A 49,970-nucleotide genomic window follows, 5' to 3' on the forward strand; every position below is an offset into this window, starting at 1 on the left:
CCGCCTTCATGCCGTGCCAGCCGAACAGCGGCACCATCAGCAGTTCCTTCTTCATCACGAAGCAGGCGTCCGGCAACAGGGCGAACTGGCTGAAGACGTCGAACATCGATTGGTGCTTGGCCGCCACCAGGGCTGGGCCGGTCGGGCGCTGGCCGCGCACCTCGACCTTGACGTCGGCCAGCCAGCGCAGACCCCAGATCAGGCCCTTGGCCCAGGTGCTCAGGCACCAGGTGTTGGCGACGCGGGGCAGCGGATAGGTCACGATCATGCCCACGGCCCAGACGATGGACCACAGCCAGAAGAACAGCTGGAACAGGAACGAACGCAGATAGATCAAGACGCTTCCTTCGCCGCCGGGGCGGCCTTTTCTCCCGTTTTGCACGTCCGTGCAAAACAGAACTTTCTTAGTCGAGAACGTGACAAACGCCGAAACCGGCAACCACTTTCGGCTGTCACGTTCGCGGACCGAGCCCAAGGAACCCTTCACGTCCAAGGATCGCCAGGTACTTGCAGTATTCCACGATCATCCGCCGGGCGCTGAGGCCGGTCTTCCACCAGCGATGGGCGTTCAGGTCGGTCTTGACCGGGTAGGGGTACAGCTCGACGTTCGGCATGGCCGCCCGCAGCTCCAGCATGGAGCGCGGCATGTGGTAGTCGGCCGTGACCACGATCAGGCTCTCATAGCCCTTGGACTTGGCCCACTCGGCGGTCTCGCGGGCGTTGCCGACGGTGTTGGCGGCGGCGAACCCTAAGTCCACGCAGCAGTCATAGATCGGCTTGACCGCCTTGGTGACGGTCTGGACGTCGGCGCGGGTGGCCTCGCGGTTGACGCCGGAGATCAGCAGGCGCTGGCCCTTGCCTTCTTCCAGCAGCTTGGTGGCCGCCTCAAGGCGCAGGGTCGATGCGCCGGTCAGGGCCACGACGCCGTCGGCGACCGGCGGCTCCTTGGCGGGGGTCGACTGGTCCACGCGGCCGGTGAAGGCCAGCAGGCCCAGGCCCCAGATCATCAGCGCGATCAGCAGCGCGGCTAAGGTCTTCACGGCATCTCCCCCACGATGCGCGACGCGGCCAGACGGGCCGAGAGCCCGGCGATCAGCGCCGCGACCACCGGAGCGGGCAGGGCGGCGACCAGATCCATCCAGGCCAAGGGCAGAACCGGCGCAACCCCCGCGCCGCCGCCGAAATAGCGCGCAACGGAGCCGATGATGGCCGCGCCCGTCCCGCCCAGCAAGCCCGCCAGCGCGCCCATGGTCGCGAAACGGTTCTGGAACAGGCTGACGATGAAGCCCTGCTCGGCCCCGGAGAAGTGCAGCACCTCGATCACGTCGCGACGGGCGGCCAGTCCCGCCCGGGTGGCGAAGGCGATGACGGCGGCGGTGGCCGCGGCGATCAGGGCGAAGACACCCAGGGCCGCCAGGCGCGCCAGGTCGGCGGCGCGTTCGATATCGGCGATCCAGCGGCTGTGGTCGTCGACCGTGGCGTCGATGCCGGCCGAGCGCAGGGCCTTGTCCAGCACCTGGGCGGTCGGCGGGGCCTTGGGATCAAGCTCCAGGGTGACGAGGCGCGGGGTTGGCAGGTCGTCGACCAGGGCCTCCTTGCCGATCCACGGCGCCAGCAAGGCCTCGGCCTTCTCGCGCGGCAGGGCCTGGGCCTCGGCCACGCCCTTGACGCCGGCCAGGGTCTCGGCCGCGCGGGCCGCGGCGCTGTCGGGCGTTTCGTTGGCGCGCGCGCGGACCACCACGGTGGCTGAGTTGACCAGCTGGGACGTCCAGCCATCGGCTGCGCGGTTGGAGGCCAGCGCCGCGAAGGCGGTCAGGCAGGCCAAGAAGCACAGCACGGCCACCACGAAGACCAGCGCCCCGTCGCGGGCGTCACGCGGTGGCAGCAGCGGACCCGGCTTCCAGCGGGCGACCTGGAAGAACTCGCTCATCGCGGGCCTCCCACATCGACCAGGCGGCCATGGTCGAGGTGCAGGGTCGGGCGGGCGGCGCGGGCGACCAGGTCCTCGTCGTGGGTGGCGATCAGCACCGTGGTGCCCAGGCGGTTGAGCTCGACGAACAGCCGCAGCAGGCGCAGCGACATGGCCGGATCGACATTGCCGGTCGGCTCGTCGGCCAGCAGCACGTCGGGACGGTCGACCACGGCGCGGGCGATCGCGAGGCGCTGCTTCTCGCCGCCGGACAGGGTGGCGGGAAGCGCATGCATGCGTTCACCCAGTCCGACCCAGCTCAGCAGTTCGGCGACGTCCTCGCGGTAGGTGGCGGGCTTGCGCTTGAGAATCCGCAGCGGCAGGGCGGCGTTGTCGAACACCGACAGGTGCTCCAGCAAACGGAATTCCTGGAACACCACCCCGATCCGGCGGCGCAGAAACGGCAGGTCCGAGGTGTGGGTCAGGCTGACATCGCGCCCGAAAAGCTCGACGCGACCCCGTGACGCACGGTGGGCCAGATAGATCAGCTTAAGCAGGGAACTTTTGCCCGCCCCCGACGCGCCGGTGAGGAAATGGAACGAGCCAGGGGCCAGGGAAAAGCTGATATCCCTCAGGGTTTCCGGCGCTCGGCCGTAACGCATCGAGACGCCATCGAACCGGACCACCGGAAGGGCGTCATCGCCCTGTTCTGTGTCGATCCGCAAGGCGCGTCACTTGGGTTTCTGGACATCAGGGTTAAAATCAGCGACCCCCTTAAGCTGTGTGGGGAGCGTTCGATTCGCGGCCATGATACTGACCTGTCCGGAGTGCGCCAGCCGCTATTTCGTCGACGACTCCAAGGTCGGTGCGGCTGGTCGCGTCGTGCGCTGCGCTTCGTGCGGCCACCGCTGGAACGCGCGCAACGAAACGGCTGACGACCTCTTCGACGAGCCCGAGGCGCCGACCCTGGCCAGTCTGGCCGAAGGCGCCGAGCAGGCCGCCGAAACCGTGGCCGCCGGCGCGAGCCCAGACGGCGAGGAGCCGCCGGTCAGCGCGCTGCCGGGCGAGGAGCTTCCCAAGGTCTTCCGCGCGCGGGCCGACGCCGAGCGCCGCCTCCGCGAAGCCACCGCCACCGGCGTGATATGGGCCGGCATGGCGGCCGCCATGGCGGTGGTCGTGGTCGCCGCCCTGATTTTCCGCATCGACGTGGTCAAGATCCTGCCCGGCTCGGCCGGCGCCTATGCCGCCGTCGGCCTGCCGGTGAACACCATCGGCCTGGTGATCGACCGAGGCAGCATCAAGGCTCAGCCCGTGATGCTGGATGGCCACGCGGCCGTGACCGTCACCGGCTCGATCCGCAACATCACCGAACACGAAGTGCTGGCCCCGCCGCTGCGGGTCGAGTTGCTGAACAAGCAGGACAAGCGCGTGGCCGGCCAGCTGGCCGCGGCCGCCGACGCCAAGATCCCCCCGGGCGAGGTGCGCCACTTCTCGATCACCTTCCTGAACCCGCCGCGCACCGCCAAGGACCTGCAGATCGGTTTCGCCACCGAAGCTGGCGCGGCCAGGGCGGTGAAAGCGGCCCTGAAGAAGCCGGAAGGCCACGGCGGCGAGCCTCAACTGGACCTTCGCGGCGCTCAGGAAGCCCCCGTCGAGCACGAAGCGGCTGGACAGGAACCCCCGGGACATGAGAGCGGGGACGAAACGCCTCCCCCTTCGGACTCTCATGAACCCGACCACCATGAATGACACCCAACATCCCGAAGTCCTGATCTCGGAAGCCGAGATCGCCGAGCGGGTTCAGAAGCTGGCCGAAGCGATCGCGCCGCGCATCGACAACGACACCGTCGTGATCTGCCTGCTGACGGGCGGTCTGTGGTTCGCCGCCGACCTGACCCGCGCCCTCTACAAGGCCGGCCGCGACGTGCGGTTCGACGCCCTGTGGCTGGCGTCCTATCACGACGAGCGCAAGAGCACCGGCCGCTGCGAGGTCCGCGCCGACCTGCAACGCCCGCTGGTCGGCCGCCGCGCGCTGGTCGTCGACGACGTGTTCGACACCGGCCTGTCGCTGTCGGAAGCCGCCCGCCTGGTGAAGGACGCGGGGGCCAGCGAAGTGCTGACCGCCGTCTTCGCCCGCAAGCCCTGGCCGAAGGATCGCGGCATGGAGCCCGACTTCGTCGCCTGGGAAGCGCCCGCGCGGTACCTGGTCGGCTACGGCCTAGACGACGAGGGCAAGAGCCGCGGCCTGCCGTACATCGGCGCCCTGGACTGAACGGACTGACGATCGCCCCGGGGCAGCGTCCCGGGAGCGACCCATTTTGGGCTTGCCGGCGATTTATCCCTTCCGAGCCCCATGACGTGGTAGTGTGAACGTAAGGCGCTACGAAGCGCCATTGGCGGTCCGCCTTATCCCGCGGAACAGCTCGCCAAGCCCTCCGAATGAAGGGGGGCGCATATTCCCTAGACACGCCCGCTGGCGCTCCAGCCCCAAGACATCCTGATCGCGACCTCTCACGCCGGGCTTTCGCCCGAGCGATGACGCGCGTCGGATGATCCCTCCGCAAAGGAAGTCCGTTGTCCAAAGGCAATCGTGAGACCCGCAAGCCCAAGGCCGTCAAGCCGAAGGTGATCGCCGCCGCCGCGCCGACCCTTCCGGTCGCGTTCGCCCGCAAGAAATAGCCGATCCGTCGGCCGCCGAAGGCGCCGCCGCGCCGGCTAGGGCCGGTCCCTCTTCATCGCCATTCGACGAGGTCGCCGCCCGCGAGCGGCGGCTCGTCAGGGAGTGCTCGCTTGATCGCCTATCTTCTCCTGGTCCATCGCTTTCCCCAGCAATTCAAGCGGCTCTTCCGGGCCATCCATGATCCGGACAACCACTATGTCGTCCATGTCGACGCCAATGCGACGCCGGCTGTCGAGGCTGAGATCCGGGACTTCCTGAAGCCCTATCCCAATGCCGCGATGCTGGAGAGCCAGAGGGCGCTGTGGGGCGGCTACAGCCTGGTCGACGCCGAGCTGCGGGGCATGGAGAAGCTGCTTGAGATGAACGCCGACTGGGAGGTGTTCATCAATCTCAGCGGCCAGGACTTCCCGCTGATGACCCAGAAGAACATCAAGGCCTTCCTGGCCCGCCATCGCGGCCAGGAGTTCATCAAGGTGCTGGACCAGGCCGCGGCGCGGCCCGACACCCTGGATCGGGTGCGTAAATATGTCGTCGAGTTGGGCGGACGCATCGTCAACACGCCCCTGACGCGTCGCTTCCCGGAGGGCGCCAAGCCCTATATCGGCAATCAGTGGATGATGGTCAGCCGCGCGTTCTGCGCGTTCGTCTGCCGGGATCCGGCCGCCGAACGGTTCAAGGCCTTCTATCGCAACACCTTCATCGCCGACGAAGGCTTCTTCCAGACGGTGATGATGAACGGCGCGCCGCACGGCCCGATCGTCAGCGACGACAAGCGGATGATCGACTGGATCCCCGACGGCGATATCAAGCTGCGGCCGCGGACCTATACGGCGGGGGACGCCGCCGCCCTGATCGCCAGCGGAAACCTCTTCGCGCGCAAGTTCGACGCCGAGGTCGACAGCAAGATCCTCGACATCCTCGAGGCGCACCTGTTGACGCAGGAGGCCGCGAATGCCGACGAGGCCAGGCCCGCCAAGCCGCGCGAAGCGGCTCTTATCGTCGCCTAGACCCAGTCCGGGACCAGGTCCCGGGCCAGGATCTCATCGTAGGTCGGCCGCTCGCGGATCACCGCATAGCGGTCGCCATCGACCAGGACCTCGGGAACCAGGGGGCGGGTGTTGTACTCGCTGGCCATGGCGGCGCCGTAGGCGCCGGCCGACATGAAGGCCACCAGGTCGCCGGCCGCGAACGGCGGCAAGGCGCGATCTCGCGTGAACGTGTCGCCCGTCTCGCAAACCGGGCCGACCACGTCATAGACCGTCTCGCCAGCACGCTGGATCACCGGGCGAATGTCGTGGAAGGCGTCGTACATGGCCGGGCGGACCAGGTCGTTCATGGCCGCGTCGATGACCAGGAACTTGCGGCCTTCCGGGCGCTCGTGGATGTGCATCACTTCGGCGACCATCACGCCGGCATTGGCGGCGATGACACGCCCTGGCTCGAAAGCCAGTCTGACGTTCAACCCTCTGGTGACCTCGCCGACCATCGCGCCGAACTCGGCGGGCGAGGGCGGTTCGGGATTGTTGAAGTAGGGCACGCCCAGGCCGCCGCCCAGGTCCAGGCGTTCGACCGACAAGCCTTCGCCCAGCAACTGTTCGACCAGGCCCCGCATCTTGGTGAAGGCCGCGCGCATGGGCGTCAGGTCGGTGATTTGGCTGCCGATGTGGCAGGCCACGCCGACGGGGTCGAGATTGGCGTTGTTGCTGGCGTTGGCGTAGAGGCGCGCGGCCTCGGCGAACGAGACGCCGAACTTGTTCTCGGACTTGCCGGTGGCGATCTTGGCGTGACCTCCGGCCGCGACGTCCGGATTGACCCGGAAAGCGACTTTCGCACGAACGCCCAGTTCGCCGGCCACCTGAGCGATTAGGTTCATCTCCGGCTCGGACTCGACGTTGATCTCCGCGACGCCGGTCTTGAGGGCGAATTCGATCTCGCGACGGGCCTTGCCGACGCCGGAGAAGACAATGCGCTCGGCCGGGATGCCGGCGGCGAGGGCGCGGCGCACCTCGCCCTCCGAGACCGTGTCGGCCCCGGCCCCCAGATCGCCCAGCACCTTCAGCACCGCGACGTTGGAATTGGCCTTCACGGCGTAGGCGACCAGCGGGTCGACGACGCCGCCGGCGACCAGGGCGTCGCGGAACACGGTGAAGTGCCGCTCCAGCGTGGCGCGGCTGTAGACGTAGACCGGCGTGCCGACCTCGGCCGCGATCCTGGCCAGGGGCACGCCTTCGCAGGCCATGCCCTCGGGGCCGTACTCGAAGTGGTTCAACGTATCGCCTTAATTCGGGGTGGCGCCGGGGAAGCCCTTGGCGGACGGGCCGCCGAACGGGTCCTTGGTGCCGGGCAGCGGCGCGGCGCGGATCGTGCGGTCGCTGGAGGCCGGGTCGCGGATCTCCTGGGCGCCGCCGGCGCGGGCCGGCTGGTTGGCCTGGGCCGAGGCGGCGCGGCGTTCGGCGTCCCAGGCGGCCTTCTTGGCCGGATCCCACATCGGGGCGGGACGCTCCAGGGCGCCTTGCTTGCCGCAGGCGGCGGCCGTGATGGCCAGGGCGGTCAGCGCCAGGATGGTGACAGGACGCAGCTTCATGCGAGGACTTCCTTCCAACGCGCGATCTGGGCGCGGACCTGGGCGGGGGCGGTCCCACCGTAGCTCATGCGGCTGGCCGCCGAGGCGGCCGGAGTCAGAACGGCGTAGACGTCCTGGGTGATCCGGGGCTCGATCGCCTGGAACTGTTCCAAGGTAAGATCGGCCAGATCGACGCCAAGGCCCTCGGCCGCCTTCACGGCGGAGCCTGTCACGTGGTGGGCGTCGCGGAAAGGCATGTTCAGCGTCCGCACCAGCCAATCGGCGAGGTCCGTGGCGGTCGAGAAGCCGGCGCCGGCGGCCGCCGCCATCTTTTCGGTGTTCGGCGTCAGGTCGGCGACCATGCCGGCCATGGCGAGCAGGCTGAGTTCAAGGGCGTCGAAGGCCTCGAAGGTCGGGACCTTGTCTTCCTGCATGTCCTTCGAATAGGCCAGCGGCAGGCCCTTCATGACCACGGTCAGGGTGGTCAGCGAACCCAGAATCCGGCCGACCTTGGCGCGGATCAGCTCGGCCGCGTCGGGGTTCTTTTTCTGCGGCATGATCGAGCTGCCGGTCGTGAAGGCGTCGGTCAGCTTGATGAAGCCGAACATCGGCGTCGTCCACAGCACGATCTCCTCGGCCAGGCGCGACAGGTGCGTGGCGGTGATCGAGGCGGCCGACAGGGCTTCCAGGGCGAAGTCGCGGGCCGAGACGCTGTCCAGCGAATTGGCGGTCGGCCGGTCGAAGCCCAGGGCCGCCGCCGTCTGGTGGCGATCGATCGGGAAGGGCGAACCGGCCAGGGCCGCGGCGCCCAGCGGGCACTCGTTCATGCGAGCGCGGGCGTCGCGGAAGCGGCTGGCGTCGCGGCCGAACATCTCGACATAGGCCATCAGGTGGTGGCCGAAGGTCACCGGCTGGGCCGGCTGCAGGTGAGTGAAGCCCGGCATCAGGGCGTCGGCATGGGCCTCGGCCTGTGCCAGCAGGGCTTTTTGCAGGGCTTCCAGTTGAGCGGCCGAGCGGTCGGCGGCGTCGCGGACCCACAAGCGGAAGTCGACGGCCACCTGGTCGTTGCGCGAGCGCGCGGTGTGCAGCCGGCCGGCGGTCGCGCCGATCAGCTCGCGCAGCCGCGCCTCGATATTCATGTGGATGTCTTCGTATTCGTCGCGGAAGGGGAAGGTCCCGGCCGTCATCTCGCCCTCGATGGCGTCGAGGCCTTTGAGGATTTCCTCGCCGTCGGCGCTTGCAATCACACCTTGGCTGATCAACATCCGGGCGTGGGCGCGGGAGCCTGCCAGGTCTTGCGCCCAGAGGCGCTTGTCGAAGCCGATGGAGACGTTGATCGCCTGCATCAGTTCCGCCGGCTTGGCCGAGAACCGACCGCCCCACATGGCTTGGCCCTGGCCCTTGTCGGCCTTGGGCGTATCGGAGGCGTTGTCGGTCATATGAGCGAAGTCCAATCGGAGGCGGCGGCCAAGAAGCGCAACCCTGTGAGGCTGGCGCTGGGTGGCGTCGTCCTCGTCGGCGTGGCGGCGGTTCTATACGTCATCGCCAGTGCTTCGTTCAAACCCCATGGGCCCGCCGACCTCACAGAATTCAAGAAGGGGACGCTGGAAAAGCTCGATGTGCCCGCCACGCCGCGTCCCGCGCCCGATACGGTGTTCACCAGCCTGGATGGCAAGTCCGCGACCCTGGCCGACTTCAAGGGCCGTGTGGTGGTCATGAACCTGTGGGCCACTTGGTGCGCGCCCTGCAAGGCCGAGATGCCGACCCTGGCCAAGCTGCAGGCCGTCTACGCTACACAGCCGGTGACCGTGCTGCCGATCTCGGTCGACCGTGACGGCGACCTTAACCTGGTCAACGAGGAGATGGCCGCCAACCCGCCGCTGAAGACCTACCGGGACCCGGGCTACAAGCTGTCCTTCGCCCTGGAGCCCAAGGCGGCCGGCTATCCGACCACGGTGATCTACGACCGCCAGGGCCGTGAGCGCGCCCGCATGGCCGGTCCGGCCGACTGGTCCAGCCCGGAAGCGCGCGGCATCGTCGAGAAGCTGCTGGCCGAGAAGTGACCGACCCGGCGATTTTCGAGCCCCATATCCTCGAGCCTCATATCCTTGAGCCGTTGGCCGACGACGCCTGGCCGGCCCGCGAGCGGGCGCGGCTGGGCGGCTGGCGGCTGAACGCCTCGTCCGGCCAGTCGATGCGGATCAACGCGTGCTGGCCCTTGGCGGCGCCGGACCGTGATCCGGAGGCGGCGCTGGATGCCGTCGAGGCCTGGTTCGCCGAGCGGAACCTGCCGCCGCGCTTCAAGCTGACCGACGGCGTCGTCGCGCCGGTCGATCTGGCCGAGCGTCTGGCGGCGCGCGGCTATGCCGCCTGCAAGACCACCCTGGTCATGCTGGGCCAATTGAAGGATGTGGCGGACGGGGAGGGCGACGCCGCCATCCGCCTGTCGGACACGCCGGACGCCACCTTCGAAGCGGTGTTCACCGCCACGGCCGGTAACCCGGAGGACGGCCGCGAGCGTCTCGACGCCCTCGGCCGTATCCCCGCGCCGGCCCGCTTCGCGCGGCTGGATATCGACGGCGTCCCGGCGGCGATCGGGGCCAGCGCCGTCGGCGGCGGCTATGCCGGGATCTTCGGCATGCGCACCGTGCCCGACCATCGCCGGAAGGGCCTTGCCCGGCGGGTGCTGCGCGCGCTGCTGGCCGAGGCCAAGACCCTCGGCGCCGAGCGAGCCTGGCTGCAGGTCGAGGCCGACAACGCCCCGGCGATCGCCCTCTATGCCGACGAGGGCTTCGCGCCCGGGTATCGCTACAGCTACTGGGTTCGCTGAGGCGCGACGCGACACAATCGCCCTAATGGTGCGAGAGGTGGTGTTGATAGACTAGTTTACAAAACAAACTTGTTGATCCATCTTGCGGCGACCTCAAAGGGGAGACCCAAGCCATGCACGCGCCCCTCAGCGCTTCCGAGCGGTCGACGCTCGCCCAGATCGGCGGCCGCAACGCCCCGATCGGCGCCTTGCGCGCCTTCGTCACCCTGCTGGTGATCGCTCACCACGCGGTGCTGACCTATCACCCGTACGCGCCGGCCCCGAAGGCGTTCGACGCCCAGCCGATCCTGTGGACGGCGTTCCCCATCGTCGATCCGCAAAAGTTCGGCGGCTGGGGCATCCTCACTCTGGTCAACGACCTCTTCTTCATGTCGCTGATGTTCTTCATCTCGGGCCTGTTCGTCGCCGACGGCCTGCGAGCCAGGGGCGCGGGAGGGTTCCTGAAGAGCCGGGCCTTGCGCCTGGGCGTTCCGTTCATCCTCGCCGCGGGCCTGCTGGCGCCGCTGGCCTATTTCCCGGCCTGGCTGCAGTCGGGAGGCGCGCCGTCGTTCACCGCCTTCGCCGAGGCCTGGACGCACCTGCCGTTCTGGCCCAGCGGTCCGGCCTGGTTCCTTTGGGTCTTGCTGGCCTTCTGCGCGCTGTTCACGGCGGTGTACGCCATGTGGCCCGGCGTCATCGACGCCCTCGGCCGTCTGGCCGGAGGCGCGGACGCCAAGCCCGGCCGGTTCTTCTGTGGTCTCGCGGCGGTGAGCCTGATGGCCTATCTACCGCTGGCCACGACCACGCCGTTCGGCCACTGGACGATGGTCGGGCCCTTCGTGGTCCAGACCGCGCGCATCGGCCACTACTTCGTCTACTTCCTGGCCGGGATCGCTGTCGGCGCGGCCGGCGTCGGCCAGGGCCTGACCGATCCGGACGGCAAGCTGGCCCAGCGCTGGTGGCTTTGGCATCTGGCCCCCATCCTGCCAATCGTCGGCGCGGTGGCGACCATGATCATCGCCTTCTCGCCGAACCCGCCGCCGAGGACGTTGCTGGACGCCTTTGGCGGACTGATGTTCTGCCTGTCCTGCGCCACCCTGTCGTTCGCGGCCCTGGCGACCTTCCTGCGCTTCGTCCGCAAGACGGGTCCGATTGGCGAAAGCCTGCAGGCCAACGCCTACGGCATGTACCTGACCCACTACGTCTTTACCGCCTGGCTGGGCTGGCTGCTGCTGCCGCAAAGCTGGGGCGGGCTCGCCAAGGGCTGGGTGGCGTTCGGCGGGGCGGTGGCGCTCAGCTGGCTGACGACCATGCTCCTGCGCCGTATGCCGCTGTTGGGGCGAATCCTGTGAGCCGTCATGATGCGGGGCTGAAGGGGATCGGCATGCCAGAAGACCAACCTAGCAAGCTCAAGAGCGCCCAGGACGACCTGGCCTTCTTGCGCGGCCTCGCCGACGGCAGCAACGAGCGCGGCGGGCTGGGCGTGGCCGGGGGCGCGCTCTACGGCTCGGCGGGGGTGCTCTACGGCGTCCAGACCCTGAGCTATTTCGTCCAGGAGAAGGGCCTGCTGAGTCTGGGATCGACCGGGAACATCGTGATGGCCTGGGCGCCGACGGTGATCTTCCTGATCCTGATGACCATCGTCATCATCATCGACCGCAAGAACCCCCAGCGTGGCGTCACCAACCGGGCCGTCAACGCCGCCTTCGCGGGCACGGGCATCGCCAATCTGGCGCTGGTGGTGGTGTTCGCCTCGGCCGCCGCGCGCAACCACGACTTCCGCTACTGGCTGTTCCATCCGGCGGTGGTGTTCATCCTCCAGGGGGCGGTCTGGTACGTGAGCTTCGTGCTGCGCAAGCGGGTCTGGATGGCGCTGGTGGCGATCGGCTGGCTGGTGTCGGGCGTGGTCATGGGGATGCTGATCCATCGCGCCGACCTCTACCTGGCGATCGCGACCTTCGGCCTTTTCGCTTTCATGGGGGCCCCGGGCTTCTTCATGATGCGCCAGGCCCTGCGGCCGGCCGCCTGAGACGATCGTGGCGCCGAGGTTCGACATCAGCGGGCTGGACGACGTCATCCACGGCCGAGTGCGGCTGGGGATCGTCGCCTACCTGGCCAGCGCCGAGGTGGCCGACTTCACCGAGCTGAAGGACGTGCTGGAGGTCACCCAAGGCAACCTGTCGATCCATCTGCGCAAGCTGGAGGAGGCGGGCTACGTCTCGATCGACAAGAGCTTCGTTGGCAGGAAGCCGCTGACACGGGTGCGCCTGACCGAGACGGGGCGGGCGGCGTTCGGGGTCTATCTGAAGGCCATGGGCCAGTTGGTCGAGCAGGCCGGGGGCTCTTAATAGTCCGATCTCCCCGGCGTTCGCCGGGAAGATCGGTATTCAGGAGAATCCGAGTTCTTTCCTGAGGTCGGCCGCGCTCATGCCCATCGCCCGCAGTTCGCGCAGCGTCTGGGCCTTGTCGCGCTTGGCGTAACGCTTGCCGTCCGGGCCGACCAGCAGGCCGTGATGGCGGTAGGTCGGGGTCGGATAGCCCAGCAGCGCCTGCAGCAGGCGCTGGATGTGGGCGGCCTCGAACAGGTCCACGCCTCGGATCACATGGGTGACGTCTTGCCGCGCGTCGTCGTGGACCACGGCCAGGTGATAGGCGACGCCGACGTCCTTGCGGGCGAGGACGATATCGCCGGCGGTCTCGGGACGCGCCTGGACGACGCCGGCCTCGCCGTCGGGGCCCACGCCCTGTTCAACGAAGGTCAGGCCCTCGAAGCCGCCCAGCGCGTCACGCGCCGCCGCCAGCGACAGCCGCCAGGCGAAGGCCTCGCCGCGTTCGAGGCGCTCGGCTTCCTCGGCGGCGGAGAGCGGCGCGCCGACATAAGGCGCGGCCGGCGCGTGCGGGGCGCGGCCGATGTCGATTTCCTTGCGGGTCTTGAAGCAGCGATAGACCAGACCGCGTTCGCGTAGAGCCTCGATGGCCGCGTGATAATCGGCGAGGTGTTTGGACTGCCGACGGACGGGCGTTTCCCAGGAAAGGCCCAGCCAGGCCAGGTCCTCGAAGATCGCCGTGTCGTATTCCGGCCGGCAGCGGGTGGCGTCGATATCCTCGATGCGCAGCAGGAAGCCGCCACCGGCCTCTTGCGCGGCGCGATAGGCCGTCAGGGCCGAGAACGCGTGGCCGCGATGCAGATAGCCCGTCGGCGACGGGGCGAACCGGGTGACGAAGGTCACGCTGGATCTCAGTCCTGAGGGGCGGTCAGCTTCGCGAACATGCCCAGGTGCTCGAACACGGCGCGGAGGAAGGCTTCCTCGCCGCCCAGCTGGGCCTTCAGCGTGGTGAACTGCTTGAAGCCGATCATCTCGGCCAGACCGTGGCCGGCGCACCAGGCGGCGATGGTCGCCAGTTCAAGGTCGATGCCGCTGACGTCGCCGCCGCTGTTCTCGTTGATGGTGTCGCGGACCTGGCAATAGGCGCCGTCGTCCTTCAACTGGTCGGGCAGGGCGTCCTTGTCGCGCGAACGGTCGTACATCACGCGATACAGAGCCGGGTTATCGCGGGCGAAGCAGACATAGGCCACGCCGATATTGGTCATCCGTGAGCGGGCGTCCTGGGTCTCCGTGCGAGCCTGGGTCAGCGCCTCGTTGAGTTCGTGCCAGCCCTCGTGGGCGACGGCTTCCAGCAGCTCGGCCTTGTCCTTGAAGTGGTGATAGGGCGCGGCGGGGCTGACCCCGGCCTCGCGCGCCACGGCCCGCAGCGACAAGGCCGCGGGACCCTCGGTCTCGAGGATCTTGCGGGCGGCGTCGATCAGGGCGCGGCTCAGGTCGCCATGGTGATACGGGCGGGATTCGGCGGGCGCGATGGTCATTGGCCCTCACTGTAACAGCACCTTTCCAAATTTTCATCCAAGCACTGTAAAGATCATCTTGACGCCGTTCAGATTGGTGCTATCTAAGCATCGTCCAGATTGGCTCGGCGCAGGCCCGGCCAGGGCCCATCGGGGCAGGACAACAAACCGAGGGACTTCCCATGCAACGTACGCTTGCCGCCTTTGAAAACGCCTTCGACCGTCTGGCCGCCGGCTATTTCCTCGTCATTGCTCTTGGCGTCGCCGCCGCCGTCGCCGGCGTGGTTCTCTAGTCAAGACAGACGGTTCGCTGTCGGCGGGTTCGCCTCGGAGCGCCCGCCGCCGCGTTCGGCTTGAAGCTTTGCCGTCGCGGAGCTAACCAGAACCGGACGCGTTAGCCTTTCGACGCTTTAATCCGTACGCGTCGCAGGCTTTCTTTATGATCCAAGATATCGTCCGATGAGCGTCGCCTTCACCAAGGAAGGCGACAGCGAGGCCTTCGCGGCCGATCTGCCCGATCGCCCGATCTCCACCCATCCCAATCTCGTCACGCCGGAAGGCCTGATTCAGATCGAGGCCGAGCTGGCCTCGGCGCGCGCGGCCTACAGCGCGGCCCAGACCGCCGGCGGGGCGGCGGATGGTGATCGCACGGCCATGGCCCGGGCCACGCGCGACCTGCGCTACTGGTCGGCCCGTCGCGCCACCGCCCAGCTGATGGAGCGTGACCCGGCCAAGACCGTCGTGCAGTTCGGCGACCGCGTGACCTTCGAGCGCGAGGACGGTCGCGTGCAGACCTTCCGCATCGTCGGCGAGGACGAGGCCGACCCGGCCCAGGGCTCGGTCTCCTACGTCGCGCCGATCGCTCGCGCCCTGCTGGGCAAGGTCGTCGGCGATAGCTCGCCAGCGCCGGGCGGCGAGGTCGAGATCACCGCGATCGGCGGATAGTTCAGCAAGTTCCGGATTGTCAGTGGCGGCGGGACGGGGTCCCTTGCGGTCGATGTTCGTTCCGCCCAGCGCCGAAGCCCTTCTCGAAGCCCGCAGGCATCTCGCGTCCGTCGACCCGGCGCTGGCCGCGATCGAGGCCGTCACGCCGTCCTTCGAGTGGCGCGTCAGCAGGGGCGGCTTTGCCGGTCTGCTCAAGATGGTCGTACAGCAGCAGGTGTCCTTGGCCTCGGCCGCCGCCATCTGGGCGCGGGTGGAGGCCGGTCTTCCCGACATGACGCCGGACGCGGTGATGGGTCATGAGGACGCCTACCTGCTGTCGCTGGGCCTGTCGCGACCCAAGGCGCGCTATGCCCGCGCCCTGGCCGAGGCGCACCTCACCGGCGCCTGCGATTTCGACGCCTTGCCGGGACTGTCCGACGACGAGGCCATCGCGGCCCTGACCGCCATCACCGGCATCGGCCGCTGGACCGCCGAGGTCTATCTGATGTTCACCCAAGGGCGGCTGGACATGTTCCCCGGCGGCGATATCGCCCTGCAGGAAGCCATGCGCTGGACCGACAGGGCCGAGGTTCGTCCGACCGAGAAACAGGCCTATGCGCGCGCCCAGCTCTGGCGGCCCTATCGCGGTGTCGCCGCCCATCTGCTCTGGGCCTGCTACGGCGCCGTCAAACGTCGCGAGATCGCGCCTTTCTAAATCCCGTCGGCGAGATGTCTTGGTTCTGTCGCTGACATGGCCCATCCTTTCCATGCGTTCGGGAATGAATGGCGATTCCCTGAATAGCGTAGGAAGGAGGCCCGTCTTCAGTCCTGTCGCGTACCACATCAGCCGAGGTGCTGAACGCTTGGCCGTTCGCCTCGAAGGGGGGATCTGATGCAGGTCCTCACACGCCCGCCGTCGGGCATGCCGGCCCTCGTGCTCAATGCCGATTTCAGGCCGCTCAGCTACTATCCGCTGTCCCTCTGGCCTTGGCAGGAGGTGATCAAGGCGGTGTTCCTGGATCGCGTCGACGTCGTGGCCAGCTATGACCAGGTCGTCCATTCGCCGTCGTTCGAGATGCGACTGCCCAGCGTGGTGGCGCTGAAGCAGTACGTGCCGCAGGAGCGACCGCCCGCCTTCACGCGCTTCAACCTGTTCCTGCGCGACAGCTTCAGCTGCCAGTACTGCGGTTCGCCGGAGGACCTGACCTTCGACCACGTGATCCCCCGCTCGCGCGGCGGCCGGACCACCTGGGAGAATATCGTCACCGCCTGCGCCCCCTGTAATCTCAGCAAGGGCGGTCGGACGCCGCGCGAGGCGGGGATGCAGCCCTTCCACAACGCCCGCCGTCCATCGATGCATGAGCTGCAGGAGCGGGGGCGACGCTTCCCGCCGGGGCGGCTGCACGTCAGCTGGCTGGACTATCTGTACTGGGACATCGAGCTGGAGGCTTAGCGGCCTCTGGCTCCAGACAGCAAAACGGCCCGGGCTATGGCATGAGGGGGATAGCTGTCCCGGGCCGTGGCTGTGGGCGGAAGGGGATAGACCGCCGAAGCTGAACCCTAAATGCGGTGCGCGAGGCTCAGGTTCCAGAGGTCGCGGCGAATATTCAGAGGCGAAATAGGCGGGCATGGCGGCTGTCCGACCATGCAACCCGAACCTGGAGCGGCGGGTTTTTAGTCCGAGGCTAAAAAGCCACGGGAGACTATGCCATGAGCCGACAACCTAATACCGACGGCGACCAACGCCACTTCACGCACGGTGCCGCCGCGTCCACGGTCGACATGGCCTCGGAGAGCAAGGCGCGCGCCGAAGACCGCCATATCGACGCGCCGCACGCGCGCGAGGCCAAGCATCCGTTGGCCGACAACGAAAAGCACGACCAGCTGGCCGGCAAGGTCGCCAATTCCGAGAGCCGTCAGGAAGCCCTGCTGGACGAAGGTCTGGAAGAAAGCTTCCCGGGCAGCGACCCGGTCAGCGTCAAGCGCATTACCTGACGGGAAACCGACGGGCGGCGCGCTCGGCGAAGCTGGGCGCGTCCGCCTCGTTCGGTGAGAACGTTGTCGCGCGCTGGCGTCGGCCGCGACGACGGTCAAGCGCGGCGATCTGGGCGAAGGTCAGGTCACCTTGTTCGCGGGCCAGCTTGCGGACGGTCTCGATCATGCTGGCGCCGTAGATCGTCACGATACCGGCCGCGTCGGCCAGCCAGTCGGCGATATTGCCGTCGCGGTGGGCGACGATCTGGGCGACCTCGATCGCCGCGCCCAGCACCAGCGCCGCGATGGCCAGGTCATTGCGGCGCATGCGCGGGAAAGCCAGGAACGACACGGCAAGCAGACCGCCGAACGCGATGGCGTGCGCTTCCTTGTCGGTGAGGCCGAAGTGGCCTTCCGCGCCCTGGAACGGACCGAGAGTCAGCGCCACCACGGTCAGGGAGCCAGCCATCAGCGTAAAGCGCGCGGCGGCGACGAGGTGGATGGGTTTGAACATGGGGCGCGACCTCCGGAAGGACATGCGGGTCCTAACCTCTAAGGTCGCGCCATCCGGTGAACGGACAGGGTTAGCGGAAGGTGACCGCTACTTCCTCGCGGCTTCCGCCGCCTTCTTGGCTTCGGCCTCGGCCTTGGCGGCGTCGTCCTGGGTCTTCTTCCACACCTGATAAGCTTCCAGATAGGGCTGCCGGCGCAGGACCTTCGAGGCCGGGTCGATAATGACCGGTACGGTATCGCCGATGCTCACCCGGCCCGTCCCGTCGGTCATCGGCAGGGTGACGATCTTGCCGCCCACCTTGACGTCCACCGGCATCGGGAAAGGTTTGTCCTTGGGCGTCTTCCACCTCAAAAGCAGATCGTCGCCCTGGCGGGTCTCGACCAGTTCCGGCGGCGCCGCCTCGTAGAGATAGACGTCGAAGAACCAGCCGTAGTCCTTGCCGGTCACCTGGTCGACGATCTTGATGTAGTCCTTGGTGCCCAGATATCGGGTGGTGAAATTGCCCGGCTTGGGATCGTCGCGGCCGTAGACGGCGATGCGGGTGATCTTGAAGAAGGCCTCGTCGCCGATCAGGGTCCGTAGCGTGTGCAGGACGTTGGCGGCCTTGTAGTAGATGTCGTTCCCCGGCCCGCGCTCGCCGTTATAGACCTCGTCTTCCCTCAGCGGCTTGCCCGAGACGATCGGGAACCTGTTCCTTGTATCGACCCGCATCTGGTTCAGGCGCGCCATGTATTCCATGTCGCCATGCAGCCATTGCGACATCAGCGGCTGCATGTAGGTCCCGTAGCCCTCGTGCAGCCACATGTCGTCATTGTCGCTGTTGGTCAGCTGATTGCCGAACCACTCGTGCGCGAACTCGTGCTGCAGCAGCCAGTCGAAGCCGTAGACTTCCTTCTTGTACTTGTTGCCGTAGGCGTTGATCGTCTGGTGCTCCATGCCCAGGTGCGGTGTCTCGACCACGCCCATCTTTTCGTCGCCGAATGGGTAGGGGCCGATCATCTGCTCGTAGAAGTCCAGCATCGGCGCGAACTCGGCGAACAGGCCCTTGGCCTTCTCCGTTTCGCCTTTCAGATACCAGAACGACATCGGGAAGCTGTCGCCGAAGCGGCTCTTGTAGGTGGCCGTCATCTCCTCGTAGGGGCCGACGTCCAGGGCGATGGCGTAGGTGTTGGGGTTCTTGGCCCGCCAGTTGTAGGTCCGCCACCCGTCCTTCTCGGTCATGCCCTTGAAGACGCCGTTGGCCGGGGCGACCAGAGGGGCGGGGACGGTGATGTGCAGGTCCACCAGCTTCGGCTCGCCCGTCGGATAGTCGATGCAGGGCCAGAAGATGTCGCAGCCGTCACCTTGTACGGCGGTGGCGATCCAGGGCTCGCCGGTCGGGGCCTTGCTCCAGACGAAGCCGCCGTCCCAAGGGGCGCGCTTGGCCTCCAGCGGGACGCCGTCATAGGTGATCACCGCCGTGATCGACCTGCCCTTGGCGACCTCCTTGGGCAGGGTGATGGTCATCCGGCCTTCGGGATTGGTCCAGGCGGCGGGCTTCAGCGGCTTGCCGTCGATGGTCAGCCCGCGGATCGTAAAGACGCGGTCGAAGTCGAGGACCAGCTTGTCCAGCGGCGCCTTGGCCGTGAAGGTCAGGGTCGCTTCGCCCTCGATAGCCTTCTTGTCGGGTAGGATCTTGAACTTGAGGTCGGCGTGCTCGAAGCCCAGCGCCTGCTGCGCGGCGGGCATCAAGCCGCCGGTCCGCAGGCTGAGTTCACTGGTCTTGAGAGGCTCGGCGGCCCAAGCGACGGAGGACGTCGCCGTCGACAGGGCCAGCAGCGACGCCGCGCGGGCGGCGAAGGTACGAAACGACAAGTAGGCGACTCCCCAACGCAAGGTCTTGTGGGGAGCATCGGTAGGCCCGCGCGCGGCGGGCGCCAAGCCGAGGGCCTAGATCTTCTCGCTGATCTTGATGGCGGCGCGGCAGCCAGCCTGGATCACGGCGGTCAGCAGCGGATAGGCGACGGCTTCGTGCGCGCCTTCCTCAATGGCGATGTCACGGTGGCCAAGCTCGTCGTTGCGGAACTGGGTCAGTTCGGCGGCCAGGGCCGGATCGCGGTCCTTCAACTCTTCGATCTGGCCGGCATAGTGCTTTTCGATCACCGTCTCGACCGCCTCGGTGCAGGCGTGGGCGGCCTTGTCGCCCAGCAGGGCGGTGCCGGCCCCCAGCGCGAAGGCGGCGGCGCGCCAGACCGGCGACATCAGGGTCGGGCGGACCTTGCGCTCGGCCAGCAGTTCGTTGAAGCGGCTCAGGTGGACCTGCTCGTGGCCCTCCATCTCCCGGAGTTGGCTGGCGATGCGCTCGCGGCCCGGCGCGGCGCGCATGACGGCCGCCTGGCCGCGATAGATGTGCACGGCCGCCAATTCGCCGGCCTGGTCGACGCGCAGAATCTCGGCAAGGCGCGAACTCAGGGCGCCTTGGCCAGGGCGAGAGGGGATCGGACGGGTCATCACGGCGTCTCTATCTTGCGCAGGCCCGCCAACACCGACCAGACGGTCAGCTTCAGCGAAACCAGGGCGTTCCAGCCCGCCATCGACAGGCCCAGAAATACCCAGGCGGCCTTGTCGCACATCGGCGGCTTGATCTTCAGCGAGCCGTCCAGCATGGCCGAGAGGTTGGCCGCGCTGGCAGCGCCGCTGCCGGTGCAGGTGGTCGGACCCGGCCACCACTTCCATTCGACGCCTGCGTGGAAGGCGGCCAGACCCGTCCCGTAGAGAAAGATCGCGCCCAGCAGCAGGTTCACCGGCTGGCGAAGACGGGGCCACAGCGGCGTGCGCTGCAGGACGGCGCCGATCACGCCGACGGTCCCCGCGACCCAATAGACCTCGCGGGCCTTCAGGCAGAGGTGGCAGGGGGCGAGGTGGCCGAAGGTCTCGAACGCATGGGCGATGGCCAGCATCAGCGCGCTGGACAGGACCGCGACCAGCGGCCAGTGGCGCGTCATCAGGTCGTAGACGACGCCGATGAAGGTCGGGGCCTGAGCTTCAACCGGCGCGGGCGCGGAGCCGCGCACCGGCGTGGCGGCCAGGGTTTCAGTCTTCGGATCGTCGCTCATCACGCGGCGCAAGCTCCAGCATGTCCGCCCCCACCGATGAAATGGCTGGCGCCGAGGCCGATGACAATGAGGGCGATCAAGATTCCCGCGAACAGGGCCAGGCGGCGCTCGATCACCGGCATCATGGCTGGGCCGAATTTCTTGACGATGAAGGCGACCATGAAGAAGCGCGCGCCGCGGGTCACGGCGGAGGCGGCGACGAACACCGGGAAGCTGAAGGCCGCGACACCGGATGCGATGGTCACCAGCTTGTAGGGAATCGGGGTCAGGCCCTTGGCCAGGATCACCCAGACGCCGTACTTGCCGTACCAGCACTGGAACTGCTCGAGGCCGCCGGCGTGGCCGGTGGCCGACATCATCCAGAGGCCGAAATCGCGCAGGAAATAGCCGATGGCCCAGCCCAGCATGCCGCCCAGCACTGAACCGAGCGTGCAGATCAGGGCGTAGCGCCAGGCCTTCTCCGGCTTGGCCAGCACCATCGGAGCCAGCATCACGTCCGGGGGAATCGGGAAGAACGAGCTCTCGGCGAACGAGACGGCGAACAGGCTCGCGGGAGCGTGTCGGGAAGCGGCCAGGCCCATGACCCAGTCGTACATACGGCGCAGCATGCGAACTCCGAAGAAACCTGTTGCGCGTTGCTAGCAGGGCCAAGCGAGCTTGTCCGCAAGGATGTCGGCGCGCGCGGCTTCCCGGCCCACGCGCGCCGCGCCCTAGAACTTCAGCGCGAGGGAAACGCTGTAGTTTCGACCAGGCTGGCTGTAGCCGTCCTTGACGGTCGAGCTATCGGCCAGGCCGCGCGCGTCGCTCCACCACCAGTACGTCTCGTCGGTCAGGTTGAAGACGCCGGCGCGCACGGTCACCGCGTCGGTCACCGCGAACCAGGCGGTGGCGTCGGCGACGGTGAACGACGGCGGCGTGAAGCACCCGCCAGTGCAGGTGACGCCCGCGCGGCTGGCCGACTTGCGGTCCGCGTGGATGACGCTGAGATCGCCGCCGAAACGGCCCGTCGGCGCGCGGTAGGCGACGCCGCCGGTCAGCTTGACGGGATCGATCGAGACGAGCGGGGTGCGCACGCCGTTGGTCTTGGACGAGCCCTTGGAATACGAGGCCGCGGCGCGCGCCGTGAAGCCCTTGCCCAGGTCGAACGAGGCCTTGGCCTCGGCGCCGCTGATCTTGGCGTCCGACAGGTTGATGTACTGGTAGACGGCCGGATTGGCGGCGGTGAAGTTCCCGCCGACCTGCACCTGCTCGATGAAGTCGTCGTACTTGCCGGTGAAACCGGTGACGGCCACCCGCCAGCCGCCCTGGCGCAGGCGAACGCCGCCTTCCAGGGTCTTGCTGGTCTCGGGCTTCAGGTCGGGGTTCGAGATCGACTTGTAGTTCGAGACCAGGTTGGCGAAGCCGGTGTTGATCTGGATGGGGGCGGGGGCCTTGAAGCCGGCCGCGGCGTTGGCGAACACGGTGACGAGGTCGCTGGCCTCCCACACCAGGCCCAGTTTCGGCGAGATGTGCGAGTCGTGCTGGCCGGACGCGGCCGTCGTGAACAGCGGGTCGCTCTTCGGGTCCAGCTTGTAGTAGTCGAAGCGGACGGCCGGATAGATCGTCACCGGTCCGGCTGTGATCTCGTCCTGCGCATACAGGCCGGCCAGGGTGAAGTCGGTGGTCGGGAAAGCCTTGCCGGGGAAGGTCTCGCCGGCCGGCGGGACCGTGCCGTCGCGCGTGCCTTGCTGGCGGGTGAGCGAGGCGTCGCCGCCCCAGACGATCTCATGCTTCAGCGCGCCGGTGTCGAAGACGCTGTGCAGCTCGACACTGGCGCCCAGGACGCGGTTGTTGAATGTGGCGTCGCGGGTCCGGTCGGCGGCCGTATTGCGATCCTCGGCCGAGACCTGGCGGGTCGTGCTCTTCTGCCAGTAGACGGTCGAGCGGGCGGCGTTGATCAGGCGTTCGCCGCCGTCGAAGCGGTGGTCGGCGCTGACCCGGTTGCGCTTGATCTTGTCGAAGGCGGTCAGGCCGATGACGCTGGTCGCGGCCAACGGCGGCTTGGCGATGGCCGACAGCACGGTCCAGTCGACGTCGCGATCCATGTGGTCGACCGTCAGGCGGAAGCGGTTCCTGTCATTGGGGCTGTAGATCAGCTTGCCCAGGAACGAATTGGACTGGTTGTCCTCGGGATTGGCGGTGGTGCGGTCGGTGTTGGCCGAGTCGTTGGTCCCGGCCGTCTTATGGCCCTTGCCGTCGCGGCGGGTGTAGGCGGCCAGGGCTTCCCAGCGGTCCGACTTGCCGGCCAGCAGCAGGCTTTCGGTCCAGCTCTTGTCGGCCGAGGCGTAGCCCACGCGGGCGCGGCCGGCGAAGGTCTTGCCGTCCTTCAGGATGTCCGACGGATCCTTGGTGATAAAGCTGACGGAACCCGCGAGACCATCGGCGCCGTACAGGGCCGAGGCGGGGCCGCGCACGATCTCGACCGACTTCAGGATGTCGAGGTCGACATAGTCGCCGCGACCGATCGACTGGGCGCCGAAGGCGAAGCCGTCCGGCACGCGCACGCCGTCGACGACGATCAGCACGCGGTTGCCTTCCAGGCCGCGGATGTTGAAGCCGGCATTGCCGTCGCGGCCCGTCGAGGAACCGGCGGCGGTGAAGCGGGCAGGGGCGTTGCGGACGGAAACGCCCGGCTCGTCGCGGACCAGATCCTTGATGTCCTTGACCAGGCCGTCCTCGATCTCGTCCGAGGAGATCACGGTGACCGTCGCCGGGACCTTTTCGACCGACTTTTCCGAGCGCGTGGCGGTGACGGTGACCTTGTCGACCTCGACCGCGTCGGCGGCGTTGTCGGCGGCCCAGGCTTGAGAAGAGGGCGCGGCGGCGGCCAGGAGGGCGGCGGTGGAGGCGGCCGCGAGGGAGGCCAGCTTCAGGCGAGACATCGATATCCCCTTCGATGGTTGTTGCGACTTGCTCGCAATTTGATGGCGGTGGCCTAAATCGACCCGCCAGACCGGTCAAGCTATTTGCAATTGATTCTCAGAACTAATCGCAATATCCCAAGCCTCGCCGCGACTGGCGCGGCGCCTGGGGTGTTTGCCGATGATCCGTTCTCTCCGCGCTGGCCTGCTGGGCGGCGCGCTTCTGCTCAGCCTGGCCGGTTCAGCCGCCCAGGCTCACTCGCCCTATCTGCTGCCGACCGTGTTCGACGCCTCGGACCGCAAGCTCGTCACCGTGCAGGGGGCCTTCACGGAAAGCTTCTTCACGCCGGAGGTGGCGATGAAGTCGGACGCCTACGCCGTGATCGGCCCCGACGGCGTCCGCGTCGCCCTGACCCCGGTCTACACGCGCGAGCTGGCGCTGGTCGAAGCGGTCACCGAGAAGCCTGGGACCTATCGCATCACCACTGGCCTACGCGGCGGCCGCGTCGCCAAGGCCGCCCTGGTCAAGGGCGAGTGGCGGTTCTTCGAGGGCGACAAGGCTCCGGTCGACGCCATCGACATGCGGAGCCTGACCCTGGCCGACGTCTATGTGACGCGCGGCGCGCCCAGCGACGCGGCTCTGGCCCCGATCGGCAAGGGTCTGGAATTCCACGCCATCACCCACCCCAGCAAGATCATCACCGGCCAGGACGCCGTGTTCGAGGTGCTGTTCGACGGCAAGCCGCTGGCGGGCCAGGCGATCACCTTCCAGGGCGCCGACGACCGCTACGCCGACACCAAGGCCGCGCCCAGGACCGTGAAGAGCGACGCAAAGGGCCGCTTCGTCCTGAAGGTCGACAGGTCGGGGATCTACCAGGTCCAGACCCGCTACCGCGTCGCCCCGGCCGCCGCTGGCCAGCCCGGCCAGAGCTTCACCTACGCCCTGACCTTCGAATCCCTCCGCTAGGACATCCCATGAAGACCCGCACGATCCTCACCACCGTCGCCGTCCTCTCGCTGAGCGCCGGAACCGCCTTCGCCGCTTCCCACGCCCGCGACACCTTCATCAAGGAGCAGGACCAGAACGGCGACGGCGTCGTCACCAAGGACGAGTACGCCGCAACCCGCGCCCTGCAGTTCGCCGCCACCGACGCCGACAGGAACGGCGCGCTGTCCCGGGCTGAATATGTCGGCGAGTTCAAGGCGCGCTTTGAGAAGAAGCTGGCCACGGACGCGCGTACGCCTGAGAAGAAACAAGAGGAACGCGAGCGCCAGATGCGCCAGGCCGATGTCCGCTTCGACGTGCTCGACAGCGACAAGAGCGGCGCCATCACCCGCGCCGAGTTCGATTATTCCGGCTGGCGGATGTTCGTGACGCACGACACCAACAACGACGGGACCGTGTCGGCCGCCGACCGGGTGAAGGAAGACCCGCGGACTTAAAAGGACGGGCGGCGCGTCGCCGGATTTGGATTTTCAGCGTTTCGTGGCTATCACCGCCGGCCAAGACATGGGCCGCGCTGCCCCGACCGAAAGCTGAAGACCATGAGCGACACGCCTCCCGACCGCCTCTCCGTGAACCCGGCCAGCCCGTACTACGACGCTGACCTGCTGGAGCGCGGCATCGGCATCCGTTTCAAGGGCGTCGAGAAGACCAATGTCGAGGAATACTGCATCAGCGAGAAGTGGGTGCGGGTCGCGGCCGGCAAGACCGTGGACCGCAAGGGCAACGCCATGACCCTGAAGCTGCAGGGCGAGGTCGAAGCCTATTTCCGCGACACCGCCGAAGGCTGAGGCCACTTCGGTGAGCCATCCCATGGGCGATCCCGACCTGGAGGCCATGGCGCGCGACGAGCTTTCGCGCGCCGTGACCCTGCGCTGGCAGGAGCTGCGCGGGATCGTGCCCTGGGGCGACACCTTCGAGGGCATTTCCCCCGCCGGCCGCTATGTCGAGGTCGAGCGCAGCTACATCTGGGCCTCGACCGAGGGCGGCGACATCCTCTGCGAGGTGAGCGTCTTTGGCGGTCCGTCGCGCTACGAGGCGGGCGCGCGGGTCTCCAGCATCATTTCCGCCCGATGATCAGAACCTTGGCCGTGCATCGATAACGCTGTTGCGTTAACCATAGGCCGCGCTACTCGACGCGTGGCGTGTGGGGCCAAGGGGGATCGCCGTGTACCAGTCTGAATTTCCGGTCGAGCAGCCGGTGCCGGTCTTCGACCCGACCCTGGTTTTCCTGCTGATTCTCGCCGGCGTCGCCATCGCCGCCCTGGCCTTCTTCGCCGGCCGCCTGACGGGGCGCGGCGAGAAGGGCGAAAAGACCAGCGACGTGCCCAAGAAGATCCACGAGGCCATCAAGGCCAAGTGCGTGGCCGCCAGCAGCGCCCATTCCGGCGAGCTGGAAAAGAAGGCCCACGAGTTGCTCGACGAGGTCAGGCGCCTGATCGGCCCGCTGCTGATGTTCGGCGGCCCCTGCGCCAAGGCTTTCAAGCACCTGTCCGACGCCATCGACGGCAAGCCGCCCGAGGAGAAGCCGAAGGAGGGCCACAAGGACGGCGCGGCGCACGACAAGCATGACAAGCACGGCGACGACGCGGTCTGCGCCGTCCATGGGGCCGAAAAGCACAAATGCGACGACAAGTGTCGCGGCGGGGGCGTCGAGGTGCTGAGCCGCAACGTGACGATTGTCGGCTCCCAGACCGTGCTGCTGGCGTCCTACAAGCCGGACGCCAAGCACGACGACTGCCACGAGGAGCCCAAGGGGCCCGACTCGAAGGAATTCAAGCAACTGCTGCGCCTGGCCGTGGCCGAGTTCGCCGACTTCTGGAACCGCCCCAACTGCCTGCGCGAGCTGGAAGACTGCCAGAAGTCGCTGACGACCCTGCCGCCCATGCCCAAGGAAAAGCCGCACGCCGCCGACCATCATCACTAGGACAGATCGACATTCAATGACCGGCGTTCTGATTCAAATGTCGATCGGTCCTGAACTCCCCGAGGCATAAGAACGCCGTTCAGGTGGGCGAGACGGCTATTCTCTGCCCAAGGGGCGTGCGAAAGTGGTTCTTCGTTCGAGCGAACTCGCCCCGCCGTTGAGGCGCGGGCCGGGGACGCTCACACCAAGAGGACGCGTGGGCCGACGCCATGGCCCGATCAACGCGCAATGGATTGGCGAAGGCCGCTCCTCTAGAGGCGGCTGCGCCTGGGAGGACGAAAGGAAGGGTATGACCGCGACGGTCTCTCCGATCACGTCTGGCGCGCCCGAAGCGCCCGAGGCTGGTGTCAGCCTGATCGACTACGTGCCTTATCGCCTGGCCACGGCGTCGGCGGCGGTCAGCCGCCTGATCGCCCGCGCCTACGAGGACCGCTTCGGCCTGACCATCCCGCAGTGGCGGCTGATGTCGGTGCTGGCCGAGGGCTCGCTGACCCCGCACACCGCCGTCACCCGCACGGCGATGGACAAGGTCCGGGTCAGCCGCGCCGCCCAGGAACTGGTCGTCCGCCGCCTGGTGGCCCGCACGACGGTCCGCTCGGACCGCCGCTCGCACACCCTGGAGCTGACCGCCGCCGGCCGCCGGCTGTTCGCCGAGATCGCTCCGCTGGCCCTGGCCTATGAGGCGACCCTGCTGGCCGGCCTGGCGCCCAGCGAAGTGGCGATGTTCAAGCGCCTGCTGGACCACCTCGAGACCGCCGCCGTGCAACTGACCGGCGGCGAGACGATTGCGCCGCCGTAGCCGTTTCACGGCCCGTCGCTAAACCGCGTTCTGAAGACTGGAAATCGCCGGCGACGCCTGTTAGGAAGACCACCCTTCGCGGAAGCGCGAAGCCTGCGGGCGTGGTGAAACTGGTAGACGCGCCGGACTCAAAATCCGGTTCCGAAAGGAGTGTCGGTTCGACCCCGACCGCCCGCACCAACAATCTTTTCAATGACTTAGGGCTAATTCACCCCACCTTGGGGAAGAAATCATGCGTTCCGCAGATTTCCCAGCTTTTCCAAAGATTTCCCAGCTTTCCCCAGAAGTCCCGCGAACTCCGAGCGCACGATGAGCGCACAAAGGTTCGTTAGGTGTTCCGGCCGAGCAGCATGGCCTCGGAGCGCTTTGCCAGGTCGGCGTCGCCCTCGACGTCACGCCAGAGGTGGCCGTAGAGGTCCATGGTCATCTGCAGGCTGGAGTGGCCGGCGAGCTCCTGGACGCGCTTGGGGGATAGACCCTGTGCGATCCACAGACTGACGGCGGCATGGCGAAGGGTGTGGGGGCCGAAAGCCTGCACCGGCCGGTTCTTCCCCTTGGCGTCCGGCATCATCTCGACCAGGCCGGCGCGCCGCATCAGCGGGAGCCAGCACTGGCGCATGAAGTCGAGGTATCCCCACACGGGCCGGCCGTCGGGATGCGCGAAGAGGCGCCCGGACTTCATCGCCCGGTCCGAGCCATGGCCATTGTGCATGAACGCAGGGCAGGGGCCGCGCCGCAGACGCCAGGCCTTCACCGCCGATGCGGCGGATGGGCCCACGGGGATGTCGCGGCGGGCGCGCTTAGTCTTCACCTTGCCGATGATCTCATAGTGGCGGTCCAAGCGTTCGCGGACTCGCAGCTCGCCGCCGGCCTTGGCGACGGTCACGGCGTCGTCGGCCAGGCCCAGCATTTCCGAGATGCGAAGGCCGCCGAAGAGCAGGATGTGAACCGCGGCCGTGTCGCGCTCCGGATGGTCGCCTTCGGTCGCGGCTCGCAGGAGGGCGGAAAGAACTTCCTTGGTGGGGATGTTGACCTGATCCTCGCCTTCGTCGGGCCGTGCTGTCGACTCCACCTTGCAGGCGCTAGCGGGGTTCATCACCAGGTCGCCCTTGCGGACGGCGAAGTCGCACCACGTCACCAGCACTCGGCGCATCCGGCGCGTGAGGTCCAGGGAGCCAGAGCGCACGAAAAGGTCGTCGAGGAAGGCCTGGACGCGCGGCGTCGTCAGGTCCGACAGCTTGACCGCGCAGAAAGCCTTATCCGCCTTCAGGTGGCGCTCGATCGAGGTCGCGTATCCGTCCCGGGTCACCGCCTCGCGGACGCCAGCCTTCACTAGGCCGTCGAAATGCTTGTAGTGGGCCTCGGCCACGTCGAGGAGCGTCTTATGCGCGGATCCGACGATGCGGGCGCTCTCTACCTCGCGTAGCCATGTCTGGGCGTCGGTCTTCTTGTCGAAGACCTTGGACACCCGCTTGCCGTTGACGTCCTTGCCGGCGGCGCGCCACTTCGCGGCGGCCGAGCCGTCCTTGCGCGTCTGGCCGGTGAATTTCTGGACGTGTCCCATGTCGCGCGATTAGAGCGCTCGGCGAGCGGCGCGCGTCAAGCCGCCGACCGCGAAAGCGTGTCTTCACCCTTGAGCCATGCGGTCAACTCGGACTTGAAGGCGTAGATCCCCACGCCCTCGCGCTTGCGGATCGGGCAAGAGCCGCCCCGCTCGCGGACGTGGTAGACCTTCCGCTCGGTCCAGCCCAGGAACGCGGCTATTGCCGGCACACCCTCGATATAGTCGTGAGCCAGGGTCTCAGCCCCCATGTCCGCTCTCCTTGGTCTGGAGGGCGCGGAGGAGGGCGGCGCAAAGGGCGAGTGGCGCGGACCATCCCTCGCCGTGGATTCCTCCGCGCGATGCGCCTCGGTGCCAGACCATGGCTTCGGCTAGCCCGTGGGGTCCGTCCGAGGCATCGACGCGATAGCCGCCGCCGATCTTCTCTCCGATCAGCGCCACTATGGCGTCTAGGGAAGTGGTGTATGGCGGTGGCGGAGGAGACGACCACCCATCCCCGACCCAGCCAACGCTCGCCCCGTCGCAGCCGCTCCGGTTTCTGAAGCCTCTGAGGTGCGGATAGGTCGCCTCGGCAACATCGTGTGCTAGCTCCTGGCTCCCACTCTCCGCCTTCTCCAGGCGCGCGATGAGCTCAGCGTACATCGCGCTTCTCCTCAGTCATGAGAGTGTGAACTTGGCCATCGTCGTCGAGGTGATAGCGCCAGATGATCCCCGACACCTGCCCCTTCGTCAGGCCTAGGGCAGCGGCGATCGAGACGTATTTCTCGCCAGCGCGGCGGCGGGTGAGAACCTCCTTAAGGGTCTTGATCGGCGGCGCAGGAATCTTCGGCGCACGGACGCGGTAGCCTGCGGCCTCGCAAACTCGGATCGCGTTCTGAAGCTCAGCGTGCATCGGGCGTCTCCTGGTTAAGAGCGGCGCGGCCGGCGGGCAGGCCTTGAGCTTCAAAGGTTCCGAACTCGGACCGCTCCCCGATGATCTTGATCAACCCGCGCGCCTCAAGCGACTTGGCTGTCCGCCATTCGTGGCGGTGGCATTCGACAAACGGATAATCGGCATCCTCGAACAGGTCGGTGAGAAAGCCTTTCTGGATCTTCGTCAGGCTCACGGCTTCACCCTGCATTGGTCTTGTCCTTGGTGAGGGCTCCAATCTCGATCACGGCTCCATTCTCGAAGCGCAGTTCGCAAGTATCGCCGCGTGCGATCCTGGTGAAGATAGCTTCAAGGTCGTCGCGATACTTGTCGGCCCGCTTGTTGGCCCAGTCCAGTTCGACCTTCAGCTTTTCGGCGGCAATGATTTGCCCCCAACGATCATCGGAGCGGAACGACGGTTCGCTGATGTTCAGGTGATCGGCCATCTACGCGTCCTCCCCTTCAGAAGAGGAGGGTTCAGCCGGTGCTTGATCGCTAGGCTGAGAGTGGACGGCTTCGCCGCCATCAGGAGATCGACTTTCCAGCGCGGCGCGGGTCTTGTGCATCGCCGAGACGCGCGTGATTTCTTGGAAGATGCGGTCCACTTCGGACATGCGTCCGCCGAACTTGCCCCGGCAGTGCGCAGCGGCGCGGTGGATGACGTTCAGGTCTTCCTCGGCCTTTTCCGCTCGCTTACGATCGGCAGCGGCCAAGTGCTTCAAGGCCCAGAACATGCCCGCTTCGAAAAGCTCCACGGGATCGGCGTTGCGGCCGACTCTCTCGTAAGTGGATCTCGTGAACCGGCCTAGCGCCGTCAGGTGGTTCGGCTCGTAGTCACCGGTGAAGCCGGTCAGTTCGAGCGAGCGCGGGGAGGGACCCGCGTCCGCGCACTGGTCCTTGCCAAGCCCCTGGGATGAACCCTGCTCTTTTGGCCCTTCAGGGGTAGCCGGTACGGCGGAGAGCATGGCCGCAACCCGCTTGAGCGTTCGGATGCAGCCCGGCGCGCGAGACCACTCGCTACTTTCCAGATCGGAGATCACGCCTTCAAGTTCGTCGATCGCCGCTGTATCGGCCTTAACAGGGGCGGGGTGGGCGAAGGGGGGGCCGCGATCAGCCAAGGCATCCAGCGTGAGGCCGACCCAGAACGCCGCGATCCCGATATCAGCCGCGCCAGGGCTCTCGCAACGAGGCGTCGAGCTTTGCCCCTGGCGCCGGTTCGCGACGCTCACCGCCAAGCTGCGGCGGTCATCGGCGGTCCACGCCACCGGCTCTTCCCGCCCCGGCCGCTCGGCTGAGACAGCGGAACGATCGAGGTCTGCAAGGTCAGGCCGATCGGGCGGAGGCCGGCGAGTGTTCCAGCCCGAAATGGCGGCGTGTCGAGTGTTGGCGCGATGGGTCTTCACGCCGCATCCGCACTGCACGACCCAGCCCGACCGATTTCCATAGCCGTTGGTCAGGCCGATCGGCATGGGCGCCGAGGTCGAGAAGCACCACGGGTTCGGGCACGGCTTCAGGTCTTCGGCCATTGGTCTAGCCTCCGGTCTTCGGGTTGGTGAGGGCGGCGGGAGGCTTGGCGTGGCGGATCTCGTAGAGCCGGTCCTTGGTCACGTACTCGGTGAAGACGTCCGGACAGGCGTTGCAATGCCAGTTGATGAAGTCGAACCCTGCGCTATGGCCCGCGCCCCAGTCGAAGAGCGTTCCGCCGCAAGCGCACGGCTGATTGGCCCGATGGTCATGGACGTCAGCGTTGTTGCGCTCGACGCTGTAGTTGATGGGGCGGCCGCCGGGCGTGGGATCGTGCCGGATCAGCTTGCCCATTTCGGGGTCGGGCATCTTGCCGGCCAGGGCGTCGGCGATGATCGGCAAGCATCTGTGGGGATAGGTAGACCACCCGTCCCACACGCCGTGAGCGGCGCGCGTGGTCAGGCCATGCCGGACCATGACCTCCACGGCCCACTCTTTGGCGTAGTGCCATGCGTAGCGGACGCCTGTCGAATTGCCGCCCTTTCCGACCTTGAACACCTCGCCGCAGACCGTGAGTTGTCGACGGAGGCCGAATGTCGGCACGAAGCGACCGTATTCGTGGGCGGCGCATATCCGCGCTCCGGCCTCGACGCGGGCCTTTGAAATCCTGGCCCAAGTTGGACCCCGGAAGGGGTTCGCGAAGGGGGCCTGGATCGCCGCCTCCAACTCAGCGGCTGTCGTTGCCGCCGACATCCCGGCCAAGTAGTCGGCGAGTTTCATCGCAGTTGCCATCTACCCCTCCCTATCGGTCTGTTCGGCCACAGCAGGGGGAGGGGCGCGCTTGACGATCGTGACCTCGCCGGCCGCCGCTTCTTTGAGGCCGTCGATGATCCGCGCGCCGTCTTCCCCTTCCCTCGCCACCCGATCAGCGAACGGGGCGAGAGCGGCGCGCGTGTAAGCCTTGGCTACCCATCCCGCAATCTCGCGAGCGCGGTCGTCATCCTCGGTGTGATTGCTCACGATCAGCACGGCGTCGTGGATCGTGTCGAGGTTACCGGTCATCCCGATCGTCCGCCGCGCCGCGATCGTCTCCGCACTCCAGCCCGTCAAGTGACTGGACGGGTCCGGCAGGGAGGGCGCAGCCGGTGGCGTGGCGATCGTGTCGAAGCCGCGCGCGGTCGCATCCACGCCGGGCCGCATCGCGGTAGGCTTGCTGGAAAGCTGGGCGTGCCAGTTGGCGAGCGCCGCCGACGTGCTGATGGTGTGGTGCTTGGCCTTGTCGAGGTCGCCGGCCAAAGCCGCCGCGAGCGCTTTGCCGCCCAGGTAGCCGAGCAGCCAGAACCAGTCCTGCGGCCCCTTTCCCGTGTCGTGCTCAGCGCCCCAGCGCTCGACCTGATGCGCGGCTTCGATCTGCACGCCCAGCAAGAAATCACCAATCTCGGGCTTGTTGATCAGCCCTTCCAGTTCCTTGATCCGCTCTGCCTGACGGGCGTAGTCTGCGAGGAAAGCGGTGATCGCCTCGTTGGCCTCCGCCGTCGTGTAGATGCCCATGTATAACGTGAACGGTGACTTCTCCGTCATCTCGGTCAGGATGCTACGGGCGCGCTCTACGGCGGCCTGGGTGCTGGGGTCGGTCATAGCGGGCGCTTCCATTCGATCAGAGGCGTGTCGTACGCCAGCATCAGGGGGTGACGAGGGTGGCCGTCCTGCGCCATGCCGAAGCACATCAAGGGCCGGCCTATGCCGTCAGCGAGTTCGGCAATCCGACGCCAGCGGCGGCGAAGGTGCTTCGGCAGCTTGGCCAGTGGACCCCAAGCCACGATCACGGTCGGAGCGGTGCGGATGATGTCGGCCAGATGATCGTCGTTGTCGGGGCCGCTAGGATCTCGCACACGCTTCAACTCGTTCACGTCCGTGGCGCGGTATGCGAACTTGTTGCCGACGATCGCCCAGCCCGCGCCCATGCGGTTGCTGAAGCCGATCACCTTGCGAATGGTGGCGTCGTCCTCGGTCGCGTCAGCGGTCGAGGGGTTGACCATGATCCAGGCGACCGCGCCGGCTCCCGCCAGAGCGTGACGCTCAAGGCGATAGCGGTAGAGGCCGCAATCCGAGATGACGGCGCTCACTGGTCGCCCCCCTTCTTGGCGTTGAGAGCGCGATCACACATCGACGCCGCTTCGATGACGCGGCTCTTCTCATGCTTTTCGCCGTCCAGCAGATGTTCCCGGACGCTCTTCAACGCCTCTTCCGCCGTCCTGGCGCGGGCCTCAGCGGCTTGCTTCCCCTCCAGCAGGGAGATGACAAAGGCGGGGTTGAAGGTGGCGATGAACTTGGCGTTGGCGTCCACGTCGGCCTTGGTGCAGGACGTGGCGCCGGGGCCGCCCATGCCGACTATGGCGATGGTGTTGCCGAAGTTTTCCGCGCCGCCGACGTGGACGTGCGCCTGGTGGAAATCGGGCATAGGGGGCTTGGAGCCAGTCGGCCGCGCTTCGGTGTTATGCCACTTGCCTGGCGTTGCCGCCTTCGCGATAGCCAGCAGTCCTTCAAGGGTTGGTTCAGTAGTCATGGGAGGGTCCGATTTGTTGCTGGTGGCGGCTTTACTCTTCTCCCCCATGGCTCTACCCAACCTCCGCCGGGCCCGTGGACGTCTCCGCCCCTCCTGCCGTCTCAGGGGTAGGGGAAACGCCGGGCTGATCGCCGTTCAGGTTGCTGACGATCCAGGCGCGCATCCGCTCCCATCGAGCGCGCGGCGTCTCATTGAACCGCCCCTCGTCGTTCTCCCACATGACCTCACAAGCCAGGGCGTGGGGGATGGCGAAGAGTGCGGCGACGGCCTCGTGATCATCAGGATCGACCACGCCAAGCGCCGTGCCGCGCGCTGCTCCAACAGCGCCAAGCGTGCAGAACGCCCCTTCGGCCTGAAGGTCGTTCTTGATCAGTTGCGGATCAGGAAGTGCGTCGAGCGCTGCCAGAGCCTCGCGAAGGAACGCCTGCCCCTTCTTGCCGCGAATTGAACTAGTGACGGCGCCGCGCCAGCGGATCAGCGACCAGTTCTCGCCGTCGAAGTCGTGAGAATAACCGGACCTGCTCATGCGGCACCGCCGAGGGCTTTGGCGATGACAGGGTCGATCTGGTCGCGGATAATGTCGTCCATCACCTCCTTGGCCATGACGTTCATGGCGGGTTGCAGAGACCGCAGGATGCCGCGCATCTTTTGCAGCGCCCCCAGCATGTCGGGTGCGGCGGCGATCAGGGCGGCGTTCGCCTTGTCCTGATCTACGAAAGCGCTGCCGGGACGGTTGACGTGCGCGATGACGTACGGGCGGCCGTAAGCCGTGACACCGCCCCTGATCGGGATCTTGCTGTCGAAACAGGTGTGGTCCGTCGTCCACGGCCCCGGTGAGCCCTTAAAGGTCGCGCCGCTCATGCTGCACCGCCGAAATCAGCGTCAAAGGGGTCCTCGGCGCTAGGCGCAGCCGCCTCGGGCAGCGCGTCCCAGTCGACCTCGGGCGTCTCGCCGCGTTCGATCTGGCCCCGCACCTGGGCGGCAGCGGCCATGAACTGCTCTAGCGGGATGTTGTCGTCGCCCCCGGCGCGGAGGGCGTTGCGCACGATGGCCTTCGCCGCGTTCTTCAGCGCCGCTTCGCGGGTGAAGAAGCGCCGCCCGCCGCCACGCCAGACGAGCGCCTGCTCTTGTTCGACGTGCGGGTAACCAGTGAGCGCAGCCGTCGCAGGAGCGGTCTGTTCATCCCGCGAACCGCAGGGCGGTGCATCCGTTCCGGGAGACCCGCAAACGTCTTTTTCGAGGTCAGACATCAAGCATCTGCTCCTTTAGGGGGGCGGAGAGAGGGTGTTTCGTCACCGGTCAGGAAGCGGGCGTAGAGGTGCGCGGCGTTGTCGTAGGCGTCGACGCCCACGGCATCCCAGAAGTCGCGCTCCTTGCGCTTGTGCTGGTCATGCTGGTGGTGGTTGAAACAAAGGGGGTTGGCGAACCGATCGTGGTTCTTCGCCTGCAGGCCTGGATTGTGAGAGCCAGCCGCGACGCACGAGTACCGGATGTGGGCGGCCTCGACCCGTCCGCCGCAGCCGCCAAGATGGGCGGCAGCGCAGGGCTGGCGCCGAACGAAGGCGAGGAAAGGCTTGTCGAGTTGGCGCTTGTCCTTGGCGTTCGGCAGGGTCGACGCTTTCCATGCCTGAACGTGCTTGATCGCAGCGGCCTTACGCTCCTTGCGTTTGGCGGCCTTGTCTTGGCGAACGGCCTCGTAGGCTTGGCGGAGTTCCGGCGAGCGGAGGGTCATTGAAACGCCTCCGGGTTTTCCGCGTAATCCATCCGGTCGATCGCGGACGAGACCATGGACATGCCAGCGTCGACGATGCGTTGGTCCAGAACGTCGCCATGCCGGCCGGCGCGGCGGATCTCACGCCAGAACCGGAACGTGGCCTTGATGTCGCCGGAGAACCGGGCGGCCTCTTCGCGGGCGACGGCGATGTGATAGCGGAGGGTCACGCCGCCTCGCTCTGCTTAGCCAGAGTAGCGGGCTCGTGGAACGTGACGCCGTGTTCGGCCCCGAACGCCTCGATGAGCGTCATCAGGTCGCCGAGTTCGGCCTTGGTCATTCGGCTCGTATGCATCCCGAGGAGTACGAAGCCGCCGTTCAGGCCAGGAACCACGTCCAGGCCGTGGTTGGCGCTTCGAAGGGCCGCCGTGAAAATGTCCTTCCACGCCTCGACCGTGCGCTTGGTTCCGCTACCGACTGGCCACTCGACTTGGCGCGCCACGTCAGTAATCATGGCGTGGAGCCTCGCGTTCTGCGGAAGCGTCCGGCCAGGGGCCGATACTTCCATGACGCTATTGACCGGCGCGGCGTCGATAAGGCGATGCGCCTGTTGACGGCGGTAGGCGCTGGATATGATCACGGTCGGGCCAGACATGGTTATGCAGCCCTCCGCTCTTCGGAGACGGTGAAGCCGGGGATAGTGCGAATGCCGGCGGCGACGTCCTTGCGGGCGAGGTCGCGCAGGAAGTCCTTCACGGCGTCCGGGTTGCGGGCGATGTAGTGCTTGAGCGCAGCGGTGGCGTCGGTCAGCTCCGGAACCCAGAAAGAGCGTAGACCCGTCCCTTTGGTGGTCGCGGTCTCGGCGCGGGTGGCGTTGCGGTCCATGGCTTGAGCCTGGACAACCAGAACTTCGGCCTCTTCACGCGCTTCCATGTCCTCTCCAGCAGCGGCGCGTGCGGCCTCGGCAGCGATGCGCGCGGCTTCCTCGGCCGCCTGGCGCGCCCTCTCGGCGGCCTCGCGGCGAAGGCGGTCCTGCTCTTGGAGGTACGGCTCCTTGGCCTTCTTGATCGCATCCAGCGCCAGCGGGATCTTGCCCTTGACCGTCTTGTTGGTCAGGGGCGCCAGGTAGACGTTGAACGTCGCCTGGATTTCGGCGATGGCATCGTCCAGCGGCTTCTTGCGGGTGACGCGCTCGACTTCCAGCGCATCGGCGGCGTCCTTCAGGTCGTCGGCCAGGGCGTTGACGGCGTTGAGTTGGTCTTCGTTCTCGACAGCCGTAATGGTGCGAGCCTGTTCGATGGCGTCGTCAGCGTTGACCTTCAGCGCGTCGAGCGGGTCGTCGGCGGGCGGATTGTTGTGCCCGGCGGTGGCGATGACGTCAGTCATTGAACGCGCCCTCCAGTTCGTCGGCGCGGAAGTCCGCAGCCTCTTCGCGGGCCGGTTGGCGCTTCTCGATTTTTGGCTTGGGGTACTTCTCGCGGACGGTCTTGTGCAGGGCCAAGACGACCTTGCGCTCGTCGCGGTCCATGTCAGCCAGGACGGCCTTGTTCTTGGCCTCCCAGGCGTCCACATCCTCGGGGCTTTGGCACATCAACAACGAGCTTTCGGCGGCCACGATGACGGCGGGGCGTCCATCTTCCTGGCTGCGCTCCTCCTCGGAAGATTGCTCGGCGGCCGGACCGTGAAGGTCGCCCTTGTGCCAGAGGTCCAAGGCCATGCCGAAGCGCATCCCGGCGTTGCGGATCGCGTCGCCGATGATCTCCTTGACGGCGTCTCCGCCGGTCTTGCCGGCCGCATCACCGAAACCAAGGCGCGTGACGCCGTCGACCGTCAGTTCGATCCACATGCCGCCCGGAACCACGGGCAGGCCTCGGCTGGCCGGGTCGGGAACCGGAGTCCAGTTCCAGCGCGGATCGGCGTCGAGAAGGCGGTCGGTCGCCGCCGCATGTCCGACGTAGTCGAGGTGGACGGCGTTCTTGTGGTGCCAGCCGCCACAGACGTTGCACTTGACGCCCTTGGATCGATCCTTCTCACGCTCCTCGCGTTGCGGCTTCGTCTCCTTGGGGAGCTTGCTGATCTGATTGGCCGGGAACGGCTCACGCAGCTTGGCGAGTGGATCGAAGGGCGCTTCCGGCGGCGTCGGATCGGAGGTCTTGAGCTTGGCGACGTTGGTCATGCCGCGTCTCCCATCTGGGCCGCAGCGGCTTGCGCCTCGGCATGGGCTTCGTTGTTGATGGCGATCTGCGCGGCCATGGCGGCGATTTCGTCCGCTCGCGAGCCGTCGTCGGTGTCGACCAGCTTTTGCCAGGAGTTGACGAGGTGACGGTGCGTCATGGTCGCGATCTCGACCGGACCCTTGCTGGACGATTGGTAGTGGGTGGTCATGCTTGGCTCCTTTTCAGTTCGGCGAGCCGCCGCGCATAGGCAGCGCGAGCGGCGGCGTGGTATTGTGGATGGGTGTCGGCGATCGCGTCGAAGGCAGCGGCGTGTTTCGCTCCCCAAGCCGACAGGTCTGACTTTCGCCAGATGCAGGCGAGAAGCTGGGAAACAGCGTGTCCGAACTCGTCGGGCGTGAGGTCGCGGCGTTCATCGGCCATGGGCCTCCCGGCCGCCAAAGATCACCTCGTCACCCATCACCCAGAGGGCCACGAGAACGCCGGGGATGAAGGGGGCGGAGACGATCGCCAGGATGATCAGGGCGGTCATCAGCGCTGTCCCGCTAGAGCGATCGTGAACCGCTGCCACAGCGTCGGGCGCGGAATGCGGGCGATGTCGGCCATCATCTCGGCGTATTCCGACATGTGGTCCCGGCCGAGGGGCTGGCGCGACACAGCCTCCTCAGCAGTTGCCCTAGTCGTCGCGCGGCGGGGGTTGGTGGTGGCCATGGTCAAGCGGCCTCCGACTTGCGTTCGGCGAAGCCGATGATCTCGGCGCTGATCAGATGGGCGGTCAGCCACTCCTCAACTTCCGCGTCCTCGGTGTCGCAGATGAGCGTATCGCCGGCCGCGTCCGTCATGGTGAGGCGAGCACCCCATTCGACGTCCGGCAGTTCGTCGGCAACGCAGCTGATCGCGACATCGAGGTTGTCGAACCCGGCGCAGTTACCGAACACGGTAGCCTCCGTGGTCCAGCGATAGGCCCAGCAGCCGAAGGTCAGGCGGAACACCTTCCCTTTTTCGCGCATCGTGTTGGGATCGGCGTTGAAGGCCTCAGACATGTCTCTCGCCCCTCAGGAAGCCGCGCGTTCAGGCGTCGGCGTGGTGGTGGACCGCTCTAGGCGGCGTGGTTGCGGGATTGGTCGGCGACCGCGTGGAGCGCGGCGCGGGACTGGTTCACGGCGGCAACGCCAGCGGCGATGAGCTGAACCTGAACCGAGGCCAGAAGCCGCAGCGTCGGAACGTCCTCGGTGCGCTCGCCCATCCGGTTCAGCGCGGCCTTGATCGCGGCGCGCTTGGCCGGGGCAACAGGGCGCCCTTCGAACATCACCACGCCGTCAAGCGCGGTGAAGGCGGCGGGGGTGAAGATCGGGCCGGCGGTCATGCGCGCCTCCGGGTCTTGGTTCGGCGCTTCGCCCACTCGGCTTGGCGCGCAGCACGGGCGGCGACGCGGGAGGCTGGAAAGCGATCTTCCGGATAGCGCGACAGATAGGCCTCGCGAGCGCGCGCCAGTCCTTCGCGAACGGCTTTCGTGCGGCGATGGGCTGGGAGACGAGCGTAGGTCCGCAAACACGCGGCGTAGTCGCTCCGGTCGCTCGGCATCGCCGTTTGCTCGCCGCCGTAGGCCAAATCGACCAGAGCGTTGCTCGACATGCCGGTCCACCGGTCCGCGCCGAAGTAGGCGGAGCCTGCGCAACGGGCGCGGAGCACGAGAAACGCCACGTCGGCCTCTAGTTGTTCGCGCGTGAGGGTCATGCCGCCCTCGCCATATGCTGAACCCGAAGGGTCACGGTGATGGAATTGGTCACGTCACACTCCCGAGAGCGGACCGCAGACGAGGGCCATGAAGGCGACGCCTGCGATGAATTGAAGGGTGCGAAGGGTCCACATCGCGGGAGAGCCGAAGCTCTCCCGCGCGCTCGTGGTTGAGTAGTGCGGCAGGCCGGCGGTCAGGCCGCGGCGCCGGCGCCCAGGTCGTCGTTGATCAGGTCGTTGTGCTTGACATTCATGATGGCCGTATCCAGCGCAGCTTTGTCCGGCGGCTTGCAGTCCTTCAGCATGTTGGTGCTCCTTTGCGCACAATCCCCGTGCGCTTGGGGAAACCGGCAGGACGCCGGAATTCGGGTGATTGGTGCGGAGGGCGCGCATCAGGCGGCGCCCTTGGCGAGCGTATCGGCCAGCATCCGCTTGGCCTTGTTGCCCCAGAACCAAGCCAGCATCGTCGGCTTTCCAGCGCCGAACTCGCCGACCGTGTCGTAGTAGGGACCGCCGACAAAGGCGATGCGCGGGCCGTCCATGCCGGTCGTGATGTCCAGCACCAGAGGTCGCATCTGGGCTTCGTGGTTTGGGGTGATCGTGGCCATGGTTCATGCCGCCTTTGCTTGATCAGCAGCCGGATGACCGACGCGCTCGAAAAGCCACGCCTCGAAATCGGCGCGTTGCTGTTGGGAGACGGGGTGGAGCGGCGCCATGCCACGAAGGCGACGCCAGATGCTCCACTGGGTCGAAATCCAGGCGCTAAACTCGTAGCCCTTCCACGCCGCGCCGATCGGCAGGCGCTGGGCGAGGCGGTAGGCCTGGAAGTAGGGCTGTTCAGCCTTCGTCACGAAGGCGCACAAGCCGTTGCAGATGCAGTCGTCGCAGGCCATCGTCAGGCCTCCGAGCCGGTAGCGATGGCGTAGAGCGCAATCGATCCGCGACCCTTACTGCCATCCACGCGCTTTGCCCGGCCGGACGCCATTAGCTTGGCCATCATGCGCGAGACGTCTCCGCAGTGAGTGACCAGGAGGTCAGCCAACTCGGCGTTGGTGGCGGGCGATTGCTCAAGCCGATTGAGGACGATCGCTATGCGAGTCATGCCGGCCACCCCATGGACTGGCAGAGCAAGGCCGCAGCCTCTTCGGCATCCTCACGGCTATCGGTCCAGCCCGCGATCTCATCGGGCTCCCACGACCCCGGCTCGCCATCGACGCGGCAGTAGGTTTCGCGGCCGGTGTAGTGGTGGTAGTCGTCGCTGTAGGCAACCTCGCGGGCTTCACCCTCTTCCGTCACAATCCAGAAGATGCGGTCTCGCGGAAAATACTGCGACAGCGGCGAACTGTTGGCGACGTGGAGTTTGCCGTTCCAGTCGAGGAAGCTGGCTTCAAAAGCGCCCATCACGCCGCCTCCGCTGCTATCAGAAGGGCCGGAGCCTCGGAGGCTTCGATCGCGCGAGCTTCAGCGGCCGCAGCGTTGGCGCGAGCCCGGCACGTGAAAGCCCAGGCGGCGACGTCGGCGCGTTGCTCAGCGGTGTGAGGGGCGCCGAAGAACTGGCCGACGCCCGGGTTGCGGAGGGCGACCTTGGCCACCCAGCGGCGCTCGGTGCGTAGGCGGCGGATACCCGCCATGCCTTCACTGCGCTGAACGGTCGCCAGCTTCCGCAGGCGCTCCGACTTGGTCAGCTCGCGAGCCGGCTGCATGTGCAGCGCAAGCCCGGCGGCTAGAAGGTCTTGGTTGAGGCTGGCCATCGGTGGCGCTCCCGTTCGGTGACGAGAACGATAATGCAAATTGCATCACGACTTGGCAAGTGCAAAATGCATCACGGGGTGATAAATCAGCGAAAAGCCCGCCGGGTGTGGCGGGCTGGATGGAGGTCAGAGATGGATCTGGTTGAGGATCAGGAGGGCGCGCCGTCGCCGACGTCAGCGGCCGACCGGTGGCTTGCCGAGATGCCGCATTGGTCTGAAGCTCTGAACCAAAGGATTGGTGAGCTGCGATGCGGTAACGGCGGCGGACGTGCTAATTTTTCGTCGGCCCATCCGTTGCTATCGGATTTAGGAAGCGTAGCGCTTCGAATAGTTGCTCGCCTGGCATCTCTATGCGGAGCGTCGCCACGCCCAACTCAATCGACAGAACGATATGCGTGTCCGTTCTGCCAGGCTCAAAATAGACACTTCTGGGCATCATCGGCTCCCCTCGCACCTCCTGGCTCGGCTCTCCAGGCCGGCGCGACGTCCACCACAGCAGCTTCATCGCCAGAAGAGCAATTTGGTCGGTTTGCAATCGTACCGCGGCGCCGCCCTCACCAATCTTGAATGCGATCAACACTTGGTCGTCTTCGGCGACCAACTCGAAGCCATCGGCATTGAATGGGATAACGAACTTTTCGGTCATTCACCCCTCCAAGGGGTAAGGGGAGGGCTAGGCCGTCGGGCGGGTGGCTTTCGCCTTGTCGAACCCGGCGGTCTTGAATGTGAAGATCTCGCGCCCGGCGCCGTACATGCCAACCTCCACGCGCATCGTGGAATACTTGCCGGCGCCGCGCCAGATCGTTGCGCTGCCATTCCGTCCAGCGAAGATCGCCATGTTCGCGAAGCCGGAAGGCTGAATGCCTGCGAGCGTCATGGCTGGCTCGTCATTCAAGCGGACGCGTATTGTGCAGCCATTGATGCACTCGATGTGCCCGCCAGCGGGTATCGAGATCATCGCATCCACGCCGTGGATTGAGTTGTCGCGTAGGCAGAGGCGACCCCTTGCCTTCTCTGCGGTGGGCATAATGAAAATGGCGTTCTCAGACATGATGCAGGCCGTATAATCGACCTTCCCCGACATCTCGTCTGTCTTGGCTTCGTACTGCCAGCCGGCCGGGAAGATGCTGTCGATGGTCGGCGGCGCGGGCGGCGGCGCTTCCACCTTTGGACCGCATCCACTCAGAGCAACGGCCGCAGCGACGATGATCGCCGCACCTAGAGTTCGCATTTCCCCCTCCTAGCCGCTAGGCGGCGCTCTCTTCAGCTCGCACGATGATGCGGCGGGCTTGGCGCGGCGGCACGATGTTGGTGATCTCCGCTGCCCAGACCAGGCGCACGTCCTTGATCGTAGCGCCGACGATGCTCTCGAGATCGAACAGGCCGGGCGCGGATCCTCGCAACAGGCGTTTCACCAAAACCCGGCCATCCTCGGTCTGTACGGCGCACACCTCTCCGATCAGGTCGGGCGTCGGCTCGAACTTCTGGTCTTCGAAGTAGATGAGCGATCCGTCGTCGGCGAGCATGGGCATGCTCGAACCGTTAACTTCTAGGGCGACAGTCCGGGACGTACCCCCTGGAGGCATCGGGACCATGTCATAGGTCTCGTGCGCGTCGGCCAAGAAGACCTGGCCGCTGGAGTCAGCGCCCACCCGGCCGACCACTCGTACTGGAGGCGTGGAGCCGAAGGCGCGGGGGATCACTGGCGTCTTGCCGCGACCGTAAAGCAACCACTCAGGTGTCGAGCGGAAGAAGCTGGCATACTTCGCAGCGGCCTTGGCCGGGAACCCCCGCGTGCCGTTCTCGTGCTGGATGTATGTCGGGACGCTGGCGCCCATCGCCTCGGCCGCGCTCTTGGCGGACTCGAAGCCCGCTTTCACGCGCGCTTCCTTCAGTCGATCGGATGGCTGCTGCATAATGCATCTGCTTAACCCGCGACTTGATGCAAAAGGCACTTGCGCATCAGTGATGCAAAATGCATTATCCACCTTATGCGAACGCACCTTGAGATCCTGAAGGACGCCGGAGCCGAGGCCATTCATGAGAAGGGCATCGCGGCGTCGCTGCACACCGCGCGATCGTGGCTCCAGCGCGAGCACATCCCGCCCGCCGCTTTCGACGGTTTCGTTGCAGCGGGCCTTGCCACGTTTGAGGAACTCTTCGCGGGCGCCCGTCCTCGTAAAGCGCGCCAGCAGGTAGCTGCATGATGGCTGACTGGCGCGAGATCCCCGACGCCCCCGGCCGCGTATTTGAGCCGCGATACGTCTACCTTTGCCTCTTCGAGAATATTGCGAAGGTCGGTGTGACCCGTAGCCCGCGCAAGCGCATCAAGGCATTGCGCTCTAAGCACGGAGATCCGCTTGAGGTACGGGTCAAGCATGTTGGCTTCTTCGAGTCTTGCCGCCGAGAAGCGACCGTAAAATACGCGTTTGGCTATCCGTCCAAGGCCAAGGGCAAGCGGCTCGAATTCTTCCCCGTAGAGCACTTTGCAGCCGCCTGCGAAATGATCGCTACCAAGGCGGTGGAATGGCGCCCCGAGTGGATGTGCGCCGTCGCAGCTCAGGCAGAAAACGAAAATCGCTACGGTCACGGAAGGGACGCCTAGATGGCCTACCTCTCCGACATATCTGCGCACTCGCCGCAGGTCTTGCACTTTGACAAGACCCAAAGCCGCCGGATGGCGTCGCGCTGTCCGATGTCGGTCTCGCGGGCTAGGTCGGTAAGGGCGCGCGTACGGCAAGCAATGCGCTCGGATGCGCTGGCCAGCTCGAACCGGATCGGCTTGGGCGCCGTAGTGGCCTCTCGCGCGGCCATCGCCACGGCCAAGTTCTCGGCAAACCGCCGTTGGAACCGCTCCATATCGAATGCGCGCTTCATTCAATGCCCCCACTACGGGCGCATTGTTCGGAAATGCTACTTTCAGTGTCAACCCGCTAGGGTAGATCTGAGTTCGTCCAGGAATGTTTGCGTCAGTGTAATCGCCCCGATTTCGGTATCGGTCGCGGTTCCGTTGCTGACCTTGGCCTCGGCCAGCAGCTTCTTGCCGTCGAGGTTCCAGGCCCAGGCCTTGACCTGTTCGGGCGGCATGACGTCGGCGAGCGCTTCTAGCGCCCAGATCAGCATGTGTTCGCCTCGGGTGAGGCCTGCGGTGGCTGTTGCGTTCATGGCGCCGCTTATTGGCGCGTGCATTGCCGAAAACAACGCACCTGACGTGGCCGTTCATAGTGAACGACAACCCACCGTCGAAAACGGCGGTTTCGCCGCACCCTCGCGCCCCCGGATCGGGGTTTAGCGATGGGTCGGGGGCAATCACACAACCAGATCGACCGGCAAGCCGCTCCCCCGGCTGGCTGCGTCGTGGCGCGCGGGGGCTTAGCGTCACCCGCTGGGAATGGACCCCGCGCGCTTTCACCCTCCAACACCTTTGCCGGCGTCGCCTCCCCCCAGGCGTCGGCGACGAGCAGCCGGGCAAGCGCCCACACCGCCCGGCTGCTCACCTACTTCGTCACGAGCGATACGTCTGGCCATAGCTCGATAGGCGTAGGCCCTAGCGTGGGCCTCTTCGGCCGATCGCTCTTCTTCGGCCGCGCTCACCAAGCACGAAACCACTCGCTCCCACGGGCTCACGCCATCGCCTCCAACGTCCGGCCCGCCTGCCGAACGAGCGGGACCATGCGGCAAAGCGCCGCCCGACACACTCAAATTGGGGAGGCCTAGATTTGGCCCAGAACGACGTCATCAAGGCGCTCTGCCAACAGATTGAGAAGCGCTACGGCACCGGCAAGGACGCCGCCCTGGTTGCCCGCGTTTCGCCCGGCGTGTGGTCGCAATATTGCAGCGACGCGCCGCAGAACGCCGAAATCACCATCCCTTTCGGCCGCCTTCTGATGGTCGCCAACAGTGCTGAGAAGCTGCTGTTTGCCCAGCTTCTCGTGGGCGATGACGGGGGCGACGAGCCAACCGGCGACCTGCTGGACGAGGCCCAGGAAGCAACCGAGGCTACGGCCGACCTCCAGCACACCGTGCGCCAGTTCCGCCGCGCCGGGCCGCTCAGTCCCGCCAAGAAGGCCGTGATCCGCAACAAGATCGCGCTGGCGACCAAGGAGGTCGCCGACGTCTTCGTCAGCCTGGACCGTGCGTCATGAGCGCGATCGGGAAGGGCGATTTCGTCGAGGCGCTAAACGACTCTCCCGAGGACGGAATTGTCCAAGGCTGCGTCTATACCGTCACTGAGATCATCCCTGAAGATGCGGTCGGCGTCTGCACCGACTGCGGCGAGGCCGGGGACGGGTTTCTCCTGAAGGAGACGCCAGAAGCAAACCGCCTTGGGGCCTTCTGCCCCTGCGGTTTCAAGCCGATCTCCGGCGGTCAGCCAGGCATGTTTGATGAGCTGCTGAAGGCTCCGACCGGCGCTCCTACCAGGGAGCCCGTCGCAGCATGACCCCGGTAGCCGTCACCGTCACCCGCCACGCCAAGAAGCGCCGACCCGGCCTGCTGATCACCGCAGGCCCGCCCGCGCTCGCCCTCTGGGCTCTCATCGCTATCGCCGTTCGACACCTCGTCTAGCGGCCCGGGGGAAGCGTCGGCCCCCAACCAGACCGGCGCATATCAGAGAGGGGCTTCTCTCATGTCTGACGACACTATCGCTCACGCCGACGTTCTCGGCCAAACCGCCCAGGCGCAAATCAAGTCGATCATCGACCGGGTCGAGCGCCTAGCCGCTGAAGAAGCGGAAATCCGCGAACAGAAGAAAGAGGTCTACGCGGAGGCCAAGGGGAATGGATTTAACGTCCAGATCCTCAAGGCCGTTGTTCGCCTGCGGAAGGTCGACCCGGCCAAGCGCCAGGAGGCCGACGCCATCCTCGATCTGTACCTCTCCGCCATTGGGGAGATCTAGGCCATGACCACGATCGCATACCGCGACGGCGTCCTGGCGGCGGACACACAATCTACCTGCGGCAACCATCGCCAGCCGGGCGAGGCCATGAAGGTGGCTGTCGGGCCTATGGGCCTCGGCATCGCCTGCGGAAGCGCTGCTTTCTGCGAAACGTGGCTGGCCTGGGTTCGCGGAGATGAGCTGGAACGCCCGATTCCTGAACGCGCCGATGAGCACGGCGGCGACTGTGGCATCCTGATCCATCCGGATGGTCGCCTTCAGTTGTTCGAGCACAACGGCGCTCACTTTCCTGCCGGAGCCTACTTCGCCGAAGGCACGGGAATGGGGCCTGCTCTCGGCGCGCTCTACCACGGCGCCACCGCAGAGCAGGCGATCGAGGCGGCTATCGCTCTGGATGTCTTCACGGGCGGGCGGGTCATGGCCGTGCGCCTGTCGGACATCCCGGCTCAAGCCGCGAAGGCGGCCTGATCATGGGCGCCGTCTCACACCCCAAGGCCAGCGTCGGCGTGGATGGCGCACCCCTCCGCAAGTTCCTCGCATGGCTAGGCGAGGCTGTACGCAACCCCCCGCGCTTCGCCTTGATCGACTTCTCCCGCAAGGAGGGGCCGGTCGCTCAGAGCGAGCGGTTCGAGGCGCTGAAGGCCTACGCCGCGTCGGGTCACGCCGGGTGCTTGGTCGCCCGCCAGCGGCTCAAGCACGCCACCAACGCCGGATTGGCGAAGGCGCTTGGCCGCGACCTCCCCGAAGTCCTGATCAACAAGGAGCTGGCCCGGTGATCACGTTCAGCCTGCCGTTTCCGCCCGGGGTCAACAACCTCTATCCGCAGGTCAAGACCAAGACCGGCTTTCGGCGGATCACGTCGAAGGAATACGCGGTCTGGCAGAGGACGGCCGGCTGGATGGTTCCTCGCCAAGCGAAGGGCGCGGCGCCGCAGTGGTTCCGCGTCGCGCTGTCCTTTGACCGGCCCGACAAGGGCAACCGCGTAGACCTGGACGGCAGGATCAAAGCTGTCCTCGACCTTCTCAAGAAGACCGGCGTCATCGCCGACGACCGCTGGAACGACGGCATGACCGTTGAGTGGTCCTCGCCGTGCACGGCGCCAGTCTACCCCAACAATCCGATGGTTCATGTAACTGTCGATCCCCTGGAGGCCACATGAGCCCCGAACTTCGCAGCTTCATGTACGAGAAGCGCGGCGCGGGTGTGCCGTGGAATCACATCGCCGTCATGGCTGGAAAGCCGCTGTCTCTCTTCGCACCGTACATCGCCCTAGAGCGCGGCTACGCGGCCACGAAGGCAAAGCGCGATGCTGAGACCGAGGAGGCCGAGGCCAAGAAGCGGACCAAGGTCCCGGTGCCCGGCGAGATCTTCGTTCCGCCGCCCATCATGCCTGCACTCGCTGAGGAAATCGCGGGCCTCTACGGCGTCACCGTGGGCGACATCATGGGGATTAAGCGCGTGCGAGGCATAACCCTCGCCCGCCAACACCTCATGTGGGTCCTGACCCAAGACGCGAAGTTCTCGACGGCAAAGGTCGGCCAGTTCCTCGCCGGCCGCGACCATTCCACCGTCCTGTATGGCGCCAAGAAGCACGCCGAACGCTTGGCTGGCCTTGGCAAGGGGAGGGCCGCGGCTTGATCCGGCTCGTCTGCAACAACGACGGGCCGATCTGCACGCCGGCGCCGCTCGATGACCTCCTGCACTTGCTGTCGGTCCAGATCCGCAAGCTTCAGGACTCTCCGACCGACACCCTACGCCTGTCGATCAAGCGCACCTTCGATAAGGTGGTGGAGAGGATGGGATGATCGACGCGCGCGAGCGGCCTCCCGTCGACATGCCGGGGAGCCTGGAGGCTGAACAGGCGCTCCTTGGCGTCCTGCTGTACGACAACGGCTCTGTCGAACAGGTCGAAGGGGTAACCGTCGACCACTTCAGCGAGCCCCTGCATGGCCGGATCTTCAAGCTGATCACTGAGATGGTCGAGCGTCGCCAGATGGCCGACCCGATCACCTTGCGGTCGGCCCTGGAGGGCGATCCGGCCTTCGCCGACATCGGCGGTATTATCTACCTAGCCGACCTCGTTGACCGCGCGCCGCCCGCGACGAGCATCCGCGACTATGCGCGTACCGTTGCCGATGCGGGGATCCGCCGCGCCATGGTCTCCCTTGGTCAGGACATCACGGTTCTTGGGCGCGAGCCGGGCGCACGGTCGGCCTTCGAATGCCTGTCGCTGGTACGCGCTGAGCTGGAAAAGCTCGAAACCGCCTCGACGCCTGCCGAGCACTCCATGATCACCGCCACGGAGGCCGGTGAGCAGGCCATTGAGCAGATGCGCCAGCTTGCGGTGTCGGGGAAGAAGCGCGGGGCCATGACCGGCCTGCGGTGCGTTGACCGGCGTCTGGGCGGGCTTCGTCAGGGCGCGCTCATCGTCGTGGGCGGCAGGCCATCCATGGGCAAGACGTCGCTGGCGCGGGCTATCGCCCACGGCGCCGCCACACGTAACCCAGATCAAAACGCCGTCTTCATGGGCATCGAGATGGGTCCAGAGGAGATGATGCAGCGCGAGCTTTCCGCGCTCTCCTGGGAACTTGGCGACAACGGGCAGTTCGACCCGATCCAATACCGCGCCATGTCCGAGGGCGCTCTTACCCATCAGGACTTCGCCACGCTCAAGGTCGCCCAACAGCGCGTGCCGCAGAACCTCATCTTGGACGACTGCCACAGCCTGTCGATTGAGGACGTCCGCCGCAAGCTCTGGACGCTCCAGCGCCGCCGCAAGGTGTCGGTCGTGGTGATCGACTACCTGCAGCTCATGCGCCGGCCAGCCGCCCAAGGCCGAAACGACGCCACGGTGCTCGGTGAGATGACCGCCGGCCTCAAGCAGATCGCCCGCCAGGCCAAGACCTGCATCGTCCTGCTCTCGCAGCTTTCCCGCGCCGTGGAGAGCCGTGACGACAAGCGTCCTCAGCTTTCGGACCTTCGGGAGTCTGGCTCGATTGAGCAGGATGCTGATGCTGTCCTCTTCCCGTATCGCGAGGCCTACTACGTCGAGCGCAACGAGCCCAAGGGCACGGGACCTGATCACCGGGAGTGGGAGATGCGCTGTCACGAGCTGCGCACTCAGCTTGATGTCATCTGCGCAAAGCAGCGCCAGGGGCCGGTCGGGTCCGACAAACAGTTTTACGAAGCCGGATATGACTACATCGCCGATGTGAAAGAGGAGGGCGGTCGTTGAGCCTGTCTCTTGAGGCCATGCGCCTGTTGGTCAGCTACGGCATGACGGCAGAGCAAATCCTTGCGGTAGCTGAGGCGCAAGGTGGAAAGTCGCGATCGGCCGGCGCTGAACGCCAGGCCCGCTATCGAGCCCGCAAGTCAGAAGTAGATCATGACGACGTTGGTGACGTAACAAGTGACGTAACAAGTGACGCGTCACCAAGTGACGCACAAACTCTTCCCCTCCCTTCTTCCCCCCCTGAACCCCCCCAACTACCCACCCCTGCTCGGGGAGAGAAAACGCGCGTACGCGAGGAGGGGCCGATTGAGGCCGCATTCGCCGCCTGGAATGTCCTCGCCAAGCAAATCGGAAACCCGGTTGCCGTGTCGCTGTCGCCAGATCGGCGCAGGGCGATCAAGGCGAGGCTGGATGACGCTGGAGGCGCTGGTTGGACCGAGGCGCTGAACGGCGTCCGCCTATCACGCCACTGCCAGGGCCATAACGACCGCGAATGGCGCGCCGACATCGACTTCGTCTGCCAGCCAAAATCGTTCAACCGGCTTCGGGAAGGGTTCTATGGCCGCGACGCCGGCAAGCCGAAGCCCGGCGCCCCCGTGCCCATGCCAAGCGCCGAAGACATCGCCGATCGCTGGGACCGCCGCGTCGCTGAGTTCGCCAAGAGCCGCCACTGGAACGAGGTGGATTGGGGGCCAAGGCCCGGCCGCGACGGCTGCAAGGTCAATCCGACCACCCTCGCCAAGCATGGCTACGGCCTCAACCAAGGGGAAGCCGCATGACGGCGACAACCATCCCTCCGCGCTACCTCCAGGTGCTCAAAGACGTCTCCAGAGAGCACAAGGTACCGGTAGCCTGGATGTTCGTCCACGACCGTAGGCGCGACGCCTCGTGGCCGCGACAAGCCGCCTACGCCCGTATTCGTCAGACACCCATGCCGAGCGGAAAGCCGCCGTCCTACCCGCTGATCGGGCGTTGGATGGGCGGCAGGGACCACACGACGATCATCGAGGGCATCGAACGTCACGA

At 66.5% G+C, this 49,970-nt stretch carries 81 protein-coding genes and 1 tRNA gene (2 of these 82 running past the window's edge); 34 read left to right on the forward strand and 48 right to left on the reverse strand.

Annotated elements, in window-relative coordinates; genetic code table 11:
- The 4 genes from ACW175_RS07100 to ftsE form a co-directional block, all read right to left on the reverse strand.
- Positions 1 to 337, reverse strand: partial view of a lysophospholipid acyltransferase family protein gene (locus tag ACW175_RS07100; RefSeq protein ID WP_492103893.1) — the start only. The gene continues 368 nt to the left of window position 1, outside the view; 337 of the gene's 705 nt are visible here — the first part of the coding sequence; it begins with the start codon at positions 335 to 337; its stop codon lies beyond the left edge, outside the window.
- A 115-nt stretch (positions 338 to 452) separates the two neighbouring features.
- On the reverse strand, positions 453 to 1,040 hold the full coding sequence (locus tag ACW175_RS07105) for a YdcF family protein (protein ID WP_492103894.1): 588 nt from the start codon (positions 1,038 to 1,040) through the stop codon (positions 453 to 455).
- Entirely contained in the window at positions 1,037 to 1,930 is an 894-nt protein-coding gene (locus ACW175_RS07110; protein ID WP_492103895.1) for a cell division protein FtsX, read from the reverse strand. Before ACW175_RS07110 ends, ACW175_RS07105 begins: the two co-directional genes overlap by 4 nt.
- Complete coding sequence (gene ftsE / locus ACW175_RS07115; RefSeq protein ID WP_492103896.1) at positions 1,927 to 2,634, reverse strand: cell division ATP-binding protein FtsE; 708 nt, start codon at positions 2,632 to 2,634, stop codon at positions 1,927 to 1,929. Before ftsE ends, ACW175_RS07110 begins: the two co-directional genes overlap by 4 nt.
- Positions 2,635 to 2,692: 58 nt before the next feature.
- On the opposite strand from ftsE, the gene ACW175_RS07120 reads away from it, so the two are divergent.
- The 3 genes from ACW175_RS07120 to ACW175_RS07130 all read left to right on the forward strand — a co-directional run bounded on the left by ACW175_RS07120 (position 2,693) and on the right by ACW175_RS07130 (position 5,596).
- Complete coding sequence (locus tag ACW175_RS07120) at positions 2,693 to 3,658, forward strand: MJ0042-type zinc finger domain-containing protein (RefSeq protein ID WP_492103897.1); 966 nt, start codon at positions 2,693 to 2,695, stop codon at positions 3,656 to 3,658.
- Complete coding sequence (locus ACW175_RS07125) at positions 3,597 to 4,181, forward strand: phosphoribosyltransferase (protein WP_492103898.1); 585 nt, start codon at positions 3,597 to 3,599, stop codon at positions 4,179 to 4,181. The genes ACW175_RS07120 and ACW175_RS07125 overlap by 62 nt, the downstream gene beginning before the upstream one ends.
- A 518-nt stretch (positions 4,182 to 4,699) precedes the next feature.
- Entirely contained in the window at positions 4,700 to 5,596 is an 897-nt protein-coding gene (locus tag ACW175_RS07130) for a beta-1,6-N-acetylglucosaminyltransferase (RefSeq protein WP_492103899.1), read from the forward strand.
- Here ACW175_RS07130 and lysA read toward each other — a convergent pair.
- Genes lysA through argH form a run of 3 tightly spaced genes read right to left on the reverse strand, consistent with a single transcriptional unit; the run spans position 5,593 to position 8,591 of the window.
- A complete protein-coding gene (gene lysA, locus ACW175_RS07135; protein WP_492103900.1) occupies positions 5,593 to 6,858 on the reverse strand; it encodes a diaminopimelate decarboxylase in 1,266 nt (421 codons plus the stop codon). The genes ACW175_RS07130 and lysA overlap by 4 nt on opposite strands.
- 9 nt (positions 6,859 to 6,867) lie before the next feature.
- Entirely contained in the window at positions 6,868 to 7,173 is a 306-nt protein-coding gene (locus tag ACW175_RS07140; RefSeq protein WP_492103901.1) for a hypothetical protein, read from the reverse strand.
- Entirely contained in the window at positions 7,170 to 8,591 is a 1,422-nt protein-coding gene (gene argH / locus ACW175_RS07145; protein WP_492103902.1) for an argininosuccinate lyase, read from the reverse strand. Before argH ends, ACW175_RS07140 begins: the two co-directional genes overlap by 4 nt.
- Here argH and ACW175_RS07150 point away from each other — a divergent pair, their 5' ends adjacent.
- The 5 genes from ACW175_RS07150 (at position 8,592) to ACW175_RS07170 (ending at position 12,309) form a co-directional block, all read left to right on the forward strand.
- The gene (locus ACW175_RS07150; RefSeq protein ID WP_492103903.1) at positions 8,592 to 9,215 is read left to right on the forward strand and encodes a TlpA family protein disulfide reductase; all 624 of its coding nucleotides are present in this window, start codon (positions 8,592 to 8,594) and stop codon (positions 9,213 to 9,215) included. It abuts the gene before it with no gap.
- A 26-nt stretch (positions 9,216 to 9,241) separates the two neighbouring features.
- Complete coding sequence (locus tag ACW175_RS07155) at positions 9,242 to 9,982, forward strand: GNAT family N-acetyltransferase (RefSeq protein ID WP_492104918.1); 741 nt, start codon at positions 9,242 to 9,244, stop codon at positions 9,980 to 9,982.
- 113 nt (positions 9,983 to 10,095) lie between these two features.
- Positions 10,096 to 11,313, forward strand: a complete 1,218-nt coding sequence (locus ACW175_RS07160) for an acyltransferase family protein (protein ID WP_492103904.1) — start codon at positions 10,096 to 10,098, stop codon at positions 11,311 to 11,313.
- Positions 11,314 to 11,345: 32 nt separating this feature from the next.
- Positions 11,346 to 11,990, forward strand: a complete 645-nt coding sequence (locus tag ACW175_RS07165; RefSeq protein ID WP_492104919.1) for a hypothetical protein — start codon at positions 11,346 to 11,348, stop codon at positions 11,988 to 11,990.
- Positions 11,991 to 11,997: 7 nt separating this feature from the next.
- Positions 11,998 to 12,309, forward strand: coding sequence for a winged helix-turn-helix domain-containing protein (locus tag ACW175_RS07170; RefSeq protein WP_492103905.1), 312 nt, complete (start codon positions 11,998 to 12,000; stop codon positions 12,307 to 12,309).
- Positions 12,310 to 12,348: 39 nt separating this feature from the next.
- Here ACW175_RS07170 and gluQRS read toward each other — a convergent pair whose 3' ends face one another.
- Both gluQRS and ACW175_RS07180 read right to left on the reverse strand, forming a co-directional pair.
- Positions 12,349 to 13,191 carry a tRNA glutamyl-Q(34) synthetase GluQRS gene (gene gluQRS, locus ACW175_RS07175; RefSeq protein ID WP_492103906.1) on the reverse strand — a complete coding sequence of 281 codons (843 nt, stop codon included), beginning with the start codon at positions 13,189 to 13,191 and terminating at the stop codon, positions 12,349 to 12,351.
- A gap of 8 nt (positions 13,192 to 13,199) precedes the next feature.
- Positions 13,200 to 13,826 carry a TetR/AcrR family transcriptional regulator gene (locus ACW175_RS07180; protein WP_492103907.1) on the reverse strand — a complete coding sequence of 209 codons (627 nt, stop codon included), beginning with the start codon at positions 13,824 to 13,826 and terminating at the stop codon, positions 13,200 to 13,202.
- 161 nt (positions 13,827 to 13,987) lie between these two features.
- Between ACW175_RS07180 and ACW175_RS07185 the strand changes: the two genes are divergently transcribed.
- The 5 genes from ACW175_RS07185 to ACW175_RS07205 all read left to right on the forward strand — a co-directional run bounded on the left by ACW175_RS07185 (position 13,988) and on the right by ACW175_RS07205 (position 16,724).
- Complete coding sequence (locus ACW175_RS07185; RefSeq protein WP_492103908.1) at positions 13,988 to 14,098, forward strand: hypothetical protein; 111 nt, start codon at positions 13,988 to 13,990, stop codon at positions 14,096 to 14,098.
- Between the two features lie 166 nt (positions 14,099 to 14,264).
- Complete coding sequence (gene greA / locus ACW175_RS07190) at positions 14,265 to 14,750, forward strand: transcription elongation factor GreA (RefSeq protein ID WP_492103909.1); 486 nt, start codon at positions 14,265 to 14,267, stop codon at positions 14,748 to 14,750.
- A gap of 52 nt (positions 14,751 to 14,802) precedes the next feature.
- Positions 14,803 to 15,444: a DNA-3-methyladenine glycosylase family protein gene (locus ACW175_RS07195; RefSeq protein ID WP_492103910.1), complete on the forward strand. Its 642-nt coding sequence runs from the start codon at positions 14,803 to 14,805 to the stop codon at positions 15,442 to 15,444.
- A 174-nt stretch (positions 15,445 to 15,618) separates the two neighbouring features.
- Positions 15,619 to 16,182 (forward strand): HNH endonuclease, encoded by a 564-nt coding sequence (locus ACW175_RS07200; RefSeq protein ID WP_099576605.1) that lies wholly within the window; start codon positions 15,619 to 15,621, stop codon positions 16,180 to 16,182.
- 257 nt (positions 16,183 to 16,439) lie between these two features.
- On the forward strand, positions 16,440 to 16,724 hold the full coding sequence (locus ACW175_RS07205) for a hypothetical protein (protein ID WP_492103911.1): 285 nt from the start codon (positions 16,440 to 16,442) through the stop codon (positions 16,722 to 16,724).
- Here the strand turns inward: ACW175_RS07205 and ACW175_RS07210 are convergent.
- The 6 genes from ACW175_RS07210 to ACW175_RS07235 form a co-directional block, all read right to left on the reverse strand.
- On the reverse strand, positions 16,717 to 17,217 hold the full coding sequence (locus ACW175_RS07210; protein WP_492103912.1) for a VanZ family protein: 501 nt from the start codon (positions 17,215 to 17,217) through the stop codon (positions 16,717 to 16,719). The two genes, ACW175_RS07205 and ACW175_RS07210, sit on opposite strands and share 8 nt — an antisense overlap.
- An 87-nt stretch (positions 17,218 to 17,304) precedes the next feature.
- Positions 17,305 to 19,071 carry a M1 family metallopeptidase gene (locus ACW175_RS07215; protein WP_492103913.1) on the reverse strand — a complete coding sequence of 589 codons (1,767 nt, stop codon included), beginning with the start codon at positions 19,069 to 19,071 and terminating at the stop codon, positions 17,305 to 17,307.
- Positions 19,072 to 19,146: 75 nt separating this feature from the next.
- On the reverse strand, positions 19,147 to 19,707 hold the full coding sequence (locus tag ACW175_RS07220; protein WP_492103914.1) for a demethoxyubiquinone hydroxylase family protein: 561 nt from the start codon (positions 19,705 to 19,707) through the stop codon (positions 19,147 to 19,149).
- Entirely contained in the window at positions 19,707 to 20,315 is a 609-nt protein-coding gene (locus tag ACW175_RS07225; RefSeq protein ID WP_492103915.1) for a disulfide bond formation protein B, read from the reverse strand. The genes ACW175_RS07220 and ACW175_RS07225 overlap by 1 nt, the downstream gene beginning before the upstream one ends.
- On the reverse strand, positions 20,312 to 20,920 hold the full coding sequence (locus ACW175_RS07230) for a YqaA family protein (protein WP_492103916.1): 609 nt from the start codon (positions 20,918 to 20,920) through the stop codon (positions 20,312 to 20,314). The genes ACW175_RS07225 and ACW175_RS07230 overlap by 4 nt, the downstream gene beginning before the upstream one ends.
- 102 nt (positions 20,921 to 21,022) lie before the next feature.
- Complete coding sequence (locus ACW175_RS07235; RefSeq protein ID WP_492103917.1) at positions 21,023 to 23,233, reverse strand: TonB-dependent hemoglobin/transferrin/lactoferrin family receptor; 2,211 nt, start codon at positions 23,231 to 23,233, stop codon at positions 21,023 to 21,025.
- Between the two features lie 160 nt (positions 23,234 to 23,393).
- Here ACW175_RS07235 and ACW175_RS07240 point away from each other — a divergent pair, with 160 nt between their 5' ends.
- From ACW175_RS07240 to ACW175_RS07270, 7 genes are all read left to right on the forward strand, one after another.
- Entirely contained in the window at positions 23,394 to 24,179 is a 786-nt protein-coding gene (locus tag ACW175_RS07240; RefSeq protein ID WP_492103918.1) for a DUF4198 domain-containing protein, read from the forward strand.
- A gap of 8 nt (positions 24,180 to 24,187) precedes the next feature.
- A complete protein-coding gene (locus ACW175_RS07245; RefSeq protein WP_492103919.1) occupies positions 24,188 to 24,655 on the forward strand; it encodes an EF-hand domain-containing protein in 468 nt (155 codons plus the stop codon).
- Positions 24,656 to 24,757: 102 nt separating this feature from the next.
- Positions 24,758 to 25,006, forward strand: a complete 249-nt coding sequence (locus ACW175_RS07250; protein WP_099576618.1) for a DUF3297 family protein — start codon at positions 24,758 to 24,760, stop codon at positions 25,004 to 25,006.
- Between the two features lie 46 nt (positions 25,007 to 25,052).
- Positions 25,053 to 25,292, forward strand: a complete 240-nt coding sequence (locus ACW175_RS07255) for a hypothetical protein (protein WP_492104920.1) — start codon at positions 25,053 to 25,055, stop codon at positions 25,290 to 25,292.
- Positions 25,293 to 25,383: 91 nt separating this feature from the next.
- The gene (locus ACW175_RS07260) at positions 25,384 to 26,142 is read left to right on the forward strand and encodes a hypothetical protein (protein WP_492103920.1); all 759 of its coding nucleotides are present in this window, start codon (positions 25,384 to 25,386) and stop codon (positions 26,140 to 26,142) included.
- A gap of 289 nt (positions 26,143 to 26,431) precedes the next feature.
- Entirely contained in the window at positions 26,432 to 26,941 is a 510-nt protein-coding gene (locus ACW175_RS07265; protein WP_492103921.1) for a MarR family winged helix-turn-helix transcriptional regulator, read from the forward strand.
- 95 nt (positions 26,942 to 27,036) lie between these two features.
- A tRNA-Leu gene (locus tag ACW175_RS07270) sits at positions 27,037 to 27,121 on the forward strand.
- Between the two features lie 148 nt (positions 27,122 to 27,269).
- Here ACW175_RS07270 and ACW175_RS07275 read toward each other — a convergent pair.
- From ACW175_RS07275 to ACW175_RS07430, 32 genes are all read right to left on the reverse strand, one after another.
- Positions 27,270 to 28,505 carry a tyrosine-type recombinase/integrase gene (locus tag ACW175_RS07275; protein ID WP_492103922.1) on the reverse strand — a complete coding sequence of 412 codons (1,236 nt, stop codon included), beginning with the start codon at positions 28,503 to 28,505 and terminating at the stop codon, positions 27,270 to 27,272.
- A 35-nt stretch (positions 28,506 to 28,540) separates the two neighbouring features.
- Positions 28,541 to 28,753, reverse strand: coding sequence for a hypothetical protein (locus ACW175_RS07280; RefSeq protein WP_492103923.1), 213 nt, complete (start codon positions 28,751 to 28,753; stop codon positions 28,541 to 28,543).
- Positions 28,754 to 29,133: 380 nt separating this feature from the next.
- On the reverse strand, positions 29,134 to 29,394 hold the full coding sequence (locus ACW175_RS07285; RefSeq protein WP_492103924.1) for a hypothetical protein: 261 nt from the start codon (positions 29,392 to 29,394) through the stop codon (positions 29,134 to 29,136).
- On the reverse strand, positions 29,384 to 29,608 hold the full coding sequence (locus tag ACW175_RS07290) for a hypothetical protein (protein ID WP_492103925.1): 225 nt from the start codon (positions 29,606 to 29,608) through the stop codon (positions 29,384 to 29,386). Before ACW175_RS07290 ends, ACW175_RS07285 begins: the two co-directional genes overlap by 11 nt.
- A 4-nt stretch (positions 29,609 to 29,612) precedes the next feature.
- Positions 29,613 to 29,858 carry a hypothetical protein gene (locus ACW175_RS07295; protein ID WP_492103926.1) on the reverse strand — a complete coding sequence of 82 codons (246 nt, stop codon included), beginning with the start codon at positions 29,856 to 29,858 and terminating at the stop codon, positions 29,613 to 29,615.
- Entirely contained in the window at positions 29,859 to 30,938 is a 1,080-nt protein-coding gene (locus ACW175_RS07300) for a hypothetical protein (protein WP_492103927.1), read from the reverse strand.
- Positions 30,939 to 30,942: 4 nt separating this feature from the next.
- Positions 30,943 to 31,668 (reverse strand): hypothetical protein, encoded by a 726-nt coding sequence (locus ACW175_RS07305; RefSeq protein ID WP_492103928.1) that lies wholly within the window; start codon positions 31,666 to 31,668, stop codon positions 30,943 to 30,945.
- Complete coding sequence (locus tag ACW175_RS07310; RefSeq protein ID WP_492103929.1) at positions 31,669 to 32,514, reverse strand: hypothetical protein; 846 nt, start codon at positions 32,512 to 32,514, stop codon at positions 31,669 to 31,671.
- Entirely contained in the window at positions 32,511 to 33,002 is a 492-nt protein-coding gene (locus tag ACW175_RS07315; RefSeq protein ID WP_492103930.1) for a DUF1643 domain-containing protein, read from the reverse strand. The genes ACW175_RS07310 and ACW175_RS07315 overlap by 4 nt, the downstream gene beginning before the upstream one ends.
- Positions 32,999 to 33,490 (reverse strand): hypothetical protein, encoded by a 492-nt coding sequence (locus ACW175_RS07320; protein WP_492103931.1) that lies wholly within the window; start codon positions 33,488 to 33,490, stop codon positions 32,999 to 33,001. Before ACW175_RS07320 ends, ACW175_RS07315 begins: the two co-directional genes overlap by 4 nt.
- A 4-nt stretch (positions 33,491 to 33,494) precedes the next feature.
- The gene (locus ACW175_RS07325; protein WP_492103932.1) at positions 33,495 to 33,968 is read right to left on the reverse strand and encodes a hypothetical protein; all 474 of its coding nucleotides are present in this window, start codon (positions 33,966 to 33,968) and stop codon (positions 33,495 to 33,497) included.
- A complete protein-coding gene (locus tag ACW175_RS07330) occupies positions 33,965 to 34,303 on the reverse strand; it encodes an XkdD/Y8K6 family phage-associated protein (protein WP_492103933.1) in 339 nt (112 codons plus the stop codon). Before ACW175_RS07330 ends, ACW175_RS07325 begins: the two co-directional genes overlap by 4 nt.
- Positions 34,300 to 34,692 carry a hypothetical protein gene (locus ACW175_RS07335; protein WP_492103934.1) on the reverse strand — a complete coding sequence of 131 codons (393 nt, stop codon included), beginning with the start codon at positions 34,690 to 34,692 and terminating at the stop codon, positions 34,300 to 34,302. The genes ACW175_RS07330 and ACW175_RS07335 overlap by 4 nt, the downstream gene beginning before the upstream one ends.
- Complete coding sequence (locus tag ACW175_RS07340; RefSeq protein ID WP_492103935.1) at positions 34,692 to 35,174, reverse strand: DUF968 domain-containing protein; 483 nt, start codon at positions 35,172 to 35,174, stop codon at positions 34,692 to 34,694. Before ACW175_RS07340 ends, ACW175_RS07335 begins: the two co-directional genes overlap by 1 nt.
- Positions 35,171 to 35,383: a hypothetical protein gene (locus ACW175_RS07345; protein WP_492103936.1), complete on the reverse strand. Its 213-nt coding sequence runs from the start codon at positions 35,381 to 35,383 to the stop codon at positions 35,171 to 35,173. The genes ACW175_RS07340 and ACW175_RS07345 overlap by 4 nt, the downstream gene beginning before the upstream one ends.
- A complete protein-coding gene (locus ACW175_RS07350) occupies positions 35,380 to 35,808 on the reverse strand; it encodes a recombination protein NinB (RefSeq protein ID WP_492103937.1) in 429 nt (142 codons plus the stop codon). The genes ACW175_RS07345 and ACW175_RS07350 overlap by 4 nt, the downstream gene beginning before the upstream one ends.
- A 2-nt stretch (positions 35,809 to 35,810) precedes the next feature.
- On the reverse strand, positions 35,811 to 36,539 hold the full coding sequence (locus tag ACW175_RS07355; RefSeq protein ID WP_492103938.1) for a hypothetical protein: 729 nt from the start codon (positions 36,537 to 36,539) through the stop codon (positions 35,811 to 35,813).
- Positions 36,532 to 37,329: a hypothetical protein gene (locus tag ACW175_RS07360; protein WP_492103939.1), complete on the reverse strand. Its 798-nt coding sequence runs from the start codon at positions 37,327 to 37,329 to the stop codon at positions 36,532 to 36,534. Before ACW175_RS07360 ends, ACW175_RS07355 begins: the two co-directional genes overlap by 8 nt.
- Entirely contained in the window at positions 37,326 to 37,538 is a 213-nt protein-coding gene (locus ACW175_RS07365; protein ID WP_492103940.1) for a hypothetical protein, read from the reverse strand. The genes ACW175_RS07360 and ACW175_RS07365 overlap by 4 nt, the downstream gene beginning before the upstream one ends.
- Complete coding sequence (locus tag ACW175_RS07370) at positions 37,535 to 37,750, reverse strand: hypothetical protein (RefSeq protein ID WP_492103941.1); 216 nt, start codon at positions 37,748 to 37,750, stop codon at positions 37,535 to 37,537. Before ACW175_RS07370 ends, ACW175_RS07365 begins: the two co-directional genes overlap by 4 nt.
- Before the next feature lie 108 nt (positions 37,751 to 37,858).
- Positions 37,859 to 37,984: a hypothetical protein gene (locus ACW175_RS07375; protein WP_492103942.1), complete on the reverse strand. Its 126-nt coding sequence runs from the start codon at positions 37,982 to 37,984 to the stop codon at positions 37,859 to 37,861.
- A gap of 56 nt (positions 37,985 to 38,040) precedes the next feature.
- On the reverse strand, positions 38,041 to 38,370 hold the full coding sequence (locus tag ACW175_RS07380) for a DUF5406 family protein (protein ID WP_492103943.1): 330 nt from the start codon (positions 38,368 to 38,370) through the stop codon (positions 38,041 to 38,043).
- A 56-nt stretch (positions 38,371 to 38,426) separates the two neighbouring features.
- Entirely contained in the window at positions 38,427 to 38,693 is a 267-nt protein-coding gene (locus ACW175_RS07385) for a hypothetical protein (protein ID WP_492103944.1), read from the reverse strand.
- Positions 38,690 to 39,064, reverse strand: a complete 375-nt coding sequence (locus ACW175_RS07390) for a hypothetical protein (RefSeq protein ID WP_492103945.1) — start codon at positions 39,062 to 39,064, stop codon at positions 38,690 to 38,692. The genes ACW175_RS07385 and ACW175_RS07390 overlap by 4 nt, the downstream gene beginning before the upstream one ends.
- A 392-nt stretch (positions 39,065 to 39,456) precedes the next feature.
- Positions 39,457 to 39,672: a hypothetical protein gene (locus ACW175_RS07395; protein ID WP_492103946.1), complete on the reverse strand. Its 216-nt coding sequence runs from the start codon at positions 39,670 to 39,672 to the stop codon at positions 39,457 to 39,459.
- A gap of 3 nt (positions 39,673 to 39,675) precedes the next feature.
- A complete protein-coding gene (locus tag ACW175_RS07400; RefSeq protein ID WP_492103947.1) occupies positions 39,676 to 39,957 on the reverse strand; it encodes a hypothetical protein in 282 nt (93 codons plus the stop codon).
- 2 nt (positions 39,958 to 39,959) lie between these two features.
- Positions 39,960 to 40,166, reverse strand: coding sequence for a hypothetical protein (locus ACW175_RS07405; RefSeq protein WP_492103948.1), 207 nt, complete (start codon positions 40,164 to 40,166; stop codon positions 39,960 to 39,962).
- Complete coding sequence (locus ACW175_RS07410; protein ID WP_492103949.1) at positions 40,163 to 40,465, reverse strand: hypothetical protein; 303 nt, start codon at positions 40,463 to 40,465, stop codon at positions 40,163 to 40,165. The genes ACW175_RS07405 and ACW175_RS07410 overlap by 4 nt, the downstream gene beginning before the upstream one ends.
- Positions 40,465 to 40,815 (reverse strand): hypothetical protein, encoded by a 351-nt coding sequence (locus ACW175_RS07415; protein WP_492103950.1) that lies wholly within the window; start codon positions 40,813 to 40,815, stop codon positions 40,465 to 40,467. The genes ACW175_RS07410 and ACW175_RS07415 overlap by 1 nt, the downstream gene beginning before the upstream one ends.
- 271 nt (positions 40,816 to 41,086) lie before the next feature.
- On the reverse strand, positions 41,087 to 41,461 hold the full coding sequence (locus ACW175_RS07420) for a hypothetical protein (protein WP_492103951.1): 375 nt from the start codon (positions 41,459 to 41,461) through the stop codon (positions 41,087 to 41,089).
- Between the two features lie 27 nt (positions 41,462 to 41,488).
- Complete coding sequence (locus ACW175_RS07425; protein ID WP_492103952.1) at positions 41,489 to 42,046, reverse strand: hypothetical protein; 558 nt, start codon at positions 42,044 to 42,046, stop codon at positions 41,489 to 41,491.
- Between the two features lie 16 nt (positions 42,047 to 42,062).
- On the reverse strand, positions 42,063 to 42,731 hold the full coding sequence (locus tag ACW175_RS07430) for a LexA family transcriptional regulator (protein ID WP_492103953.1): 669 nt from the start codon (positions 42,729 to 42,731) through the stop codon (positions 42,063 to 42,065).
- A 39-nt stretch (positions 42,732 to 42,770) separates the two neighbouring features.
- Between ACW175_RS07430 and ACW175_RS07435 the strand changes: the two genes are divergently transcribed.
- A complete protein-coding gene (locus ACW175_RS07435; protein WP_492103954.1) occupies positions 42,771 to 43,022 on the forward strand; it encodes a hypothetical protein in 252 nt (83 codons plus the stop codon).
- Positions 43,019 to 43,420 (forward strand): GIY-YIG nuclease family protein, encoded by a 402-nt coding sequence (locus tag ACW175_RS07440; RefSeq protein WP_492103955.1) that lies wholly within the window; start codon positions 43,019 to 43,021, stop codon positions 43,418 to 43,420. The genes ACW175_RS07435 and ACW175_RS07440 overlap by 4 nt, the downstream gene beginning before the upstream one ends.
- 320 nt (positions 43,421 to 43,740) lie before the next feature.
- On the opposite strand, the gene ACW175_RS07445 is transcribed toward ACW175_RS07440, so the two are convergent.
- Positions 43,741 to 43,938: a hypothetical protein gene (locus tag ACW175_RS07445; protein ID WP_492103956.1), complete on the reverse strand. Its 198-nt coding sequence runs from the start codon at positions 43,936 to 43,938 to the stop codon at positions 43,741 to 43,743.
- Positions 43,939 to 44,534: 596 nt separating this feature from the next.
- On the opposite strand from ACW175_RS07445, the gene ACW175_RS07450 reads away from it, so the two are divergent.
- From ACW175_RS07450 to ACW175_RS07505, 12 genes are all read left to right on the forward strand, one after another.
- A complete protein-coding gene (locus tag ACW175_RS07450) occupies positions 44,535 to 44,960 on the forward strand; it encodes a hypothetical protein (RefSeq protein ID WP_492103957.1) in 426 nt (141 codons plus the stop codon).
- A complete protein-coding gene (locus ACW175_RS07455) occupies positions 44,957 to 45,256 on the forward strand; it encodes a hypothetical protein (RefSeq protein ID WP_492103958.1) in 300 nt (99 codons plus the stop codon). The genes ACW175_RS07450 and ACW175_RS07455 overlap by 4 nt, the downstream gene beginning before the upstream one ends.
- Entirely contained in the window at positions 45,253 to 45,381 is a 129-nt protein-coding gene (locus ACW175_RS07460) for a hypothetical protein (protein ID WP_492103959.1), read from the forward strand. Before ACW175_RS07455 ends, ACW175_RS07460 begins: the two co-directional genes overlap by 4 nt.
- A gap of 61 nt (positions 45,382 to 45,442) precedes the next feature.
- Positions 45,443 to 45,712 carry a DUF2312 domain-containing protein gene (locus ACW175_RS07465; RefSeq protein WP_492103960.1) on the forward strand — a complete coding sequence of 90 codons (270 nt, stop codon included), beginning with the start codon at positions 45,443 to 45,445 and terminating at the stop codon, positions 45,710 to 45,712.
- A gap of 3 nt (positions 45,713 to 45,715) precedes the next feature.
- A complete protein-coding gene (locus tag ACW175_RS07470) occupies positions 45,716 to 46,180 on the forward strand; it encodes a hypothetical protein (protein ID WP_492103961.1) in 465 nt (154 codons plus the stop codon).
- A 2-nt stretch (positions 46,181 to 46,182) separates the two neighbouring features.
- Entirely contained in the window at positions 46,183 to 46,488 is a 306-nt protein-coding gene (locus ACW175_RS07475) for a hypothetical protein (RefSeq protein WP_492103962.1), read from the forward strand.
- On the forward strand, positions 46,485 to 46,871 hold the full coding sequence (locus ACW175_RS07480) for a RusA family crossover junction endodeoxyribonuclease (protein ID WP_492103963.1): 387 nt from the start codon (positions 46,485 to 46,487) through the stop codon (positions 46,869 to 46,871). Before ACW175_RS07475 ends, ACW175_RS07480 begins: the two co-directional genes overlap by 4 nt.
- Positions 46,868 to 47,350 carry a helix-turn-helix domain-containing protein gene (locus ACW175_RS07485; RefSeq protein WP_492103964.1) on the forward strand — a complete coding sequence of 161 codons (483 nt, stop codon included), beginning with the start codon at positions 46,868 to 46,870 and terminating at the stop codon, positions 47,348 to 47,350. Before ACW175_RS07480 ends, ACW175_RS07485 begins: the two co-directional genes overlap by 4 nt.
- Positions 47,347 to 47,517: a hypothetical protein gene (locus ACW175_RS07490; RefSeq protein ID WP_492103965.1), complete on the forward strand. Its 171-nt coding sequence runs from the start codon at positions 47,347 to 47,349 to the stop codon at positions 47,515 to 47,517. The genes ACW175_RS07485 and ACW175_RS07490 overlap by 4 nt, the downstream gene beginning before the upstream one ends.
- Positions 47,514 to 48,947 carry a DnaB-like helicase C-terminal domain-containing protein gene (locus ACW175_RS07495; RefSeq protein ID WP_492103966.1) on the forward strand — a complete coding sequence of 478 codons (1,434 nt, stop codon included), beginning with the start codon at positions 47,514 to 47,516 and terminating at the stop codon, positions 48,945 to 48,947. The genes ACW175_RS07490 and ACW175_RS07495 overlap by 4 nt, the downstream gene beginning before the upstream one ends.
- Positions 48,944 to 49,723 carry a hypothetical protein gene (locus tag ACW175_RS07500; protein ID WP_492103967.1) on the forward strand — a complete coding sequence of 260 codons (780 nt, stop codon included), beginning with the start codon at positions 48,944 to 48,946 and terminating at the stop codon, positions 49,721 to 49,723. The genes ACW175_RS07495 and ACW175_RS07500 overlap by 4 nt, the downstream gene beginning before the upstream one ends.
- Positions 49,720 to 49,970 carry the 5' portion of a helix-turn-helix domain-containing protein gene (locus tag ACW175_RS07505; protein WP_492103968.1) on the forward strand. Its footprint extends 73 nt past the window's final position, so the window shows 251 of its 324 coding nt (coding positions 1–251); it begins with the start codon at positions 49,720 to 49,722; its stop codon lies off the right edge, out of view. The genes ACW175_RS07500 and ACW175_RS07505 overlap by 4 nt, the downstream gene beginning before the upstream one ends.

This window comes from Caulobacter sp. FV1ye6ST, assembly GCF_058681225.1.

Bases quoted from the DNA above. Each gene is read 5' to 3' on its own strand.
- ACW175_RS07280 (WP_492103923.1), bottom strand. From the start codon at position 28,753: ATGGGGGCTGAGACCCTGGCTCACGACTATATCGAGGGTGTGCCGGCA.
- ACW175_RS07475 (WP_492103962.1), top strand. From the start codon at position 46,183: ATGGGCGCCGTCTCACACCCCAAGGCCAGCGTCGGCGTGGATGGCGCA.
- ACW175_RS07350 (WP_492103937.1), bottom strand. From the start codon at position 35,808: ATGTCTGGCCCGACCGTGATCATATCCAGCGCCTACCGCCGTCAACAG.
- ACW175_RS07355 (WP_492103938.1), bottom strand. From the start codon at position 36,539: ATGACTGACGTCATCGCCACCGCCGGGCACAACAATCCGCCCGCCGAC.
- ACW175_RS07485 (WP_492103964.1), top strand. From the start codon at position 46,868: ATGAGCCCCGAACTTCGCAGCTTCATGTACGAGAAGCGCGGCGCGGGT.
- ACW175_RS07165 (WP_492104919.1), top strand. From the start codon at position 11,346: ATGCCAGAAGACCAACCTAGCAAGCTCAAGAGCGCCCAGGACGACCTG.
- ACW175_RS07245 (WP_492103919.1), top strand. From the start codon at position 24,188: ATGAAGACCCGCACGATCCTCACCACCGTCGCCGTCCTCTCGCTGAGC.
- ACW175_RS07380 (WP_492103943.1), bottom strand. From the start codon at position 38,370: ATGTCTGAGGCCTTCAACGCCGATCCCAACACGATGCGCGAAAAAGGG.
- ACW175_RS07150 (WP_492103903.1), top strand. From the start codon at position 8,592: ATGAGCGAAGTCCAATCGGAGGCGGCGGCCAAGAAGCGCAACCCTGTG.
- ACW175_RS07390 (WP_492103945.1), bottom strand. From the start codon at position 39,064: ATGACCCTCACGCGCGAACAACTAGAGGCCGACGTGGCGTTTCTCGTG.
- ACW175_RS07455 (WP_492103958.1), top strand. From the start codon at position 44,957: ATGAGCGCGATCGGGAAGGGCGATTTCGTCGAGGCGCTAAACGACTCT.
- ACW175_RS07235 (WP_492103917.1), bottom strand. From the start codon at position 23,233: ATGTCTCGCCTGAAGCTGGCCTCCCTCGCGGCCGCCTCCACCGCCGCC.
- ACW175_RS07275 (WP_492103922.1), bottom strand. From the start codon at position 28,505: ATGGGACACGTCCAGAAATTCACCGGCCAGACGCGCAAGGACGGCTCG.
- ACW175_RS07335 (WP_492103934.1), bottom strand. From the start codon at position 34,692: ATGTCTGACCTCGAAAAAGACGTTTGCGGGTCTCCCGGAACGGATGCA.
- ACW175_RS07320 (WP_492103931.1), bottom strand. From the start codon at position 33,490: ATGGGGGAGAAGAGTAAAGCCGCCACCAGCAACAAATCGGACCCTCCC.
- ACW175_RS07400 (WP_492103947.1), bottom strand. From the start codon at position 39,957: ATGGCCTGCGACGACTGCATCTGCAACGGCTTGTGCGCCTTCGTGACG.
- ACW175_RS07240 (WP_492103918.1), top strand. From the start codon at position 23,394: ATGATCCGTTCTCTCCGCGCTGGCCTGCTGGGCGGCGCGCTTCTGCTC.
- argH (WP_492103902.1), bottom strand. From the start codon at position 8,591: ATGACCGACAACGCCTCCGATACGCCCAAGGCCGACAAGGGCCAGGGC.
- ACW175_RS07340 (WP_492103935.1), bottom strand. From the start codon at position 35,174: ATGACCCTCCGCTCGCCGGAACTCCGCCAAGCCTACGAGGCCGTTCGC.
- ACW175_RS07160 (WP_492103904.1), top strand. From the start codon at position 10,096: ATGCACGCGCCCCTCAGCGCTTCCGAGCGGTCGACGCTCGCCCAGATC.
- ACW175_RS07470 (WP_492103961.1), top strand. From the start codon at position 45,716: ATGACCACGATCGCATACCGCGACGGCGTCCTGGCGGCGGACACACAA.
- ACW175_RS07195 (WP_492103910.1), top strand. From the start codon at position 14,803: ATGTTCGTTCCGCCCAGCGCCGAAGCCCTTCTCGAAGCCCGCAGGCAT.
- ACW175_RS07420 (WP_492103951.1), bottom strand. From the start codon at position 41,461: ATGACCGAAAAGTTCGTTATCCCATTCAATGCCGATGGCTTCGAGTTG.
- ACW175_RS07110 (WP_492103895.1), bottom strand. From the start codon at position 1,930: ATGAGCGAGTTCTTCCAGGTCGCCCGCTGGAAGCCGGGTCCGCTGCTG.
- ACW175_RS07305 (WP_492103928.1), bottom strand. From the start codon at position 31,668: ATGGCAACTGCGATGAAACTCGCCGACTACTTGGCCGGGATGTCGGCG.
- ACW175_RS07330 (WP_492103933.1), bottom strand. From the start codon at position 34,303: ATGAGCGGCGCGACCTTTAAGGGCTCACCGGGGCCGTGGACGACGGAC.
- ACW175_RS07395 (WP_492103946.1), bottom strand. From the start codon at position 39,672: ATGGCCACGATCACCCCAAACCACGAAGCCCAGATGCGACCTCTGGTG.
- ACW175_RS07295 (WP_492103926.1), bottom strand. From the start codon at position 29,858: ATGGCCGATCACCTGAACATCAGCGAACCGTCGTTCCGCTCCGATGAT.
- ACW175_RS07185 (WP_492103908.1), top strand. From the start codon at position 13,988: ATGCAACGTACGCTTGCCGCCTTTGAAAACGCCTTCGACCGTCTGGCC.
- ACW175_RS07365 (WP_492103940.1), bottom strand. From the start codon at position 37,538: ATGACCACCCACTACCAATCGTCCAGCAAGGGTCCGGTCGAGATCGCG.
- ACW175_RS07300 (WP_492103927.1), bottom strand. From the start codon at position 30,938: ATGGCCGAAGACCTGAAGCCGTGCCCGAACCCGTGGTGCTTCTCGACC.
- ACW175_RS07460 (WP_492103959.1), top strand. From the start codon at position 45,253: ATGACCCCGGTAGCCGTCACCGTCACCCGCCACGCCAAGAAGCGCCGA.
- ACW175_RS07325 (WP_492103932.1), bottom strand. From the start codon at position 33,968: ATGAGCAGGTCCGGTTATTCTCACGACTTCGACGGCGAGAACTGGTCG.
- ACW175_RS07415 (WP_492103950.1), bottom strand. From the start codon at position 40,815: ATGGCCAGCCTCAACCAAGACCTTCTAGCCGCCGGGCTTGCGCTGCAC.
- ACW175_RS07205 (WP_492103911.1), top strand. From the start codon at position 16,440: ATGAGCCGACAACCTAATACCGACGGCGACCAACGCCACTTCACGCAC.
- ACW175_RS07385 (WP_492103944.1), bottom strand. From the start codon at position 38,693: ATGACCGCCGGCCCGATCTTCACCCCCGCCGCCTTCACCGCGCTTGAC.
- ACW175_RS07255 (WP_492104920.1), top strand. From the start codon at position 25,053: ATGGCGCGCGACGAGCTTTCGCGCGCCGTGACCCTGCGCTGGCAGGAG.
- ACW175_RS07360 (WP_492103939.1), bottom strand. From the start codon at position 37,329: ATGACCAACGTCGCCAAGCTCAAGACCTCCGATCCGACGCCGCCGGAA.
- ACW175_RS07265 (WP_492103921.1), top strand. From the start codon at position 26,432: ATGACCGCGACGGTCTCTCCGATCACGTCTGGCGCGCCCGAAGCGCCC.
- ACW175_RS07495 (WP_492103966.1), top strand. From the start codon at position 47,514: ATGATCGACGCGCGCGAGCGGCCTCCCGTCGACATGCCGGGGAGCCTG.
- ACW175_RS07310 (WP_492103929.1), bottom strand. From the start codon at position 32,514: ATGACCGACCCCAGCACCCAGGCCGCCGTAGAGCGCGCCCGTAGCATC.
- ACW175_RS07285 (WP_492103924.1), bottom strand. From the start codon at position 29,394: ATGCACGCTGAGCTTCAGAACGCGATCCGAGTTTGCGAGGCCGCAGGC.
- ACW175_RS07445 (WP_492103956.1), bottom strand. From the start codon at position 43,938: ATGCTGATCTGGGCGCTAGAAGCGCTCGCCGACGTCATGCCGCCCGAA.
- ACW175_RS07180 (WP_492103907.1), bottom strand. From the start codon at position 13,826: ATGACCATCGCGCCCGCCGAATCCCGCCCGTATCACCATGGCGACCTG.
- greA (WP_492103909.1), top strand. From the start codon at position 14,265: ATGAGCGTCGCCTTCACCAAGGAAGGCGACAGCGAGGCCTTCGCGGCC.
- ACW175_RS07425 (WP_492103952.1), bottom strand. From the start codon at position 42,046: ATGCGAACTCTAGGTGCGGCGATCATCGTCGCTGCGGCCGTTGCTCTG.
- ACW175_RS07140 (WP_492103901.1), bottom strand. From the start codon at position 7,173: ATGAAGCTGCGTCCTGTCACCATCCTGGCGCTGACCGCCCTGGCCATC.
- ACW175_RS07230 (WP_492103916.1), bottom strand. From the start codon at position 20,920: ATGCTGCGCCGTATGTACGACTGGGTCATGGGCCTGGCCGCTTCCCGA.
- ACW175_RS07210 (WP_492103912.1), bottom strand. From the start codon at position 17,217: ATGTTCAAACCCATCCACCTCGTCGCCGCCGCGCGCTTTACGCTGATG.
- ACW175_RS07440 (WP_492103955.1), top strand. From the start codon at position 43,019: ATGATGGCTGACTGGCGCGAGATCCCCGACGCCCCCGGCCGCGTATTT.
- ACW175_RS07410 (WP_492103949.1), bottom strand. From the start codon at position 40,465: ATGGGCGCTTTTGAAGCCAGCTTCCTCGACTGGAACGGCAAACTCCAC.
- ACW175_RS07250 (WP_099576618.1), top strand. From the start codon at position 24,758: ATGAGCGACACGCCTCCCGACCGCCTCTCCGTGAACCCGGCCAGCCCG.
- ACW175_RS07370 (WP_492103941.1), bottom strand. From the start codon at position 37,750: ATGGCCGATGAACGCCGCGACCTCACGCCCGACGAGTTCGGACACGCT.
- ACW175_RS07405 (WP_492103948.1), bottom strand. From the start codon at position 40,166: ATGACTCGCATAGCGATCGTCCTCAATCGGCTTGAGCAATCGCCCGCC.
- ACW175_RS07465 (WP_492103960.1), top strand. From the start codon at position 45,443: ATGTCTGACGACACTATCGCTCACGCCGACGTTCTCGGCCAAACCGCC.
- ACW175_RS07125 (WP_492103898.1), top strand. From the start codon at position 3,597: ATGAGAGCGGGGACGAAACGCCTCCCCCTTCGGACTCTCATGAACCCG.
- ACW175_RS07220 (WP_492103914.1), bottom strand. From the start codon at position 19,707: ATGACCCGTCCGATCCCCTCTCGCCCTGGCCAAGGCGCCCTGAGTTCG.
- ACW175_RS07430 (WP_492103953.1), bottom strand. From the start codon at position 42,731: ATGCAGCAGCCATCCGATCGACTGAAGGAAGCGCGCGTGAAAGCGGGC.